This window comes from Pelagibacterium mangrovi, assembly GCF_036662815.1.
Lineage (GTDB): Bacteria > Pseudomonadota > Alphaproteobacteria > Rhizobiales > Devosiaceae > Pelagibacterium > Pelagibacterium mangrovi.
The window spans coordinates 1-57,671 of sequence record NZ_JBAFXA010000003.1; the positions used below are offsets into that span (position 1 = coordinate 1).

Annotated in this window: 45 protein-coding genes and 1 tRNA gene; 27 read left to right on the forward strand and 19 right to left on the reverse strand. The window is 60.5% G+C overall.

Annotation, left to right across the window (positions count from 1 at the left end):
• Nucleotides 1-50 precede the first annotated feature (50 nt).
• Both V4T21_RS05165 and V4T21_RS05170 read right to left on the reverse strand, forming a co-directional pair.
• Nucleotides 51-1,580, reverse strand: coding sequence for an adenylate/guanylate cyclase domain-containing protein (locus tag V4T21_RS05165; RefSeq protein ID WP_332714050.1), 1,530 nt, complete (start codon nt 1,578-1,580; stop codon nt 51-53).
• 277 nt (nt 1,581-1,857) lie between these two features.
• Entirely contained in the window at nt 1,858-5,544 is a 3,687-nt protein-coding gene (locus V4T21_RS05170) for a vitamin B12-dependent ribonucleotide reductase (RefSeq protein WP_332714053.1), read from the reverse strand.
• A gap of 601 nt (nt 5,545-6,145) precedes the next feature.
• On the opposite strand from V4T21_RS05170, the gene V4T21_RS05175 reads away from it, so the two are divergent.
• The 4 genes from V4T21_RS05175 (at nt 6,146) to V4T21_RS05190 (ending at nt 7,892) form a co-directional block, all read left to right on the forward strand.
• Complete coding sequence (locus tag V4T21_RS05175; RefSeq protein WP_440589637.1) at nt 6,146-6,481, forward strand: NADH:ubiquinone oxidoreductase subunit NDUFA12; 336 nt, start codon at nt 6,146-6,148, stop codon at nt 6,479-6,481.
• A gap of 50 nt (nt 6,482-6,531) precedes the next feature.
• Complete coding sequence (locus V4T21_RS05180) at nt 6,532-6,915, forward strand: DUF2155 domain-containing protein (RefSeq protein ID WP_332715039.1); 384 nt, start codon at nt 6,532-6,534, stop codon at nt 6,913-6,915.
• A gap of 8 nt (nt 6,916-6,923) precedes the next feature.
• Complete coding sequence (locus V4T21_RS05185) at nt 6,924-7,304, forward strand: hypothetical protein (RefSeq protein ID WP_332714059.1); 381 nt, start codon at nt 6,924-6,926, stop codon at nt 7,302-7,304.
• 90 nt (nt 7,305-7,394) lie between these two features.
• Complete coding sequence (locus tag V4T21_RS05190) at nt 7,395-7,892, forward strand: GyrI-like domain-containing protein (protein WP_332714062.1); 498 nt, start codon at nt 7,395-7,397, stop codon at nt 7,890-7,892.
• Here V4T21_RS05190 and aat read toward each other — a convergent pair.
• The 5 genes from aat to V4T21_RS05215 all read right to left on the reverse strand — a co-directional run bounded on the left by aat (nt 7,876) and on the right by V4T21_RS05215 (nt 11,906).
• Nucleotides 7,876-8,520, reverse strand: coding sequence for a leucyl/phenylalanyl-tRNA--protein transferase (gene aat, locus V4T21_RS05195; protein WP_332714065.1), 645 nt, complete (start codon nt 8,518-8,520; stop codon nt 7,876-7,878). The two genes, V4T21_RS05190 and aat, sit on opposite strands and share 17 nt — an antisense overlap.
• Nucleotides 8,521-8,559: 39 nt before the next feature.
• A complete protein-coding gene (accC, locus tag V4T21_RS05200) occupies nt 8,560-9,906 on the reverse strand; it encodes an acetyl-CoA carboxylase biotin carboxylase subunit (RefSeq protein ID WP_332714068.1) in 1,347 nt (448 codons plus the stop codon).
• Nucleotides 9,907-9,915: 9 nt separating this feature from the next.
• Entirely contained in the window at nt 9,916-10,404 is a 489-nt protein-coding gene (accB, locus tag V4T21_RS05205) for an acetyl-CoA carboxylase biotin carboxyl carrier protein (protein ID WP_332714071.1), read from the reverse strand.
• Nucleotides 10,405-10,442: 38 nt separating this feature from the next.
• A complete protein-coding gene (gene aroQ / locus V4T21_RS05210) occupies nt 10,443-10,880 on the reverse strand; it encodes a type II 3-dehydroquinate dehydratase (protein ID WP_332714074.1) in 438 nt (145 codons plus the stop codon).
• Between the two features lie 159 nt (nt 10,881-11,039).
• Complete coding sequence (locus V4T21_RS05215) at nt 11,040-11,906, reverse strand: DsbA family protein (RefSeq protein WP_332714077.1); 867 nt, start codon at nt 11,904-11,906, stop codon at nt 11,040-11,042.
• Between the two features lie 236 nt (nt 11,907-12,142).
• Here V4T21_RS05215 and V4T21_RS05220 point away from each other — a divergent pair, with 236 nt between their 5' ends.
• Nucleotides 12,143-13,282 (forward strand): pyridoxal phosphate-dependent aminotransferase, encoded by a 1,140-nt coding sequence (locus V4T21_RS05220; protein ID WP_332714080.1) that lies wholly within the window; start codon nt 12,143-12,145, stop codon nt 13,280-13,282.
• Nucleotides 13,283-13,341: 59 nt separating this feature from the next.
• On the opposite strand, the gene V4T21_RS05225 is transcribed toward V4T21_RS05220, so the two are convergent.
• Nucleotides 13,342-15,933: an Rne/Rng family ribonuclease gene (locus V4T21_RS05225; RefSeq protein WP_332714082.1), complete on the reverse strand. Its 2,592-nt coding sequence runs from the start codon at nt 15,931-15,933 to the stop codon at nt 13,342-13,344.
• A gap of 582 nt (nt 15,934-16,515) precedes the next feature.
• Here V4T21_RS05225 and V4T21_RS05230 point away from each other — a divergent pair.
• From V4T21_RS05230 to prfB, 3 genes are all read left to right on the forward strand, one after another.
• Entirely contained in the window at nt 16,516-17,802 is a 1,287-nt protein-coding gene (locus V4T21_RS05230; protein WP_332714084.1) for an N-acetylmuramoyl-L-alanine amidase, read from the forward strand.
• Between the two features lie 157 nt (nt 17,803-17,959).
• A complete protein-coding gene (locus V4T21_RS05235; protein WP_332714087.1) occupies nt 17,960-20,380 on the forward strand; it encodes a penicillin-binding protein 1A in 2,421 nt (806 codons plus the stop codon).
• A gap of 72 nt (nt 20,381-20,452) precedes the next feature.
• A protein-coding gene (gene prfB / locus V4T21_RS05240; RefSeq protein ID WP_332714090.1) for a peptide chain release factor 2 occupies nt 20,453-21,569 on the forward strand; the annotation gives its coding sequence in 2 pieces (ribosomal slippage) (nt 20,453-20,518 and nt 20,520-21,569; 1,116 coding nt in all).
• Here the strand turns inward: prfB and V4T21_RS05245 are convergent.
• Together V4T21_RS05245 and V4T21_RS05250 are read right to left on the reverse strand one after the other, a co-directional pair.
• On the reverse strand, nt 21,570-22,697 hold the full coding sequence (locus tag V4T21_RS05245) for a M23 family metallopeptidase (RefSeq protein WP_332714093.1): 1,128 nt from the start codon (nt 22,695-22,697) through the stop codon (nt 21,570-21,572).
• Nucleotides 22,698-22,769: 72 nt separating this feature from the next.
• Entirely contained in the window at nt 22,770-23,231 is a 462-nt protein-coding gene (locus tag V4T21_RS05250) for a peroxiredoxin (RefSeq protein WP_332714096.1), read from the reverse strand.
• 148 nt (nt 23,232-23,379) lie between these two features.
• Between V4T21_RS05250 and V4T21_RS05255 the strand changes: the two genes are divergently transcribed.
• Nucleotides 23,380-26,844, forward strand: coding sequence for a hypothetical protein (locus V4T21_RS05255; protein WP_332714099.1), 3,465 nt, complete (start codon nt 23,380-23,382; stop codon nt 26,842-26,844).
• A gap of 54 nt (nt 26,845-26,898) precedes the next feature.
• Here the strand turns inward: V4T21_RS05255 and tyrS are convergent, their stop codons facing one another.
• Both tyrS and V4T21_RS05265 read right to left on the reverse strand, forming a co-directional pair.
• The gene (gene tyrS / locus V4T21_RS05260) at nt 26,899-28,152 is read right to left on the reverse strand and encodes a tyrosine--tRNA ligase (protein WP_332714102.1); all 1,254 of its coding nucleotides are present in this window, start codon (nt 28,150-28,152) and stop codon (nt 26,899-26,901) included.
• Between the two features lie 142 nt (nt 28,153-28,294).
• On the reverse strand, nt 28,295-28,957 hold the full coding sequence (locus V4T21_RS05265; RefSeq protein ID WP_332714104.1) for an alpha/beta hydrolase: 663 nt from the start codon (nt 28,955-28,957) through the stop codon (nt 28,295-28,297).
• Between the two features lie 246 nt (nt 28,958-29,203).
• Between V4T21_RS05265 and V4T21_RS05270 the strand changes: the two genes are divergently transcribed.
• From V4T21_RS05270 to sufA, 7 genes are all read left to right on the forward strand, one after another.
• Nucleotides 29,204-30,346, forward strand: coding sequence for a cysteine desulfurase family protein (locus tag V4T21_RS05270; RefSeq protein WP_332714107.1), 1,143 nt, complete (start codon nt 29,204-29,206; stop codon nt 30,344-30,346).
• Between the two features lie 17 nt (nt 30,347-30,363).
• Nucleotides 30,364-31,893 carry a Fe-S cluster assembly protein SufB gene (gene sufB, locus V4T21_RS05275; protein WP_332714110.1) on the forward strand — a complete coding sequence of 510 codons (1,530 nt, stop codon included), beginning with the start codon at nt 30,364-30,366 and terminating at the stop codon, nt 31,891-31,893.
• An 81-nt stretch (nt 31,894-31,974) separates the two neighbouring features.
• Nucleotides 31,975-32,727, forward strand: coding sequence for a Fe-S cluster assembly ATPase SufC (gene sufC / locus V4T21_RS05280; RefSeq protein WP_332715041.1), 753 nt, complete (start codon nt 31,975-31,977; stop codon nt 32,725-32,727).
• Between the two features lie 11 nt (nt 32,728-32,738).
• Complete coding sequence (gene sufD, locus V4T21_RS05285; protein WP_332714113.1) at nt 32,739-33,950, forward strand: Fe-S cluster assembly protein SufD; 1,212 nt, start codon at nt 32,739-32,741, stop codon at nt 33,948-33,950.
• Nucleotides 33,929-35,167, forward strand: a complete 1,239-nt coding sequence (locus V4T21_RS05290; protein ID WP_332714116.1) for a cysteine desulfurase — start codon at nt 33,929-33,931, stop codon at nt 35,165-35,167. Before sufD ends, V4T21_RS05290 begins: the two co-directional genes overlap by 22 nt.
• 12 nt (nt 35,168-35,179) lie before the next feature.
• The gene (locus V4T21_RS05295; protein WP_332714119.1) at nt 35,180-35,575 is read left to right on the forward strand and encodes an SUF system Fe-S cluster assembly protein; all 396 of its coding nucleotides are present in this window, start codon (nt 35,180-35,182) and stop codon (nt 35,573-35,575) included.
• Between the two features lie 2 nt (nt 35,576-35,577).
• A complete protein-coding gene (gene sufA / locus V4T21_RS05300) occupies nt 35,578-35,964 on the forward strand; it encodes a Fe-S cluster assembly scaffold SufA (protein ID WP_332714121.1) in 387 nt (128 codons plus the stop codon).
• A gap of 9 nt (nt 35,965-35,973) precedes the next feature.
• On the opposite strand, the gene V4T21_RS05305 is transcribed toward sufA, so the two are convergent.
• The 3 genes from V4T21_RS05305 to parE form a co-directional block, all read right to left on the reverse strand.
• Nucleotides 35,974-37,032, reverse strand: a complete 1,059-nt coding sequence (locus V4T21_RS05305; protein ID WP_332714124.1) for a GGDEF domain-containing protein — start codon at nt 37,030-37,032, stop codon at nt 35,974-35,976.
• 260 nt (nt 37,033-37,292) lie between these two features.
• On the reverse strand, nt 37,293-38,654 hold the full coding sequence (locus tag V4T21_RS05310; protein WP_332714126.1) for a DEAD/DEAH box helicase: 1,362 nt from the start codon (nt 38,652-38,654) through the stop codon (nt 37,293-37,295).
• A gap of 269 nt (nt 38,655-38,923) precedes the next feature.
• Nucleotides 38,924-40,936 carry a DNA topoisomerase IV subunit B gene (gene parE / locus V4T21_RS05315; RefSeq protein WP_332714129.1) on the reverse strand — a complete coding sequence of 671 codons (2,013 nt, stop codon included), beginning with the start codon at nt 40,934-40,936 and terminating at the stop codon, nt 38,924-38,926.
• Nucleotides 40,937-41,453: 517 nt separating this feature from the next.
• Here parE and V4T21_RS05320 point away from each other — a divergent pair.
• Nucleotides 41,454-42,347 carry a sulfotransferase domain-containing protein gene (locus V4T21_RS05320; protein ID WP_332714132.1) on the forward strand — a complete coding sequence of 298 codons (894 nt, stop codon included), beginning with the start codon at nt 41,454-41,456 and terminating at the stop codon, nt 42,345-42,347.
• Between the two features lie 272 nt (nt 42,348-42,619).
• Nucleotides 42,620-44,131: an ABC-F family ATP-binding cassette domain-containing protein gene (locus tag V4T21_RS05325; RefSeq protein WP_332714135.1), complete on the forward strand. Its 1,512-nt coding sequence runs from the start codon at nt 42,620-42,622 to the stop codon at nt 44,129-44,131.
• Nucleotides 44,132-44,206: 75 nt separating this feature from the next.
• On the opposite strand, the gene V4T21_RS05330 is transcribed toward V4T21_RS05325, so the two are convergent.
• From V4T21_RS05330 to V4T21_RS05340, 3 genes are all read right to left on the reverse strand, one after another.
• Nucleotides 44,207-45,235, reverse strand: coding sequence for a serine hydrolase domain-containing protein (locus V4T21_RS05330; RefSeq protein ID WP_332714139.1), 1,029 nt, complete (start codon nt 45,233-45,235; stop codon nt 44,207-44,209).
• Between the two features lie 146 nt (nt 45,236-45,381).
• Complete coding sequence (gene glnA, locus V4T21_RS05335; RefSeq protein ID WP_332714142.1) at nt 45,382-46,791, reverse strand: type I glutamate--ammonia ligase; 1,410 nt, start codon at nt 46,789-46,791, stop codon at nt 45,382-45,384.
• 85 nt (nt 46,792-46,876) lie between these two features.
• On the reverse strand, nt 46,877-47,215 hold the full coding sequence (locus V4T21_RS05340; RefSeq protein ID WP_014130680.1) for a P-II family nitrogen regulator: 339 nt from the start codon (nt 47,213-47,215) through the stop codon (nt 46,877-46,879).
• A gap of 331 nt (nt 47,216-47,546) precedes the next feature.
• Between V4T21_RS05340 and V4T21_RS05345 the strand changes: the two genes are divergently transcribed.
• From V4T21_RS05345 to V4T21_RS05355, 3 genes are all read left to right on the forward strand, one after another.
• Nucleotides 47,547-47,631: transfer RNA gene (locus V4T21_RS05345), tRNA-Leu, on the forward strand.
• Nucleotides 47,632-47,676: 45 nt separating this feature from the next.
• Entirely contained in the window at nt 47,677-49,065 is a 1,389-nt protein-coding gene (gene tig, locus V4T21_RS05350) for a trigger factor (RefSeq protein ID WP_332714161.1), read from the forward strand.
• 179 nt (nt 49,066-49,244) lie between these two features.
• Nucleotides 49,245-50,714 (forward strand): NAD(P)H-hydrate dehydratase, encoded by a 1,470-nt coding sequence (locus V4T21_RS05355; RefSeq protein ID WP_332714164.1) that lies wholly within the window; start codon nt 49,245-49,247, stop codon nt 50,712-50,714.
• Nucleotides 50,715-50,809: 95 nt separating this feature from the next.
• On the opposite strand, the gene V4T21_RS05360 is transcribed toward V4T21_RS05355, so the two are convergent.
• Nucleotides 50,810-51,112: a DUF3817 domain-containing protein gene (locus V4T21_RS05360; protein WP_332714167.1), complete on the reverse strand. Its 303-nt coding sequence runs from the start codon at nt 51,110-51,112 to the stop codon at nt 50,810-50,812.
• Nucleotides 51,113-51,262: 150 nt separating this feature from the next.
• Between V4T21_RS05360 and V4T21_RS05365 the strand changes: the two genes are divergently transcribed.
• The 6 genes from V4T21_RS05365 (at nt 51,263) to V4T21_RS05390 (ending at nt 57,651) form a co-directional block, all read left to right on the forward strand.
• Entirely contained in the window at nt 51,263-51,490 is a 228-nt protein-coding gene (locus V4T21_RS05365) for a hypothetical protein (RefSeq protein ID WP_332714170.1), read from the forward strand.
• A gap of 160 nt (nt 51,491-51,650) precedes the next feature.
• On the forward strand, nt 51,651-52,280 hold the full coding sequence (locus V4T21_RS05370) for an ATP-dependent Clp protease proteolytic subunit (protein ID WP_332714173.1): 630 nt from the start codon (nt 51,651-51,653) through the stop codon (nt 52,278-52,280).
• A 249-nt stretch (nt 52,281-52,529) separates the two neighbouring features.
• Nucleotides 52,530-53,807, forward strand: a complete 1,278-nt coding sequence (clpX, locus tag V4T21_RS05375; protein WP_332714176.1) for an ATP-dependent Clp protease ATP-binding subunit ClpX — start codon at nt 52,530-52,532, stop codon at nt 53,805-53,807.
• Between the two features lie 152 nt (nt 53,808-53,959).
• Complete coding sequence (locus V4T21_RS05380; protein ID WP_332714179.1) at nt 53,960-54,340, forward strand: hypothetical protein; 381 nt, start codon at nt 53,960-53,962, stop codon at nt 54,338-54,340.
• Between the two features lie 278 nt (nt 54,341-54,618).
• On the forward strand, nt 54,619-57,045 hold the full coding sequence (gene lon / locus V4T21_RS05385; protein WP_332714182.1) for an endopeptidase La: 2,427 nt from the start codon (nt 54,619-54,621) through the stop codon (nt 57,043-57,045).
• 330 nt (nt 57,046-57,375) lie between these two features.
• Complete coding sequence (locus tag V4T21_RS05390) at nt 57,376-57,651, forward strand: HU family DNA-binding protein (RefSeq protein WP_332714185.1); 276 nt, start codon at nt 57,376-57,378, stop codon at nt 57,649-57,651.
• Nucleotides 57,652-57,671 lie beyond the last annotated feature (20 nt).

Genomic DNA, 57,671 nt, shown 5'->3' on the forward strand with positions numbered 1-57,671 from the left:
GCCTTGAATCAAATCAAGCCACCACTGTCACCCGTTTATGAGTTTACGGCCTAGGCATCCTTCGAATACGGACGAAAGGGTTCCTCTACAGCCTTGGCCATTGCCGGACTTGAAGTAATGAACGCGGTCGAAGCTGCCGCTTTCGCAGTTTTGTCGCCATCGGCGATGAGGGAGTCCAACGCGATGTCGTATGTTAGGTTTGAAAGTCGTCGCCCGGCACCAAATAGGCTCCTTACTGCTGAAGTTCCTTCGTCGTAGGCCGTTTCACCAATTGCAGTCTGGTTGCCGTTGCACCGCTTCTGCTCGTCCTCCGAACTGAGAACACCTCTGCTGATGGAACAGCGGACCTTGTCGCCGCGCATACCCAGCCGAGAAATGGGCGTCGGACCAAAGTCGAAGCCGATCGCGAGGCCCAGGTCATCGATATCTACCCCATTTGCTTCGAGGCGCTCCAACGCCAAATTGAAGCTACTGCGTAGGGCGCCAGCACAAAGCGTGGCCGTCGAGATCGTTTTCTCTCCGTCGGTCGTTTGCGATGTTCCTTCCAGCAGCAGACCATGAATGCAGTCGCCGACAAACCGAATGCGACGACCATCAAAGTCAGAAGAAATTACACGATCCAGCTCCGACCGAATAACATGTAAGCAACGCACCACATCCTCGGGATCATCGTCGATGTGATCATCCACATACTGTGTGAATTCGTCGATGTCGGCATACACTGAGACCAATTCCATCCGCCGCGAATTCGACGGGGATAACGCCAAAATGTCGAGATTCTTCAGCGGCGGCGTGGAACGCGTGAACTCGAACTTGCCGATAGGGTGCTTTTCGAGATCGTCCCGCCATTCCTGGACGATTGTCTCTTTTGTGACACCCAGGTCGGCGTCGGACTGACACTGTTCTACCTCCGCACGTGTCAATTTCGTTGTTCGGTCCTTGTCTTCTGCCAGTTCCTCAAGCCCAATAGCGCGTCGAGCATCATTGGTCAGGTAGATTCCAACTCCTCCGCCACTCGAGGCAAACTTGGCTGCGCAGTTCGCTGGCTTGCCGAGAAACAGTGGTTCTCTGTTTCCGCTGCGTCCGTTGTTAACCACCAATGCCCGGCCGGTGTCGATGCCAACCCTCACCTGAGCATTTGGTATGCTTTTGTCGTCATTTCCCGTTTCAGCGAGAACATCAATTATCAACTGAGCAATGGCCACAGCCCTATTGATCCGATCCGTCTCCGAATCCTCCCCATAGGGCTTGGAGATGACGGAATGGAGCCGCTGATTGTGAAAGTCCACTCGTCTCGCGTTGCAGCGCGACAAAATCCGGTCAGCTGCTCGGTAGTGTTGATTCAAGAAGCGTAGGGTCCGCTTGTGGCAACGCTCGCCTTCATGGCCCGTATTCTCGAGAATATCATCGAGGTTGGTGATGTCAGCATATAGATGCACGGCATCCATGCGGTAAGCTTTGTTCGTCGGGATCGAATCCAGCGACATGTCACGCGTGTAATCGACGATCACCACGTCACTGACGTCTTCGATGCGTTTGTCGATGGCCTTTTTTGCCCGGTCGTATTTCCAATTACCCATTTCGCTACCTCGGTCTCATTTGATCCGCGATCTACCTGTGTGTCGATATTCCTTCTGGGTTCGCGGAATGTTCCGTTTGTCATTTTCGGCGGGTTCCCCCGCCGAAAATTATGAGAATTCATGTGCCGCTTTTATCGTCCGGGTCATCAGGGCCCGGAAGCCGGGCCCATCCGAATTTGTGCCTCACGATGAGGAAACTATGCCGCCCCAAATGGGAAAACACCCTGGATTAATGGGAAAACAGTGCGGAAAGGCACACCACTGCAAATTCAGCGGTTTAGCTGCATCCCGTCGTGCTGCCGCAGGTGTCGCATTTCAGGCAGGTGCCGTTTCGAACCAGCGTGAAGTTTTGGCACTCCGAGCACGATTCGCCGACATAGCCTTTCATCTGGGCTTCGAGGCGAAGGGTGGTGGTGTCTTTGGCCTGGACTTCATCGACGAGCTTGATCGCCGCGGCTTCAGCCTCGGGATCGGTCTTTAGGGCCGTGCCCTGCTTGAGCGCTGTCACCGTCTGGGCCTGGATGGCCTGGACCGGGTTGGGCTGCTTGTAGTCCGAGGAGGCGACCAACATCAGGGTCTTGTCCTTGACCCGGCCACGGGTCATGCCCCGCGAGACGAAAGTGTCGGCGGAGACCGGGGCAGGAGCCGAACGGTCCTTGACGGCGTTGTCTTCCGAAACGCCCTTGCCGATGGTGGTTGCGCCGCCATCAGGGGTGACGTGGGCCAGATCGGTCCTGTCGAGATAGGAAATGGCCAACTCGCGGAACACGTAGTCGAGGATCGAGGTCGCGTTCTTGATGTGGTCATTGCCCATGACGAGACCGGCGGGCTCGAAGCGGGTGAAGGTGAAAGCCTCAACGAACTCGTCGAGCGGCACGCCATATTGCAGGCCAATCGAGATCGCGATGGCGAAATTGTTCATCATGGCGCGGAAGGCGGCGCCTTCTTTGTGCATGTCGATGAAGATTTCGCCCAAGCGGCCGTCGCCGTACTCGCCGGTGTGGATATAGACCTTGTGGCCACCCACGATCGCCTTCTGGGTGTAACCCTTGCGGCGGTCGGGCATCTTTTCGCGGCCCTGGGCGACGATCTTTTCAACGATCCGCTCGGTGACGGCCGGGATGCGCTCGGCAGCGGGGAGGGCGGCGATTTCGGCGACCTCGTCCTCTTCGTCGTCCTCATCGGCAAGGAGTGAGGAGTTGAGCGGCTGGCTGAGCTTGGAGCCATCACGATAGAGCGCGTTGGCCTTGAGAGCCAGCTTCCAGGAGAGCATGTACGCTTCCTTGGCGTCCTCGACGGTGGCGTCGTTGGGCATGTTGATGGTTTTCGAGATCGCGCCCGTGATGAAGGGCTGAGCCGCGGCCATCATGCGGATGTGGGATTCCACCGAGAGGTAGCGCTTGCCGATCTTGCCGCAGGGCGTGGCGCAATCGAAGACGGGCAGGTGCTCGTCTTTCAGGAAAGGCGCGCCTTCGAGGGTCATGGCACCGCAGACGTGGATATTGGCGGCTTCGATCTCCTTCTTGCCAAAGCCCAGGAACGGCAGAAGCTCGAAGGTGGGATCGGAAAGCTGCTCGTCGGTAACGCCGAGTTCCTTAAGGAAATCAGCGCCAAGCGTCCACTGGTTGAAGACGAACTTGATGTCGAAGGCCGACTTCATGGCGGCGTTGAGCGCGTCGATCTTGTCTTCGGGGAAGCCCTTGGTCGCGAGCGTTGCCGGGTTAATGCCGGGGGCCTGGTTCATGTTGCCATGGCCCACGGCATAAGCTTCGATCTCGGCGATCTGGTCTTCCGAATAGCCCAGCGTACGCAGGGCCTGCGGAACGGCGCGGTTGATGATCTTGAAGTAGCCGCCGCCGGCCAGCTTCTTGAACTTGACCAGTGCGAAGTCCGGTTCGATGCCGGTGGTGTCGCAATCCATCACCAGGCCGATGGTGCCGGTGGGGGCGATGACCGAGACCTGGGCGTTGCGGTAGCCGTGTTTTTCACCCAGCTCGAGCGCTGCATCCCAAGCGGCGGTGGCGCGGGCGACGAGGTTCTTGTCGGTCACTGCAGCGTGGTCGAGGGGAACCGGGGTGATCGAGAGGCCCTCATAGCCATCGGCCTTGCCATAGGCGGCGTTGCGATGGTTGCGGATGACGCGCAGCATGTGCTTGGCGTTGCGCTTGTAGTCCTTGAAGGCACCCAGCTCGGAGGCGATCTCGGCCGAGGTGGCGTAGGAGACACCGGTCATGATGGCCGTGAGCGCACCGGCGATGGCGCGGCCTTCGTCGCTGTCATAGGGGATGCCCGAGGTCATCAGCAGGCCACCGATATTGGCATAGCCCAAGCCCAGGGTGCGGTAGAGGTAGCTCCGCTCGGCGATGGCGCGCGAGGGGAACTGGGCCATCATCACCGAGACTTCGAGAACCAGCGTCCAGAGGCGGACGGTGTGCTCGTAATCGGCGGTGTTGAAGACGCCATCCTTGCCGCGATAGGGCAGCAGGTTGATCGAGGCGAGGTTACAGGCCGTGTCATCAAGGAACATGTATTCCGAGCACGGGTTCGACGCGTTGATCGGGCCGGCCTCGGGGGAGGTGTGCCACTCGTTGATGGTGGTGTGGTACTGGATGCCGGGGTCGGCCGAGGCCCAGGCGGCATAGCCGACCTGTTCCCACAGTTCGCGGGCCTTCAAAGTCTTGGTGACCTTGCCGGTCTGGCGGGCGGTCAGGTTCCACTCGCCATCGTCCTCAACGGCGCGCAGGAAATCGTCGGTGACACGCACCGAGTTGTTGGAATTCTGGCCCGAGACGGTGAGATAGGCTTCGCTGTCCCAATCGGTGTCGTAGATCGGGAAGTCGATATCGGTATAGCCCTGCTTGGCGAACTGGATGACGCGGAAGATGTAGTTTTCCGGGACCAGAGCCTTCTTGGCGGCTTTGACTTCGCGCTTGAGGGCAGGGTTTTTGTTGGGATCGAAGCAATCATCGCCGTGACCGTCGCAATTGACGGCCGCCTTCATGATCAGCTTGAGATGCTTGGAAACGGTCTTGGAGCCGGTGACGAGGGCGGCTACCTTCTGCTCTTCCTTGACCTTCCAGTTGATGTATTCCTCGATATCGGGGTGATCGATGTCGATCACGACCATCTTGGCGGCACGACGGGTGGTGCCGCCCGACTTGATGGCGCCGGCAGCGCGGTCGCCGATCTTGAGGAAGCTCATGAGGCCCGAGGACTTGCCGCCGCCCGAGAGCTTTTCGCCCGAGCCGCGCAGGGCCGAGAAATTGGTGCCGGTGCCCGAGCCGTACTTGAACAGGCGCGCTTCGCGCACCCAGAGGTCCATGATGCCGTTTTCGTTGACGAGGTCGTCATCGACGGACTGGATGAAGCAGGCGTGCGGCTGGGGGTGCTCGTAGGCCGATTTGGACTGGACGAGCTTGTGGGTGAACGGGTCGACGTAGAAATGGCCCTGGCCGGGGCCGTCGATGCCATAGGCCCAGTGCAGGCCTGTGTTGAACCATTGGGGGGAATTGGGGGCGACGCGCTGGGTAGCGAGCATGTAGCACAGCTCGTCATAAAAGGTGCGGGCGTCATCCTCGGATGTGAAATAGCCGCCCTTCCAGCCCCAATAGGTCCATGTACCGGCCAGGCGATCGAAGACCTGGCGCGAATCCATTTCCGAGCCATAGCGCTCGCCTTCGGGCAGCTTGGCGAGGGCCTTTTCGTCGGGAACCGAACGCCACAGCCAGGAGGGAACGTCGTTCTCCTCGACCTTCTTGAGCGCCTTGGCCACGCCGGCCTTGCGGAAATATTTCTGCGCGATGATGTCGGCTGCGACCTGGCTCCACTGCGCGGGCACGGCGATATCTTCGAGCTTGAAAACCACAGACCCGTCAGGGTTGCGGATCTCGCTGGTGGCCGACCGGAATTCGATGCCTTCGTAGGCGGACTGGCCCGCCGTTGTGAAGCGCCGTTCTATCTGCATTCGTCTATCCCCAAACTAAGGTCTGCCCACTGGCTGACTGCCCCTGCAGGCATTTTGTCGTTCCCGACAATGTCGATTTGATCGGACACGGAATCGGTCCGTTGAAAGCGACTGTTTTCGATTCTCGCGTGAACCGTCAATCGTGCCAAATCGACTATCCCTTGTGCCTAAGAAATGGTCAGGAGCTAAATATAGTGGTTTTCAGTGTGGATAGCGAGGAAAACGTGCAAAAAACTGCACCAGGTTAATGAAGGTGTCACAAACCCGGTTTGGAGGAGGGTTAATGAAGTTTCCTGTCGGCTGACGGGTGTAAGTGCCGGAAGAATCTGGCTCTCTGGGGTGGTGCGAGCAGGCACCAGACTCGCCGAAGCGGTGTCAAGCGGCTTTTTTTGAGTACCGGTTCGGATTTTTGTTGGCTGAACATTGGGCACAACATCTTGTGTGGATGGAAGGGCGTTTGTCACTCTCTCGTGGCCTAGGCGCGACCCCAAGCTTGTGATAAACGCCAAGCAATCATTACGGCACGAAGGCACCCGACGTGGCACAAGGCGGCTTTAAGCAGTTCATCTTCGAGATTTTCGGCTGGTGGCACGGTCAGACGATGTCGACCCGGCTCTTTACTGCGCTGCGCGGCGTCAGGGTTGGCGAAGACGAGTTGGGGAACGTCTATTACCAAGGCAAGAAGGATGGCCGGCGCTGGGTCATCTATAACGGCCCGGCGGAAGCCTCGGCCATTCCGGCGGGCTGGCACGGGTGGATGCATTACCGCACCGACGTTCCGCCGTCCCAGAGCGATTATGCGCCGCGCGATTGGGAAAAGCCGCATGAGCCCAATCTGACGGGCACGGCCATGGCCTATCGTCCGGATGGGTCGATCCTCCACAATCAGGCACGGCCGCGCGTGACGGGCGATTACGACGCCTGGTCGCCGGAGTAGGGCGGTTCGGCCCGGTGGGCTATCAGCGCTTCAGCAATTTCTGCGCGGTTTTGGTGGTCGCTACGGGTTTTGTAGCGGGTGCGCTGCCGGCTTATGGGCAATTGATCAGCAATCCCGTCGCCGTCTTTAACGGGCTGGACAAGATTACCGGACGGATTACCGTTTTCGATGTCTATATCGATGAGACTGTGCAGTTCGGCTCGCTCCAGCTCACGCCGAAGGTGTGCTATTCGCGCCCGACCAGCCAGGCCCAAAGCGTGACGGCGTTCGTGCAAGTGGACGAGGTTTCGCTGCGAGCGACCGTAGAGCGGGTGTTTTCGGGGTGGATGTTCGCCGACTCGCCAGCTCTAAACGCTGTCGACAACGCGGTTTACGACGTCTGGCTCGTCGATTGCCGGCAAACCTCCGACGTGCCGCCGCCGGACCAGCGATAGAGAGTGCGATGAGCCAATCTGCCGAGATCACCCAGCGCATGCATTCGGTCAACGGCGTGATGGAGCCACAGAGCGTGCTGTTTCCCACCGTCGACATGCTGAGCGACAAGATTGCGCGGGTTCCGGCCGGGCAGTTGCGCGAACTTGATGAAATTCGCGAGGAATTGGCGCGCGAATACGGCACGGACATAACGTGCCCGATAACGACACGGCGGCATTTGAAGGTCATTGCGATCATCGCTCATTCGGCGGTTGCCATGGGCGATCCCAAGGCCGTGCCGTTCTGGCGGGTGGTGGACCCTGCCAAGCCCAATGCCGAACGGCTTGCAGGGGGACGTGGGTTTATCGTGGCCCAGCAGACGAAAGAGCGTCGCGCCGGCGCTAGGTGAAGGCTAAAAATCGTTCTCGATTGTCGGCGCGAGCGTATGCGTTTCGTCCTTGAGTCAACGCCGTGTGGCGTCCATTGGAGGAGGGTTTTCATGCTGACATTGCCCAAAATCATCGATCGACCCGAACAGGCTTATGCCTATGTCACCTATACGGTGCGCATGGATGAGATGAAGACGCCCGCCGATCAGGGGTTTCCCAAGCTGTTCGGCTATCTCGCGGGGCAGGGCATCGAACCGATTGCCGCACCTTTTTACAATTATCGCCGCATCGACATGGAGAACACGCTCGATGTGGAAGCCGGCGTGCCGGTCGCGCAGGGCGGTGAGGCGGGAGTGGGCGTCAGGTTCGGTGTGCTGCCTGCCGGGCGGTATGTGACGCTGGAATGGCATGGCGGGTTCGACGATCTGGAGCAGGTGACGGCAGTGTTGATCGGCTGGGTGCGGCTGATCGGGGAGCGGTTCGATATGCAGGAGCAGCGGGACGGGGATCATTTCGCCTGTCGTCTGGAGATCTACGAGACCGATCCCAGCCGCGAACCCGATCCGGAGAAATGGGTGACTACCCTGGCGTTCAAGCTGGTCGATTGAGTCGATCCCAAGTGTAGAAATCCCCTTCGATTTCAAGCGCCGCCGAAAGTCTCACCTCATAGATGGCGCGGGGGATTTCGATGGCGCCGAGGGAAACGAGGTGATCGGTTATGAACTGGGTATCGAGCAGGACATAGCCACCGGCGTTGAGCCGCTCGATCAGATGGGCGAGCGCGATCTTGGATGCGTCGGTGCGGCGATGGAACATGGACTCGCCGAAAAAGGCGCCGCCTATGGCGAGGCCATAAAGGCCACCGATCAACGCATCGCCATCATAGACTTCGACGGTGTGGCAATAGCCCATGGCGAACAGTTCGCTGTAGAGACCGCGGATGACGGGATTGATCCATGTCGTTTCCCGGTCCGAGCCGGCCGTTGCGCAGCCCTCGATGATCGCGTCGAAATCGCGATCCACGACGACTGAATAGGAGTGCCTGCGTAATGTCTTGGCCAGACTCTTCGAGATTTTGAATCCGTCGAGCGGGATGATGCCCCGCATTTGCGGGCTGACCCAAAAGATGTCGGGATCGTCGGCGCTTTCCGACATGGGGAAAATGCCGGCGCGGTAGGCACGCAAGATCAATTCAGCAGTAAGTTCGACGTCGAAAGGATCGTTCTTGCGTGTCATCGGCCCAGATGAAAAAGGCGGCCGATCCGGCCGCCCTTCCTACTGCTTGTTGGTCTCGAGATATTTTTCGAGCCAGTGGATGTCGTAATTGCCCGATTGGATATCGGGCTCGTTGATGAGGCGACGGAACAGCGGCAGCGTGGTCTTGACGCCATCGACGATGAATTCGTCCAGCGCGCGCTTCAGGCGCTGCAGACATTCGGGGCGCGTGCGGCCGTGGACGATGAGCTTGCCGATCAGGCTGTCGTAATAAGGCGGGATGTTGTAGCCCTGATAGACCGCCGAATCGACGCGGACGCCCACCCCGCCGGCAGGGTGATAATAGGTGATCCGGCCGGGAGAAGGCGCGAAGGTCTGCGGGTCCTCGGCGTTGATGCGCACTTCGATGGCGTGGCCGTGAAAGTTCACGTCGTCTTGGGTGAGCGAAAGCTTTTCGCCGGCGGCGACGCGGATTTGCTCATAGACGATGTCGAAATTTGTGATGCGCTCGGTGACCGGATGCTCCACCTGGAGGCGGGTGTTCATTTCGATGAAATAGAACTCGCCGTTCTCGTACAGGAATTCGATGGTGCCGGCGCCCGAATATTTGAGCTTGCGCATGGCGGCGGCGCAGATTTCGCCGATTTCCTGTTGCTCGTTCATCGGAACTGTAGGTGCGGCGGCTTCTTCCCAGACCTTCTGGTGCCGGCGCTGGAGCGAGCAATCGCGCGTGCCCAAATGGACGGCGTTGCCCTGGCCGTCGCCGATCACCTGTACTTCGATGTGACGCGGCTTTTCGAGATATTTTTCCAGATAGACGGAATCGTCGCCGAAATTGGCCTTGGCTTCACGCCGCGCCGTCGACAAGGCGATGCCGAGTTCGCCTTCGGTCTTGGCGACCTTCATGCCCTTGCCGCCACCGCCTGAAGCGGCCTTGATCAGAACGGGATAGCCGATTTCGGCGGCGGTCTGCTTCGCCTCGGCCTCGGTGGTCACCGCGCCGGCGGAGCCGGGAACGCAGGGGATGCCGAGTTCGAGCGCGGTCTTTTTGGCCTGGATCTTGTCGCCCATGATTTCGATGTGATGGGCGGAGGGGCCGATGAAGGCGATCTTGTGCTCGGAGAGGATGCGGGCGAAGCGGGCGTTTTCCGAAAGGAACCCATAGCCGGGGTGAACGGCTTCGGCGCCGGTGATCTCGCAGGCCGCAAGGATCGAGGGGATGTTGAGATAGCTGTCGCGCGCGGCGTTGGGGCCAACGCAGACGCTTTCGTCAGCCAAGCGCACGTGCATGGCATCGGCGTCGGCCTGCGAATGGATGGCCACGGTCTGGATGCCCAGTTCCTTGCAGGCGCGCAGGATGCGCAGGGCGATTTCGCCGCGATTGGCTATGAGGACCTTGGAGAACATGGCCTGGCCTTATTCGATGACGACGAGGGGTTCGCCGTATTCGACCGGCGATGCGTCATCGACCAGAACGCGGGTTACCGTGCCCGATTTGTGGGCCGGAATCTGGTTCATGGTCTTCATGGCTTCGATGATGAGCACCGTCTGGCCTTCGGTGACCTTCGCGCCAATTTCCACAAAGGGCTTGGCGCCCGGTTCGGGTGCGAGATAGGCGGTGCCGACCATCGGGGAAGTGAGGGTGTTGGGGTTGGAGGCAAGATCTTCCGGGGCGGGAGCGGCGGCAGGTGTCGCCACCGGCGCGTGAGCGGGTGCGGCAGGGGCAGCCGGCGCCGGAGCGCCATAAGCCGGGGCGGCGACCTGAACCACTTCCTTGGCGAAGGTGCGGGTCACGCGGATGCGGAAATCATCCTGCTCCAATTCGATTTCGGCCAGATTGGCTTCGTTGACCAGTTCAGCGATGGTGCGGATGAGGTCCTGATCGACCTGCGAGATCTTTGCCATTGTTATCGTGTCTCCACAGACCCGCGCGGGGTCTTAATTCAATTCAGGATTTCGGCCACGGCCAGGAGGGCCAGTGTATAACCTCTGGAACCCAGGCCGCAAATGACGCCAGTTGCCACCGAAGATACATACGAATGGTGACGGAAGGCTTCACGCTGGTGAATGTTTGAAAGATGCACTTCGACGATCGGCTTATCGAACGTGCGCAGCGCATCGTGGATCGCGACCGAGGTGTGGGAATAGGCGGCGGGATTGATGACGATTGCATCGGCTGTCTTGCGTGCCGATTGAATCCAGTCCACGAGCTCGCCCTCATGATTGGACTGGCGGAAATCGCAGCTCATGCCGCGTTCCTCGCACGTCGTGCGGCACAGGGCCTCGATATCGGCGAGCGTTTCGCCGCCATAGATCGATTTTTCCCGCGTGCCCAGCAGGTTGAGGTTCGGTCCGTTCAGGATCAGTACGCGCTTTGCCATGATTCCTTCGTCGTATCGCGCTCGCTCTGGCCCAAATGCAGGCAGAAGGCGCCTTTTTTGAGGTTTTGAGCCAGCGGGAGGGGCGGTGCAAGCTCGCGTTATACGAAATGCACCGAAAAGGCAAAGGGAAGGGCGTTTCCCAAGGCCCTGGAAGCGCCTCTAGCCTTCCTGCGGTTCCGCGGGGCAGGTGGCGGCGCCGCAGGCGCGCATGTTTTCGATGCGCTGGACGAGCTGTTCCTTGGGGACTGCCCCCGGGATCACTTCGTTTCCGATGATGAAAGTGGGCGTGCCGGTGATGCCCAACGCTTGGGCGATGGCATATGTGCGTTGCAACGCGTTCGATACGTTCTGGGTGTTCATATCGAGTTCGAGCGAGACCCGGGAGAGGCCGAGTTCTTCGGCTGCGGCCAGAGCGGTTTCGCTATCGACGGCGCCGCGCGACGAATAAAGGGCGGTGTGGAAGGCCTGATAGTCGACGCCGGCATCGTTGACGAGAACGCCGACGCGGGCCGCATCGACCGAGCCCTGGGACAGGATGGGGAATTCCTTGAGGATCACGCGCAAATTGGGGTCTTCCTCGACCAGCGACATGACGTCTGCAACGACCTGACGGCAATAGCCGCAATTGTAGTCGAACATTTCCACCAGCGTGACGTCGCCTTCGGGGTTGCCGAGAACGATATTGTCCGGATCGTTGTAGATTTCGTCATGCATGGCGTCGAGCGCGATGCGGGCGCGCTCGGTCTCTTCGGCGCGCATCTCGGATTCGAGCTCCGCCGACATGCGCTCGAGCAGGCGGGGATTGGCGATAAGGTATTCTTCGATCGCCGGGCCGAGAGAGGCAATATCGATATCGGCGGCGGTGTCGGTGGACGCGGGGGTCGGAGTAGAGGTGGCGTCGGCGATGAGGCGCTCGACCTGGGCAGCGGTTAGTCCGGGCTCGGGCCGCGTCGCGAGACTGACGGCAAGGCCCGCGCCAAGAATGACAACTGCCGCGGCAAGGCCGAGATTTATCGCTTTCTGCATGTCGAACTCCGTATCGCGCTTGAATGGGGTTTAGCGTAAGCGAGGAAGCGATGCCAGACGCGCCGTTGCGGCTGGGTGTCATAGGGAATTAATTGCTATTAAATTAATAGTTTTAAGTATGAAATGCTCTTAATGGCGAAAATGAAAGAACGATATTCGAGCAACTTGCGCTATTTTAAAAACGGGGTATAGTCTTGTCCCTCTCACGCTTCTCGCCAGACACTACGGATTTCGAAATGAATGCCAATCTGATTCGTCCCTTTTATGCCCTGGAGCTCATGGCCCGAGGGCAGGCGCTTGAGGCGGAGGGGAAAGAGGTGTGCCATCTCGAAATCGGAGAGCCCGGCGGCAAGCCTGCCCAACCAGCGCTCGAAGCTGTGCGGCAATGCCTTGAAAGGCCCATGGGTTACACTGCCGCCAAGGGGATGCTGGCGCTACGCGAGCGGCTTGGCCTCTATTATCAAGAGCGGCACGGGGTGGCCGTTTCACCCGAGCGGATCGTTGTGACCACTGGTTCGTCGAGCGGGTTCATCCTGACCTTTCTGGCGGGTTTCGCGCCGGGGCAGCGGATCGCGGTGACGCGGCCCGGCTATCCCGCTTATCTCAATATTCTTGCGTCCCTCAATCTGGCGACCGTTGAAATTCCGGTATCGCCGGCCAATGGTTGGCGGCTGACGGCTGCCGATATCGAGGCGGCGCATCAGCGCAGTCCGTTCGAAGGCCTGCTGGTGGCCAGCCCGGCAAATCCGACGGGCGCCGTGCTGGAGCGCGAAGAGCTCCAGGCGATTATCGAAACCTGCGACCGGTTGGGCGTGCGGTTCATTTCCGACGAAATCTATCACGGGCTCAATTATGTGGGTTCGGACACGAGCGCGCTCGAGTTCAGCCAGGATCATGTGATCGTCAACAGCTTCTCCAAATATTACTGCATGACCGGTTGGCGCATAGGCTGGCTGGTTCTGCCTGAGGATTTGATCCGGCGCGCTGAAATGATGGCGCAAAGCCTGTTCATTTCAGCGTCTAGCGTTTCCCAATGCGCCGCGTTGGCCGCGCTGGATGCTCGGGAGGAATATGATGCGCGGCGCGATCAATATGCGGAAAACCGCATGGTGCTTTCAGAAGGGCTGGGGGCGCTGGGGTTTGGGTTGACCAAACCGACCGACGGGGCGTTTTACGCTTATGTCGACGCATCCGCCTTTACCAACGACACAATGGATTTCTGCAATCGCCTGCTGGAGCAGGCCGGCGTCGCCGCAACGCCGGGGCAGGATTTCGATCGCACCGACGGGCACAAATATGTGCGGTTTTCCTATGCGGGCACCCGAGCCTCAATCGAGACGGCGCTGGCGCGGATGGGCGAGTTTCTTCACCCATAGACCGGATGGCAGGCGAAAATAAAAAAGGGCGGCCACCGGGGCCGCCCTTTTTGTATCCTTTAGCCCAGACCGAGGCGGCGCTGCCACCAGCCGACTTTCTTGGGCTTTTCATCGGTCTCTTCACCCGTCGAGGAAACCACGATCTCGTCCGCCGGAACGACTTTCTTGCGACGGCTACGCGTTTCGGCCCCATCCTCGGGCTGGGGAGCCTCGGGCGCAGGAGCGTCTTCGATGGGGGCTGCTTCGACCGGTGCCGGGGCTGGAGTCTCGGTCGTAGCTTCGGTCTCGACCTTTTTCCGGCGCGGGGCGCGAGGCTTGCGGGCGGGCTTTTCCGGTGCGGCCTCGGCGGCGGGCGCCTGTTCGGCGCTTTCGACGGCTTCCTGAGGGACGGTTTCCGGCTCCGCTACGGCAGCCTTGGGTGTGCGGGTGCGACGCGGCCTCTTGGGCTTTTCGGCCGGAGCTTCTTCTGCTGCAACAGGCTCGGGTGCGGCCGGAATGTCCTCGGCGGCTGCCGGTGCCGTTTCTTCGACTGCGCCCATTGCTTCGGCGTCGCTTGCTTCGCTTACGGCCTCGACGTCACCGGATTCCTCGTTGGTTTCGTCCGAACCGAAGCCCTCATTGGGGCGCTTGTTGCGGCGGCCACCGCGACGGCCACGACGGCGGCGCTTGCGGGGCTGGTCGTCGTCATCGGCAAAGGACGCTTCGCCATGCGGCTCGTCTTCGGTATCGCCGGATTCCGCGTCCGGGGTCGCGACTTCGGTTGCCTGAACAGCGCCATTGCTACCACCCCGGCGCCGACGACGACGGCGTCTGCCGCGTCCGTTCTGGCCATCGGCGGAGGCCGCTTCACCCTCGCTTTCCGCTTCCTCGGTGACTTCTTCTTCGACTTCCGGTTCTTCATAGTCGTCGATCGAGGCGGCGTCGGCGCGGATGTGCTGCACGGGCGCTGCGGCGACCGGCGTGCGGGCTTCGCCCCGTTCGATATTGAATTGCGAGCCGACGAGGCCGCTCTGGGCCGAAATGGTGATCGACAGGCCGTATTTGGCCTCGAGCGTGGTCAGCGTGTCGCGCTTGGTGTTGAGGATATAAAGCGCGACTTCGGAGGGCATGTTGACGTTGATCGACTGACCGGGCTTGCGCAGCACATGATCCTCAATCGCGCGCATGATCATCAGCGCCAGCGAGGAGACCGAGCGTACGAGGCCCGTGCCCGCGCAAGTGGGGCAGGAGTGGGTCGAACTCTCCAGAACGCCGAAGCGGATGCGCTGGCGGCTCATTTCCATCAGGCCGAAATGGCTGATGTGGCCGACCTGGATGCGCGCACGGTCGTTCTTAAGGCAGTCCTTGAGCTTTTTCTCGACCGAACGGTTGTTGCGGCGCTCTTCCATATCGATGAAATCGATGACGATGAGGCCGGCAAGGTCGCGCAGGCGGAGCTGGCGGGAGATTTCCTCGGCCGCTTCCAGATTGGTCTGGAGGGCGGTGTCCTCGATATTGTGTTCCTTGGTCGCGCGGCCAGAGTTCACGTCGATCGAAACGAGCGCTTCGGTTGGGTTGATCACGATATAGCCGCCCGAGGGCAAGGTGACCTGCGGGTGGAACATGGAGTCGAGCTGTGACTCTATGTTGTAACGCGAGAAAATCGGCGCATCGTCCTTATATGCCTGCACATTCTTGGAGTGCGATGGCATGATCATGCGCATGAAATCCTTGGCCTCGCGATAGCCGCCATCGCCCGAGACGAGGACTTCGGTGATGTCCTTGTTGTAGAGGTCGCGAATGGTGCGCTTGATGAGGCTGCCTTCCTCGTAAACGAGGCAAGGGGCAGAGGATTCGAGCGTCAGCGTGCGAACGTTTTCCCAGAGGCGCATGAGGTATTCGAAGTCGCGCTTGACCTCGGCCTTGGTGCGCGAGGCGCCGGCGGTGCGCAGGATGACGCCCATGCCTTGGGGCACTTCGAGATCGGTGGCGATTTCCTTCAAACGCTTGCGGTCCGCGGCGCTGGTGATCTTGCGGGAAATGCCGCCGCCGCGCGCCGTGTTCGGCATCAGGACTGAATAGCGGCCAGCGAGTGACAGATAGGTAGTCAGCGCCGCGCCCTTGTTGCCGCGTTCTTCCTTGACGACCTGGACGAGCAGCACCTGACGGCGCTTGATGACTTCCTGAATCTTGTACTTTTTGAGGTTGCGGCGCGGCCGCTCCTGCAGGTCTTCGAGGGCATCGCCTTCGCCGAGTTGTTCGACCTTCTTGGTCTCGCGCGGTGCGTCGAGGTCGTCGTCGCCATTGTCTTCGGAAAGCTCGTCCTCGCCCTCGGTGGTTTCGGCCTCTTCCTCGTCGGCGGAGTCGACTTCATCCTCATGGGCTTCCTCTTCGGCGCGCATAAGGGCTTCGCGGTCGGCGACCGGAATCTGGTAGTAGTCGGGGTGAATTTCGGAAAAGGCGAGGAAGCCGTGACGGTTGCCGCCATATTCGACAAAGGCGGCCTGGAGCGAGGGTTCGACCCGCGTCACCTTGGCAAGATAGATATTGCCTCGCAATTGCCGCCGTTCGGCGGATTCAAAATCGAATTCTTCGAGTCTGTTACCGCTGGTGACGACAATCCGTGTTTCTTCCGGGTGGGTGGCATCCACCAACATTCTTTTCGTGGCCATAAAATAGAACTCCGCGCGCTCGCGCGCCGGTACCGGTCTGCCGTCCAGGCAAACCGCCGGCGCCATGCGAGGCGAATGATAGTGTCGTTGAGACGCTGTCGGCGTCGGGGAGGTAAGGGGGAGGGGTCAAGAAATGGGACAGCGGGTGGCGGCGCGCCGGAAAAGCGATCGTGCCGATTGCCGCAAACAAACCCATTCGACCTCGTCCTAGAAAGGCAGAGCCGTTGCGGTTCTGCCATTCGGACCACCAATTTAAAGGCAATCCGATATTCGCAAACGGTGCCAAGTCGCGCGTCACATGCCCGCTAAGACCGGCTGTCGCGCCGGAGGCGATATAGGGCTTCGCCGCAGACTCGTTAGAGCACCGAATTACAGTCATTACGGGTGTTCCTGCAAATTGGCAAGAGTCAATCGCGGGGCGACCCATGGCGCTGGATGTGGCGTTCGGTGGCAATGAGTTCAAGCCGGGCGGCAAAAATCGACATGCCCGACCAATGAGTCGGGGACATGGGTTGCTGAAAACCGGCTCTTGCCTAATTTAGCCTGAGAATCGCATAAGGTGCGCCGGAACTGGAGTAACCGATGATCTTTTCGGCTGTGCGCGCAAGGCTGGTTTTTCTCGCCCTGGTTTATGTGTTCGTTCATGCGCCATTCGCATTGGCGCAGGAGGCAGCTCCTGTCGAGGCAGCGCCTGCGGAGGCGACCGATACCAGCCCGGGAGCGCCGCCGGCGCTGCTCGATTCGCGGGTGACGGCCACGCAGGACCGCGCGCGTCTGGTGCTGGATTTGACGACGCCCACCGAATTTGCCGTTCATACAGCCGTCGATCCCATGAGTGTCGTTGTCGAACTGCGCGGGCAGACGGGCGGTGCAGGGGATGCCAATCAGCCTGCCGGGGACGGACTGATCACGAGCTACGCCGTGGAATCGCCGGGAGTCGATAGAGTGCGGGTTACGCTCGCTCTCTCGGGGCCTGCGCAGGTGCAGCAATCCTATATTCTTGATGCCTTCGAGGATCAGCCGGCCCGGTTGGTGATCGATCTTGTGCCCGATACGGCCGAAAACTTCGCGGCGAACGCGCGCGGTGATGAGGCCGACGATGCAGACGCTCAACCGGCGCCCGCGCCGACGCTTGATGGGCGACAGACCGCGCCCGGTGAGACGACGACGGCGACCAGCGAGGTGCGGCCCCTGGTGGTCATCGACCCCGGCCACGGCGGCGTGGATGGGGGCGCGCGGGCGACGAATGGGCTGGAGGAGAAAAACATCGTCCTCGCCTTTGCGCTCAAGCTCCAGAGCTTGCTGGTGGAGACCGGACGGTTCGACGTGGCGCTGACGCGTGACACCGATGCGTTCCTGACGCTTTCCGAGCGCGTCGCGCTGGCTCGCCAGAATCAGGCCGATTTGTTCATTTCCCTGCATGCGGATTCCTTCGATCAGGCCGATGTGCGCGGCGCCTCGATCTACACGCGCGGTGATCTGGCGAGCAGCGATCTCGACCGGGTGTTGGCCGAGAACGAGAACCGGGTCGATCTGGTGGCGGGCTTTTCACCGCCCGAGGATGCAGGCGCCGTCGATGTGCTCGTCGATCTGCTCTCGCGCGAAACGCGGCGGCAATCCTATCTCGCCGGGCAGGCGCTGATCGAGCAGTTGGAACCATCCGTGCAATTGCGGCGCTTCCCGCTGCGGCAGGCCGATTTCTTCGTGCTCAACTCGCCCGATATCCCGTCGGTGCTCATTGAATTGGGTTTTCTCTCCAATTCCGACGATACCGAAAACCTCACCACCGATGCGTGGCTCGATCGCGTGGCCGCAGCGCTGGCGCGTGGCGTCGCCGTTTATTTCGATGGGAGTCGCCCCGGCTCATGAGCCGATCACCGCGCGCCCGAATTCGATTTAGCAGGAATGGACACTCCGTTTTGATGACGGGGCAAGGGTTTATGCGCGCAAGTGCCAGCGATTCTGCTAAAGTGGATGTCGCGGGGATCAGCGCGACACGTTGGGTACATGCCAGTGTGAGAATTGCATGTTTCGACTTTTAAGCTGGCTGTTCGGTTTTGGCGTTTTTTGCGGCGTTATCGTTCTGGGCGCCGTTTCCTATTACGTCTGGTCGCTGAGCGAGGAATTGCCTGACTATCGGGTGCTGATGGATTATCAGCCGGCGGTGACCACACGCGTGCATGCGACCGATGGCACGCTGCTCGCCGAATTCGCCCGCGAGAGGCGCCTGTTCCAGCCGGTCGAAACGATCCCGCCTATGGTGATCGAGGCGTTTCTTTCCGCCGAGGACAAGGATTTCTATTCGCATTTCGGGATCGATATCGGCGGCGTGTTCCGCGCGGCCCGCGACAATGTCATGCAGGCGGTCGATGGCGGGTCGGGCAATCTGGTGGGGGCATCGACCATTACCCAGCAGGTGGCCAAGAATTTTCTTCTGACCTCCGATCAGACCTGGGATCGCAAGATCAAGGAAGCGATACTCGCGCTACGGATCGAGAACGCGATGTCCAAGGACAAGATTCTCGAACTCTACCTCAACGAGATTTATCTCGGACTCAATTCCTATGGCGTGGCGGCCGCCGCGCTCAACTATTTCGACAAGGCGCTTTACGAGCTGACCTATGCCGAGGCGGCCTATCTCGCCGCGTTGCCGAAGGGGCCTTCCAACTACCATCCGTTCCGCCAGCCCGAGGCGGCCATCGAGCGGCGCAACTGGGTTCTCGATCGCATGGCCGAGAATGGATACCTCACGCTCGATGAGGCGGAAGTTTATAAGGCCGAGAACCTCAACGTCATTCCCCGTCAGGGCGGTTCGCAGCTCTATTCGGCGGAATATTTCACCGAGGAAGTCCGGCGGCAGCTCGCTTCGCTTTATGGGTTCGATGCACTCTATGGCGGGGGAATGTCGGTGCGGACCTCACTCGATCCGCAGATGCAGCTCCACGCGCGCAAGGCGCTGATGGATGGGCTTGTCGCCTACGATCAGCGACGGGGTTTCCACGGCGTCGAGACGACCGTCGAGATCGGCGAGGATTGGGGCGCGGCGCTGGCGGGCGTATCGCCGCTTTCGGACGTGCCTGAATGGACGCTTGCGGTCGTGCTCGAAATGGAGAGCAATTCGGCGCGGATCGGGCTGCGGCCAACAATCGACGTGGACGGGCGTGTGAGCTCTGAACGCGTGACAGGCACGTTGCCGGGTTCGGCAGTCTCGTGGGTCAGCAGGCCGTTGGGCGAGATTCTGAGCGTTGGCGATGTCGTCTATGTCGAGCCGGTCGCAGGTGACGACGGCGTATATACGCTGCGTCAGGTGCCCGAGGTCGAGGGGGCGCTGGTCGCCATGGACCCGCGCACCGGACGCGTTCTCGCGATGGTCGGCGGCTTTTCCTTTGCCGGAAGCGAGTTCAATCGTGCCACGCAGGCGATGCGCCAGCCGGGATCGTCGTTCAAGCCCATCGTTTATGCCGCGGCACTCGACAATGGATATACCCCGGCCTCCGTGATCCTCGACGCGCCGCTCTCGATTGCCAATGCGGACGGGAGCGTATGGGCGCCGGAAAACTATGCGCGAAGGTTTTATGGCCCCCAAACGCTGCGGCGCGGGATCGAACTGTCGCGAAACGTCATGACGGTCCGGTTGGCCCAGGATCTGGGCATGCCGATGATCGAGGAATATTCCCGGCTGTTCGGTGTCTATGACGACATGCCTCACGTTCTCGCTATGGCGCTTGGGGCCGGGGAGACCACGGTGCTGCGCATGACGGCGGCGTATGCGACGATCGCCAATGGCGGGCGCAAGATCACCCCGACGCTCATCGACCGTATTCAAGACCGGTATGGCGATACGATCTATCGGCATGACGAGCGCATTTGCCAGGGCTGCGAGCAGGCCGAGTGGAACGGGCAGGGCACGCCCACCATCATCGATAGCCGCCAGCAGGTGCTCGATCCGATGACGGCTTATCAGGTTACCTCAATGCTTGAAGGGGTCGTGCAGCGCGGGACCGGCACCGTCGTGCGTTCGGTGGGGCGACCTGTGGCGGGCAAGACCGGCACGACCAACGACTACAAGGATGCCTGGTTCGTGGGCTTCACGCCCGAACTCGCGGTCGGCGTTTATGTGGGTTACGACACGCCGCGCAACATGGGGTCGAGCTATACCGGCGGCGAGCTGGCGGCGCCGATCTTTGCCGCTTTCGTTTCCGCCGCGCTCGAAGGCGTGCCGCCGACGCAGTTCCAGATGCCGCAGGGCATGCATACTGACTGGATCGACCCCACGACGGGCGTCGGCATCGTCGCCGGCGGTTCGGGCGTGCAGGAGTCGTTCAAGCCGGGAACGGGGCCGAACCTGATGACTTCGGTGATCGGGATCAATTCGCAGGCCTTCGACAATATCCAGACAGGGGCCTCCCAGCAGCAGCCCATGTTCAATCCCGGCGGATTGTTCTGAGGGTCGGGCGGTTGATTGTCTCGATCAATGCCGTTAAGTCAGCCCCCTGAACCTCAATACGCGGAAAGAGTTATGCGCGCAGACGTTCTCAAGACGGTCGACGAAATCAAGCAGGCCCTAAGCCTGCTGAGGAGGCATCTTTGACTGGGATACAGCCGAAAGACGCCTCGACGAACTGAATGCCCGCTCCGAATCGGGCGATCTCTGGAACGACCCGGAGGAAGCCCGCAAGGTGATGAGCGACCGCCAGTCGCTCGAAAGCGCCATAGCCAATGTGCGCACCATCGAAGCCGGCCTCAATGACAATATCGAGCTGATCGAACTGGGCGAGGCCGAGGGCGATAAGGAAATCGTGGCCGATGCCGAGCGCTCGCTGACCGAACTGCAGGGCACCGCGGCGCGCATGCGCGTGGAAACGCTGCTGTCGGGCGAAGCTGACGGCAATGATTGCTATCTCGAAGTCCATTCCGGGGCCGGTGGTACCGAGAGCCAGGACTGGGCGCAGATGCTGTTCCGCATGTACTCGCGCTGGGCCGAGCGGCGCGGTTTCAAGGTCGAGACCATCGAATACAGCGCCGGCGAAGAAGCGGGCATCAAGGGCGCGACGATCCTCGTGAAGGGGCACAACGCTTACGGTTGGCTCAAGACCGAGAGCGGCGTGCATCGCTTGGTGCGGATTTCGCCCTATGACAGCCAGGCCCGGCGCCACACGAGCTTTTCGAGCGTGTGGGTCTATCCGATGATCGACGATTCGATCGATATCGACGTCAACGAATCCGACGTGAGGATCGACACCTATCGCGCTTCGGGCGCGGGCGGGCAGCACGTCAATACGACCGATTCAGCGGTGCGTATTACGCACATTCCGACAGGCATCGTCGTCCAGTGCCAGAACGAGCGCAGCCAGCACAAGAACCGGGCTCAGGCCTGGGACATGTTGCGCGCGCGTCTTTACGAACTGGAACTGCAGAAGCGCGAAGAAGCCGCCAATGCGGAAGCTGCCTCCAAGACCGAAATCGGCTGGGGCCATCAGATTCGCTCCTATGTGCTGCAGCCCTATCAGTTGGTGAAGGATCTGCGCACGCAGGTGGAAAGCACGGCACCGTCCGATGTGCTCGACGGCGATCTCGACCAGTTCATGGAGGCCTCTTTGGCCCAAAGGCTGGGTGCGGACACCGAAGACGCCTGATCAGAAATAGGCGGCAAGTTCCCGGCCGGCTGCGATAAAGCGGGCCGGATCCAAAGCGCTGCCGGCGCGGCGCACTTCGAAATGAAGGTGCGGCCCGGTGGATCGCCCGGTCGATCCCGAAAATCCTACGTGTTGCCCGCCGGCTATGGATTGACTCACCGTCACGCCAATCTGGCTCATGTGGGCGTAGCGGGTGGAAAATCCGTTGCCATGGTCGATTTCGACCATCTTGCCATAGCCGCCATTATTTCCGGCAAAGGTGATCGTGCCGCCGGCGGCGGCCAAGACGGGTGTGCCGGTGGTGGCGCGGAAATCCATGCCGGCATGGAAGGCGGCGCGCTTCAGGAACGGATCGGTGCGATTGCCGAAATTGGAGGTGACGGCGCCCACGCCGACGATCGGCGTTTGCACGGGAGCTGCCAACAGGGTGCGGCGGGCCGATTGGTAGTGAGCCAGAGCATCGGCGACGGCATTGGCTTCATCGATGATGGAACCGGCTTCCCCCTGTGCCGGAATGAATGGCCCGCCGACGCCTTCGACCGCCGTCTGGGGCTCGATGCCCACGCCGCGCAGTTGGGTGAGGATTTCGTTGGCCGATAGCGTTGCCGCGTCCGATAGGGAGACGAGCGCCATCCGGGTTTCTTCCTGCATGGCGAGAAGGCTCTCGGCAAGCACTGCGGTATCACCGATCGAAGAATCGGGCGCAATCGCGCCTGTCGTTATGGAATCGCTTGGCGGAACGTGACCCGCTATGCCCATTTCGCGCGCCATTTCGGTGAGCGCCCGAACATATTCGTGCTGTTCGGAAAGCACTTCCTGCTGTTGCACCAGTTCGTGCATCTGGAGATTCATGTCGCCCATCTGGGCGTATTGCCGGGAATGGAGCCGGTCGACCTCCAGGCGAAGTTCGGTGATGCGCTGCTCATAGGCGGTGAGCAGGCCGGAATTGTCGTCGCGCATCAGCGCGTTGATTTCGGGTGCGAAATAGAGTGCGAGACCGGTCAGCGCATTACTGCCGAGCAGGAGGGCGACAATTGCCATGTAAAGAATATATGCGCCGATCCTACGGCTCGCGATCGGCTTGGCCTGTTGCCGGCCGAGCGTGATGGACTTGTCGCCCGTTTGCACAGATGGTCCCCCAAAGACGCCAAGCGCATATCGACTATTGGGGGACTATGCTTGTCTATGGTTAATGGCGCGCTAATCGAGCGCCTTTACCACGCGTTCCACATGGCCCTTGGCGCGGATATTGGGCCAGATGCGGGCGATCGTTCCGTCGGGCCCGATGAGAAACGTGCTCCGGATGAGCCCTTGATAGGTCCGGCCATAATTGAGCTTTTCGCCCCAGACGCCGTAAGGGCCGATGGTCTTGTGGTCGGGATCAGCGAGCAGTACGGGCTTAAGCGCATAGTCGGCACGAAATTTCGCCAGCTTTTCAACGCTGTCGGGCGAAATGCCGACCAAAAGGATATCGTGTTGGGCAAACCAATCGGCATGGGTGGTGAAATCCATGTTCTGGTTGGTGCAGGCAGGCGTATCGGCCTGGGGATAGAAATAGAGAAGGACGGATTTGCCGCGCCGTTCGGAAAGAGTGAAGGGCGTGCCTGTGTCGGTGAGCAGGGTGAAATCCGGAGCGATCTGTCCGGTGGCCAATTTCGTCATGTGCATGCCTCTGATGTGCGCTTGAGCGTCCAGTTTTTCCCAAACCGTCTATCTGCGCCATATTCAAGCCGATATGGTCGGTAACAGACAGCCTTAACACCCGATTCTCCAGCGTTTTGGCGCGATCATATGGGACCTGCACCTGACAGTGAGTGAGACGACACGTCCCCGGCAAGCCATCCTGGGAGCGCGAGGAAGGCTGGCGCTCAAGGTGCTGGCCTGGATCGGCATCGGTCTGCTGGTTGCCTTTGCGATTCTCTACGTGCGCCTGCTGTTCGGGCCGATCTCGTTGAACTTTCTTTCCGACCGGGTCAAGGGCGCGGTCGCAGGGGTCGTGGAAGACAGCTTCGTCGTCGATTGGAACGATTTCGGGCTGTCGTTGACCGGGCCTCTCACGATCGGCTTCCATCTTTCCACCGTCACGCTCACCGAGCGCGCGACGGATGCGGCTATCGAGATGGAGGCGCTGGAAATCGCGCTTTCGCCCATCGGGGCCGCAATGGGGCGTCCCAATGCACGTGTGGTGCTGATCGAGCCGAAATTCCAGATGGTGCAGAACCTGCTCGGCCCGCGCCTCACCCGGCTCGAATTCATGGAGACCGAGGATGCCGGCGAAACCGTGGTCCGCGTTTTCGAGGGCGAGCAAAGCGCGCCGAGCGTACAGATCGGAGACGACGGGCTTTCGCTTGGCGAGGAACGGGCCGAAGAGCTTGGCCTGCGATCGGACAATGACTGGATGGTGCTCAATGTCGAAGCGCTGAATCAATCGCTGGCCCAGCTTGCCGAGCAGGCGATGGGAGGGCAGGTCCGAAGGCTGGAGATACGCGGCGGTTCGGTCGGCGTGCTCGATACCGTCTATGGGCTCTATAAATCGTTCGATCAGGTTAATCTCGACGTTCGTGCGGGGCGGATCGACGGACGGGTGGCCGCAGAGTTTTCGGCGCGCATCGCGGGTCAGACCATGCAGGGGGAGATCGTTCGCGAGATCGAGGAAGACGGGGCTCGAATAGAGGCCAATATCGGAAACATCGATCTTTCGACGATCGTTCCGTTTCTCGACGATGCCAATGGATTGGCAGCATTGCGCGGCGCCGGTGCTCTGGCGCTGGCGGTCGAGCTTGGAACCGGTCCGACCGCCACCGTCCAATCAGGCAGGATCACCGTCGATATCTCGGGAACCCAGCTTCGGCTCAACAACGATCTGTTCGCCGTTTCGGCCGAACCGATCGACATCGAATGGATTCCCGAGCGCTCGCTGCTCAGCTTTTCGGATGTGAATTTGGCGATCGGGCAGAGCAGGGCAGTCATCGGCGGCGATATCGCCATGGGATTCGATAGCCAGTTCGGCCCGACGCTCGGCATGTCCATCCGCGCCCATGACGTCTGGCTGCATCCCGACGATCTGGAGGCGCCTACGGAGCCCTTCGAGGAAATCCATTTCGAGGGCTGGTCGGCCCCGCTTTACGGCGCCCTGGGCATCGATAGGATGGTTGGCGCCAAGGAGGACGTCAGTGTCGTGCTGCAGGGGCGGGTCGATATGGTTCGCGAGGGTGTGGGGCTGGACATTACACTGAGCGGACGGGGCGCCTCGGCCGACGATATCAAGCGGCTCTGGCCCTATCTTTTCGCCCGCGAGGGCCGGGAGTGGCTTGCCGAATATGTCGCCGACGGGTCGGTGAGCGCGGCGGACATGCATTTCAAGTTTCCGGTCGGCAGCATTTCGGTCGATGGTGAACCAAAGCCGATGCCCGAGGGAGCGATGCAGATCGACCTCGTGGGAGACGGCCTGCAATTGCTGCCGCTCGAGGGTTTGCCCGAAGTTCAGGTGGAGGGCGAAGCGCGGCTCTCCATGCGCGACAATCAATTGACTATGACGTTCGAAAGAGCCCGGGTGCCCGAGTTCGGCAACGATGTGACCATCACCAACGCGGCCTATATCAACCAGGATATCTCGGCCAGCGAACAGATCTTCGAGATTTCAGGGGATGTGGCCGGGGCGGTGCCAGCGATTTTGGACGTCGCGACCGGAGATACGCTCAATCTGCTCGAAGACTTCAATGTCGGGATCGACATCGAGGATTTGGCGGCGGACCTGACCGGGCAGGTTCAATCGACGGTTATCGCAACGATAGCCACCGACGATACGGGCCGGTTGGTGCGGACCGATTACGCACTCAACGGTTCGATTACCGACATGGCGAGCACGGGACCTATCGGAGGAATCGAATTCGATGACGCCGATTTTTCCTTTACCGCATCGCAGGAAGGCTTCCGCGTGGTGGGTGACGCCAATGTGGGCGAGGCGGAAATCGATATCACGGCGACGAGATCGGGGAATGGCGCGCCCGAAGTTTCGATCGGCTCGACACTCGATGTTGCCGACGCGGCGGCCTTTGGGGTCGACCTTTCCGAATTCATGAGCGGAACGGCGCGTGTGCTCGCAACACCCATGGAGGACGACCGCATCGAACTGGCCGCCGATCTGACCGACACTGCGCTGACCATCAGGGATATCGGGATCACCAAGGCGGCGGGAACGGGGGGAACGCTGGAGGCTATCGTTTCGCTCGATGAGGACGAAATTTCGGTATCCGATGTTTCACTCGGCTTCGGCTCCGTGCGCCTTGAGGGTGACATGAGATTTACCCCTGACGGCCAGCTCGTCTCGGCCGATTTCCCCACCTTCCGCGTGAGCGAGGGCGATAGCGCGCAGGTAAGCATGACACCGATCGAGGGTGGCTATGCTTTAGCCGTCGACGGTACCCAGCTCGACATCAAGCCAGTCCTGGCCCGCTTTTTCAATCTCGAGGGCGATACGAGCGCGGGGGCGAGCGAGGATCTTGAGGATAAGATTTTCAACATCAGCGTGAATTTGGACCGGGCGCTCGGCCATTATGGCGCCGCCGCGTTCAACGTCGATCTCGATCTCTCGGTGCGTGGCGAACAATTGCGCGCGGTCAATCTCGCCGCCCAGTTCAGCGGGGGCGGATCGGCCTCAGCCGCGACCAATCCATTGCCCTCGGGTCGGGTGATTTCCTACGCCACCAACGATCTGGGCGATATGCTGCGGTTTACCGGCATATACCCGCGACTGGTGGGCGGCGAGGGCAGCATGGTGATGCGGTACGACGAGGGAAGCGGAACCGACACTGGAGAATTCGTGGTTCGCGATTTCGCCGTGGTTGATGAGTCCAATCTCGACGCAATCGTGGGGTCGCATGACGAGTCGCAGGCCGTCATGGGCGGTGCGTCGGCAATTGAGTTTGATTTCGGCCGGGCGGAATTCGTGCGCTTTTCCGACCGGATCGAACTGGTCGACGCGGCGGTTTATGGCGACACCGTGGGCGGTACGATCCGGGGTAACGTACTGACCTCGAGTGGGCAATACGATCTGGCGGGGACCTATGTGCCGTTGTTCGGGCTCAACAATTTCTTCCAGCAAATCCCGATTCTGGGACCGATCTTCGGTGGCCGGGAAGGGGAAGGGCTGATTGGCGTAACGTTCGCGGTGCGCGGGCCGCTCAACCAGCCGGACCTGCTGATCAATCCGGTCTCGATCCTCGCTCCGGGCGTTTTCAGGACGCTGTTCGAATATCGCGCCGCCAATCAATGACCCCGAACAAAAAAGCCGGGGACTTGCCCCGGCCTTGAACGTTTGCCAGTCGGATCAAACCGGCTTGAGCAAAACGTGACGTTTCTTGCCGATCGAGAGCTTTATGACGCCTTCGGAAAGCACCTGGGCCTCACCGAGACTCATTTTGTCGTCGGTGACCGTCTCGTCGTTCACCCGGACAGCGCCGGCCTGGATATGCCGGCGAGCTTCGCCGTTCGACGCGGCGAGGCCGGCGGTGACCGTGGCGGCCAGAATGCCCAGCCCGCCGCGCAGGGCGGACCAGCCGATCTGGATGGTCGGCAGGGAGAGATCGATCTGACCGGCTTCGAACACCGCGACAGCGGTTGCGGCGGCTTCCTCGGCGGCGGCGCGGCCGTGGACCAGTGCTGTGACCTCGGTGGCGAGCACCTTCTTGGCCTCGTTGATGTCGGTCGCGACCCCCGCGACGACGCGTGCGATCTCATCGAGCGGCAAAGTGGTGAAGAGCTTCAAGAAACGTTCCACGTCGGCGTCTTCGGTGTTCCGCCAATACTGCCAGAAATCATAGACCGAGAGGGCGTCGGCGTTGAGCCAGACTGCGCCATTGGCGGTCTTGCCCATCTTCTGGCCCGATGCCGTGGTGAGCAGCGGCGAGGTCAGGGCATAGAACTGGGTATCCAGCATCCGGTGGCCGAGGTCGAGTCCGTTGACGATGTTGCCCCACTGATCCGATCCGCCCATTTGCAGGGTGCAGCCGTAGCGCTGGTTAAGCTCTACGAAGTCGTAGGCCTGCAGGATCATGTAGTTGAATTCGAGGAACGACAGGGATTGCTCACGGTCGAGGCGGAGCTTGACGGAATCGAAGCTCAGCATCCGGTTGACCGAGAAGTGCCGTCCCACGTCGCGCAGGAAGGCGATGTAACCCAACTCCAGCAGCCAATCGGCGTTGTTGGCCATGATGGCCGGATTTTCCGCGCGATCGAAATCCAGGAAGTTGGAGAACTTTTGCTTGATGCCCTGGATATTGGCCTCGATGCCTTCGACGGTCAGAAGCTTGCGGGCCTCGTCCTTGAAGGACGGGTCGCCGATCATGCCCGTGCCACCGCCCATCAGCGCGATGGGGCGATGGCCGGTCTGCTGCATCCAGTGAAGCATCATGATTTGCATCAGATGCCCGACGTGAAGAGACGCGGCAGTTGGATCATAGCCGATGTAGCCCGTCACGATCTCGGTCGAAAACTTCTTGTCGAGCCCTTCGGGGTCGGAGATCTGATGGATGAAGCCACGCTCGGAGAGCGTATGGAGAAATTCGGATTTAAACTGTGTCATTGGTCTTGATTCCAGAGCGTTGAAGCTGCCCGGCGGCGGTGCGCCGGGCGGGTTTGGCTCGAAATCATCCCGTTATTCGGGCGCCCTTTGCCGCCCAGGATGAGATTCGCCGGAGCGTGCGCTCCAAAACGATCGCGAGGGTTTAACGCCCGCCGCCGGCGGCGATCTCGGCCCGGCGACGGTCGAGATATTCGCCGCACGCCTCGATCAACTCGTCGACCTTGCCCTCATAGAAGTGGTTGGCGCCTTCAACGGTCTGCTGCTCGATGGTGATGCCCTTTTGCAGCTTGAGCTTGTCCACCAGCTTTTGAACGGCTTCGGGCGGGGCCACGCGGTCCTTGTCGCCATGGATGATCAGGCCCGAAGACGGGCAGGGCGCCAGGAACGAGAAATCATAGAGGTTTTCCGGGGGCGAAACCGAAATGAAGCCTTCGACTTCCGGACGGCGCATCAGGAGCTGCATGCCGATCCAGGCGCCGAATGAAAATCCGGCGATCCAGCAGCCGCGGCTTTCGCGATTGAGCGCCTGCAGCCAGTCGAGCGCGGCGGCGGCGTCGGACAGCTCGCCGATGCCGTGGTCGAAAAGACCCTGGGAGCGTCCCACGCCGCGTGAATTGAAGCGCAGAACCGCAAAGCCGCGTTGCACGAACATGTAAAAGAGATTGTAGACGATCTGGTTATTCATCGTGCCCCCGAACTGGGGGTGGGGATGAAGAACGATCGCAACGGGCGCGTTGGGCTCCTTGCCGGGCTGATAGCGCCCCTCGATCCGGCCCTCGGGTCCGTTGAAAATCACTTCAGGCATCTACTCTTACCTTTACGCTCGATATGGCCGCATGGGAGCTATGCACAAGCTACGCCTCGGCTTGACGAATGGGCTGGGTGCCCATAAAACTGACCATTAAAGCCAGTTTAGAATTATTCCAAATGGTTTTCGCCGGTTTTCCGGCGCTTGTGAGCGCTCCTTTTACTTAAGGAGCGAGTCGAATTTCAAGGATTGTTTGCTGCGGCGAAATTCAGACATGGATCGCCGGGGTAAATTGAAGGATCGATGAACGCATATCTCGATCATAACGCTTCGGCACCTTTGTTGCCTCGCGCGCGCGAGGCAATGATGGCTGCGCTTGCCATGACGGGCAATCCGTCCTCGGTCCACGGGCCGGGGCGGGCCTTGCGCGCCGTGATCGACGATGCGCGGGACAAGGTGGGGCGGGCTGCCGGTGCGGATGCCAAGCAGGTGGTGTTCACTGGTTCGGCGACCGAGGCCCTGACCCAGGCGATCGTCGGGGGTGTCAATGCGTTCGGGATCGATCGCGTACTGGTTTGCGCCACAGACCATGCGGCGGCTCTGAAAGCGGCGGAAGCATCGAGCGTTGCGGTGAATCTCATCGGGGTGGATGAGAATGGCATCGTCGATCTCGACGCGCTGCGGCGGCATATCGACACTGCCGATGGTGCCGGAGAAAAGGTTCTGGTGACGTTTGCCTGGGTCAACAATGAAACCGGCGTCGTTCAGCCGCGCGGGCGGATAGAAGCGATGGTTGGACCCACGCCTCATATTCTTGTCATCGATGCGGTGCAGGCTTTCGGCAAGCGCGATCTGGACTTTGCAGCTTCGGCCACCGATATGATGGCTGTCTCGGCTCACAAGATCGGCGGGCCTGCCGGAATCGGCGCGCTACTGGTCAAGGGGCACGCCGATACCGTCCGGCTGGTTCCGGGCGGCGGACAGGAACAGGGCCGGCGCGGAGGCACCGAATCGGCAGCGCTGATCGCCGGGTTCGGTGCGGCGTGCGAAACATTCGGTGAAGTCTTCGAAGCCGACCGTGTCGCGGGATTGACGAACCGGTTTGAAGAAAGGCTTTTGGCGGTTGCGCCCGATGCCGTGATTTTCTCGCGCGGGGCCGATCGGATCGGCACGACGGTCAATTTCGCGGTGCCGGGGATCAAGAATACCGTGGCGATGATGAGCCTCGATCTGGCTGGCATCGCGGTCTCGTCGGGCTCGGCATGCTCGTCGGGCAAGGTCGGGCGCTCCCATGTGCTCAGCGCCATGGGCGTAGCGCCCCAATTGAGCGAATGCGGCCTTCGGGTCAGTTTGGGCTGGTCATCGACCGCCGAAGAAATAGACGCCTTCTTTGCGGCGTTTGAAACCGTTCTGAGCCGCCATCGCCGTGATGGCGCGGCGGCTTAGCACCAGGAGATTTATTGATGTCCGATTACGACATTCCGACGCTTAAGGAAAACATCGACCGCGATACGGTCGACAAGGTGCTGGCGCTCGACGTCGACAAGTACAAGTACGGCTTTGAGACGATCATCGAATCCGAAAAGGCTCCCAAGGGGCTCGATGAGGATACGGTACGGTTCATCTCGGCCAAGAAGAACGAGCCTGAATGGATGCTCGAATGGCGACTGGAGGCGTTCCGCCGTTGGTTGACGCTCGAGGAGCCCACCTGGGCGCGTGTGTCGTATCCGGCCATCGATTTCCAGGACCAGCATTATTACGCCGCGCCCAAGAGCGTGACGGGTCCGAAATCGCTCGACGAGGTCGATCCGGAATTGCTGCGCACATACGAAAAACTGGGCATCCCGCTTTCCGAGCAGAAGATTCTGGCGGGCGTCCAGGAAGAGGGCGAACCGCGGGGAACGCCGTTCAGCGGCAATGTCGCCGTGGACGCGGTGTTCGACTCGGTTTCGGTCGTCACCACGTTCCGTGAGGAATTGGCCAAGCAGGGCATCATCTTCTGCTCGATTTCTGAAGCGATCCGTGAGCACCCCGAATTGGTCAAGAAGTATCTTGGCTCGGTGGTGCCGGTAACGGACAATTTCTACGCCACGCTCAATTCGGCGGTCTTCACGGACGGGTCGTTCGTTTATATCCCCAAGGGCGTCCGCTGCCCGATGGAGCTCTCGACCTATTTCCGCATCAACGAGCGCAATACCGGCCAGTTCGAGCGTACGCTGATCATCGCCGAGGAAGGCTCATATGTGAGCTATCTCGAAGGCTGCACGGCGCCGATGCGCGACGAGAACCAATTGCACGCGGCGGTTGTCGAGCTGGTGGCGCTGGATGATGCCGAGATCAAGTACTCCACCGTCCAGAACTGGTATCCGGGCGACAAGGAAGGCAAGGGCGGCATCTATAACTTCGTCACCAAGCGTGGCGATTGCCGTGGCAAGAATTCCAAGATTTCCTGGACGCAGGTCGAGACCGGTTCGGCGATCACCTGGAAATATCCGAGCTGCATCCTGCGTGGCGATGGCTCGCGCGGCGAGTTCTATTCGATCGCCATTTCCAACGGAAAGCAGCAGATCGACAGCGGTACCAAGATGATCCATCTGGGCAAGAACACGTCCAGCCGCATCATTTCCAAGGGCATTGCCGCCGGCAATTCCGACAACACCTATCGCGGCCAGGTTTCGGCCCATCGCCGGGCAACCAATGCGCGTAACTTCACCCAGTGCGACAGCTTGCTGATCGGCGATCGCTGCGGCGCTCACACGGTGCCCTATATCGAAAGCCGCAATTCCTCAGCGGTCTTCGAGCACGAGGCGACCACCTCGAAAATCTCGGACGACCAGATGTTCTACTGCCTGCAGCGCGGGCTCTCCGAGGAAGAGGCCGTGGCCCTGATCGTCAACGGGTTCGTCCGTGACGTGCTCCAGCACCTGCCGATGGAGTTCATGGTCGAGACCCAGAAGCTGATCGGCATCTCGCTTGAAGGCAGCGTCGGCTAAGCCTTTCGAAAGAACAATTTGCCCAAAGGGCACCAATCAATATGGGACGGCCGCCCGGCCGGAAATGAAATGACGACACCTTTGCTCGAGATCAAGAACCTGCATGTCCGTGTTGAGGACAACGAAATTCTCAAGGGCGTGAACCTGACCCTCAACAAGGGCGAAGTGCATGCCATCATGGGCCGCAACGGTTCAGGAAAGTCGACACTTTCCTACGTGCTGGCCGGCAAGGAAGACTACGAGGTCACCGAGGGCGAAATCCTGTTCAACGGCGAAGACCTGCTTGAGATGGAAGCCGATGAGCGCGCCGCCGCGGGTCTGTTCCTGGCCTTTCAATACCCGATCGAAATCCCCGGCGTCGCGACGATGACGTTCCTCAAGGCCGCCATGAACGCACAGCGCAAGGCGCGCGGCGAAGCCGAGCTTTCGACGCCCGAGTTCATGAAGGCCGTCAAGGATGCGTCCAACCTTCTCGATGTTCGGCAGGAATTTTTGAAGCGCCCCCTCAATGTCGGGTTCTCGGGCGGTGAGAAAAAGCGCGCCGAAATCCTGCAGATGGCGTTGCTCGAGCCCAAGCTCTGCATTCTGGACGAAACCGATTCCGGGCTCGATATCGACGCCCTCAAGATCGTTTCCGAAGGTGTGAACAAGCTCCGTTCGCCCGAGCGTTCGATGCTGGTCATCACGCACTACCAGCGGCTGCTGAACTACATCGTGCCCGACGTGGTGCACGTGTTCTCGGCCGGCCGTGTGGTCGAGACCGGAGACAAGTCGCTGGCCCTCGAACTCGAAGCCAAGGGCTATGCCGACTTCGACGAAACCAATGTTGCCTGAGGATTGACGCCGTGAATATTCAAACGCCAGTTCGACTGAGCGGCGCCGAGGAAAGCCTCGTTGCACAACTCGAAAGCATCGGCGCGACCGATGCCGCCGAACGTCTTCGGATCATTGGTTTGCCGACCCGTCGCGTGGAAACCTATCACTATACCGATCTCAAGACGCTCCTTGGGCAGGTGCCGCCGCTGGCCAAGCCAGCGGAAAGCGCCAGTGCTCCGGCTATCGATATTCCCGGCGCCTATCGCATCGTCATCAGCAATGGCATCGTGCAGGCGGCCGCGACCGCGCCTTCGGGCGTAATCGTGGGCAAGACGACGGGCTCGGTACTGACGACGCGCGATGACGTTCTGGTTCGACTCAACGCCGCCATGGTCACCGAATCGTTGACGTTGGAATTGACCGGCTCGGTCGATCCGGTGATCCATATCGATCGCCGGCTGGAAGGCGAGGCGGCGCACGTTCAGTCGGGCGCCAAGATCAATGTCGGGCCGGGCGGCCGGGCGACGATCGTCGAAACGATCTCGGGTAGCGACGCAGCCCATATGGGCAATGCGGCAAGCTATGTCTCTCTGGGAGATGGCGCCGTGGTGACCCATGTCGTGGTCGACCTCTCAGCGCGTCAGGCTACTCATTTCGCCAACATCGAGTATCGCATTGCGGGCGAAGTCCAGTTCAAGTCGGTGGTTATCAACGCCGGCGCGCATTTGGCCCGCGCCAATGTGTTCGCCGATTTCGTGGGCGAGGGCTCGCATGGCGACTTTTTCGGCCTCAACGTTGTCGATACCGATGAGCATCGCGATATCACGATCGACGTAACCCATGGCGTGCCGAACACGACTTCCGCAGAGCTTTACAAGCAGATCGCGCGCGGTCGGGGCAGGGCGGTGTTTCAGGGCAAGATCAACGTGGCGGTTGATGCGCAGAAAACCGACGCCAAGATGATGACCCAGGGGCTGATGCTTTCGGACGAGGCGGAAATCCTGTCCAAGCCCGAGCTAGAGATTTTCGCTGACGACGTGGTTTGTGGCCACGGCGCGACTTGTGGCGATCTCGATGAGACGTCGCTGTTCTATCTGATGAGCCGCGGCATTTCACGGCAGGACGCCGAAACCATGCTGATCCGCGCTTTCCTTGCGGAAATCACCGAGGCGGTCGAGGACGAATACGTCGCCGAAGCGCTTTCGGGTATCGTGGAGCGTTGGCTCAAGAAGGGTGCCTGATGGCTTTCGATCTTCAGGCCGTACGCGCGGATTTCCCCATTCTGGGGGAGAAAATCCACGATCAGCGGCTGGTTTATCTGGATTCGGGGGCATCGGCGCAAAAGCCGGTGCATGTGCTCGACCGGATGGATTACGCATATCGGCACGAATATGCCAACGTCCACCGGGGGCTGCACACGCTTGCCAACCGGGCGACCGACGCGTTCGAGGCCGCGCGCGAAAAGGTTCGGGCCTTCCTCAACGCCGGGCGGACGGAAGAGATCATTTTCACCCGGTCTACGACCGAGGCCATTAATCTGGTTGCCTCCTCCTTTGTCGGCCCGCGTATCGGGGAAGGCGATGAAATCGTCATCTCGATTGCCGAGCATCACTCCAACATCGTGCCCTGGCACTTCCATCGCGAGCGCAAGGGCGCGGTGATCAAATGGGTGGATGTGAGCGAGGACGGAAGTTTCGACCTCGATGCCTTCGCGGCAGCTCTTAGTGATCGCACCAAGATGGTCGCGATTACGCATATGTCGAACGTTCTGGGCACCATCACTCCGGCCAAGGCGATCGTCGAGATTGCACATTCGCGCGGAATTCCGGTTCTGATCGACGGCAGCCAGGGGGTCGTCCACACCAAGGTCGACGTGCAGGATATCGGCGCCGACTTCTACGTCTTTACCGGGCACAAGCTCTACGGACCGACCGGGATCGGGGTTCTGTACGGCAGATATGACCTTCTTGCGGAAATGCAGCCGTATCTCGGGGGCGGGGAAATGATCGAGGAAGTGGCCATGGATATGGTCACCTACAACGAGCCCCCGCACAGGTTCGAAGCGGGTACGCCGCCGATCGTCCAGGCCATCGGGTTGGGCGCCGCGATCGATTACGTGCGTTCGCTGGGCCGCGAAGCGATCGAGGCGCATGAGCAGGACGTCACCGACTACGCCATGGAACGGCTCTCGCGCATCAATGCTTTGCGGATGATCGGGACGGCGCCGGGGAAGGGCGGCATTTTCGCCTTCATGTTGGAAAACGCCCACGCCCATGACGTTTCGACCATTCTCGACCGCTATGGGGTTGCCGTGCGGGCGGGGACCCATTGCGCCATGCCGCTGCTACAAAGATTTGGGGCAACCTCTACATGCAGGGCATCGTTTGCCCTATATAATGGCAAGGACGATGTGGACGCGCTTGTCGAGGCTATCGAAAAAGCGCAGTCTTTCTTTTGAAAATGGACCGTCATGACTGATACCGCGCCGGAAAAGACCGAGGCCGAAACGGCCGAGACCGCAAGCTTCGTGGGCGGGGGCAGCGCATTGCCGCCCGATGATGTCGAACGGATCACGGCCGATCTTATTGCGGCGCTCAAAACCGTGTACGATCCGGAAATCCCGGTCGATATCTACGAGCTGGGACTGATCTACAAGGTCGATCTGGACGATGATCGCAAACTGACCATCGACATGACCCTCACCGCGCCCGGATGCCCCGTGGCTGGCGAGATGCCGGGATGGGTCGAGAATGCGGCGCGTTCGGTCGAGGGCATTCAGGATGTCGAGGTCAAGATGGTGTTCGATCCCCCCTGGGGGCCGGATCGGATGAGCGAGGAAGCGCAGGTTGCGCTCAACTGGTGGTAGATATGCCGTTCGCGATCATGCAACTCACCGATGCCGCCGCCGAGCGCATCAGAGAAATCATCGAGGATAGCGACAAGCCGGTGATCGGCGTGCGGGTCGGCGTCAGGAATGCCGGCTGCGCGGGCATGGCTTATACGCTCGACTATGTGACCGAGCCCGTTGCGGGAGACGATCACATCAAGGACCGGGGCGTCGACGTTTGGGTCGAGCCCAAGGCAACGTTGTTCCTGCTCGGCACCGTCATGGATTTCGAAGAGACCAAGATGTCTTCGGGCTTCACCTTCAACAATCCCAATCAGGAAGGTGCCTGCGGGTGTGGCGAGAGCGTACAGCTCAAGCCCGCCGACCTTGCCGAACTGGCGAAGGCCCGCGCCGGCGCGCCGGCATAAGCCTACCCCTCACGCGATGTCGGACGCTCCCAATGCGCCCGCCATGTCGCGCTCGCTGATCACGCGATTTCTTCCCGCACCCTTGGCTGCGTAGAGGCATTTATCGGCACGGTCGATAAGGCTCGCAACCGTATCGCCGGCCCGCCACTGGGCCACTCCGACCGAAAGGGTAATGCGACCGAGCTTTTCATTGGTCGAGCGCTTGAGCAGTTCCTTGGCCTGCACCGAACGGCGGATGGTTTCGGCGACAGAGATCGCGCCGTCCAGCGTCGTCTCCGGCAGGATGGCGATGAATTCTTCACCTCCGAAACGTGCCGGCATATCGCGGCCCTTGAGATTGGCCTTGAGGACCTGGGCCACCAGCCGCAGCACCTGATCGCCCGTCAAATGCCCATAGGTATCGTTGAACGCCTTAAAATGATCGATATCGAACACAAGCAGGGATAACGGCGTGCCCGACGAATTCACGCGCTGCAATTCGGCGGCGAACTGCTCGTCGAACCGTTTGCGATTGGGGATTTTGGTCAGCGGGTCGAGCATGGATTCCTTGCGCACCTCGTCAAGGTCGCGCTGGAGAAGCGATATGTCGTCCCGGGAGTTTTCGAGCTCGGCTTCGAGGCGCCGGTTCATGTCCTGCATGCGCCGGGTTTCCTTGAGCAGGCGCGAAGACAGCATCTTGAGCGCGTCTTCATCGATGCCGGCTTCGAGATCACCCGAGGCCTGCTGCAGCGATCCCGAATAAGAATCTGCCGACACCATTGCAATGTCTATCGCCTGATTGACGTCGGTGATCTTGCGACTCATCACCTGCGACATTGCACGCAGGTTTTCTTCGATGTCCGAAATCCTGAGGAAACGTTCGCAGAGATTGGAGGCGGTTTCGATGCTCATCGCGCCGGATTGGCCGAGAATGGCGTTGACCTCGGCATTGAGCTCTGCGTTGGCACCGGTGGCGTAGGTGTAGAAGAGTTCGAAATAAACTGGAAAAGGCGGGATCTGCGAACGCTTGAGCAGGGCGAATGCCGCGTTGGCAAATCCTGAAGCACGGTCAAAATCCAGGTTCGTCACGATGCGTCAACCATCACCCGTTCTTGCCAAATCATATGACGGGAGGCTTAAACGCACCTTAAATCGCATATTGCCGCTGTTGCGTATATTCAAGCGAGCGGCCAATTGGCCGCCCGATCGACTACGTGGCGAAGTTGCGATTACACCCGATCATCCCGCGGCCCCCTGGCTCGGATTACCCAATTAGCTAGTGGGTCGCCGAAAGACTGTCCAGATAAAAAATGCAACCGGACCAGTAACATGGGCGAGATAAAAGGGGCCTATTTCCCGACCGGGCGGAGCAGGAAGGCGGGAATGTGTCCTTCGGTCTTGAAGCTGGCCGGGCCGTCGTCATTGCCCCTGCGTGATGGCTCACGGCGCTTGGGCGCTGGCTCGGCAGGTTTGGCCGCCTGCCTGGGCGGCTCGTTTTTCTGTCTATCCTGCTGGCGCGCGCGTCGCGCGCTTCTTGCTTCGGCTGACGCCTGGTCCGCTGCCGGTGCGGGCGATGCTGCAGGGGCCGCGTCCAACCATTCGATGTCGCGCTGGATCAATTTGACGATCGCGTCGACATATTTGGTCTCGCCCGGCGCAACGAGCGTGATCGCCGAACCCGAGCGACCGGCGCGACCCGTACGGCCGATGCGATGCACATAGTCTTCCGCATGGGTGGGTACGTCGAAATTGAAGACGTGGCTCACCGCCGGAATGTCGAGGCCGCGTGCGGCGACGTCGGAAGCCACAAGGATGGGCAGGGAACCGGCGCGGAAACGATCGAGCGTTTCCATGCGCGATTTCTGATCCATATCCCCGTGCAACGCGCCTGCAGAAAAGCCGTGGCGCTCGAGCGAGCGGGCAACAGTGGCGACGTCGCGCTTACGATTGCAGAAGATGATGGCGTTCTTCATCTCCTTGGCCGCGCGGATCTGGTCGCGCAGGGCGGCGCGCTTTTCCGCCGGAGTCTTGCCGACCTTGAGCAGCTTCTGATCGATGGTCTCGGCGGTCGAATTCTGCCGAGCAACCTCGACTTTTACGGGATCGCGCAGAAACCGCTGGGTCAGTTTCTGGATTTCGGGCGGCATGGTTGCTGAGAAGAACAGGGTTTGCCGGCGCGGCGGGAGCAGTCCGCAGATGCGTTCGATATCGGGAATGAATCCCATATCGAGCATGCGGTCGGCTTCGTCGATCACCAGGATATCGACGCCGGTGAGAAGCAGGCGGCCGCGCTCGAAATGATCGAGCAGGCGGCCGGGCGTGGCGATAAGAACGTCCGCGCCGCGATCGAGCTTCTTGTTCTGGTCCTCGAAGGAAACGCCGCCGATCAGAAGCGCCACCGTAAGGCGATGGTTCTTGCCGTATTTCTCGAAGTTCTCGTGAACCTGCGCAGCGAGTTCGCGCGTCGGTTCGAGAATGAGGGTGCGGGGCATGCGTGCCCGGGCGCGGCCCTTTTCGAGAAGCGAGAGCATGGGAAGCACGAAGGACGCGGTCTTGCCCGTGCCGGTCTGGGCAATGCCGATCAGGTCCTTCTTTTCGAGGACGTGCGGGATGGCTTGCGCCTGAATATCGGTTGGCTTGGTATAGCCGGCTGCAGCGACTGCTTCGGTGACTTTGTCGCCCAAGCCGAGCTCGGAAAATTCAACAGTCAAAATCGGATGTCCATCATGTTCGTGTCAGATGCCACGGAAATCATCGGCCAACGGCCCTGATCATTCCTTTTCGAGGTGTCGCCAGCGGAAATCGGTACACTTCATCCACACTTGGAGCTTTTCGCGTTTGGAGAACGCTCGGGCTCTAACCTGCATGGAATTCGCAGGCGAACGGGTATGGCCTCTGACGAGCGGGACCATAAACTACCTTGGGTTCAAGTCAATCTTGATTTGGTCATCAAGATTAACATGCAATGCTACAATGGTGATCAAACATCGACATCTGTGACGAAAGCCGCTTTTTCGGTAATAAACTCGAAGCGCGCTTCGGGCTTGTTACCCATCAGACGATCAACGGTGTCGGTCGTTTCGCCGCGATCGGAAACGACGCGGACCTGGAGCAGTGTCCTGGATTTGGGATTCATCGTCGTTTCTTTCAAGTGGGCGTGAGGCATTTCACCAAGCCCCTTGAACCGGGTGACCTCGACCTTGCCGCGTCCCGTGAATTCTTCTTCCATAAGCTGCGTCTTATGAGCGTCATCCATGGCATAGGCGGTCTTGGCGCCCTGGGAAAGCCGGTAGAGCGGGGGCAGGGCGAGATAAAGATGGCCCTGCTCGATCAGCTTGGGCAATTCCTGGTAGAAGAACGTCATCAACAGCGAGGCAATATGGGCCCCGTCGACGTCGGCGTCGGTCATGATGATGATCTTGTCGTACCGCAAATCGTCTTCGCGATATTTGTCACGCGTGCCCACGCCCAGCGCCTGTAGCATATCGGCAATGAGCTGATTGGCCGCGAGCTTTTCGCGGCTGGCGCCTGCGACGTTGAGAATTTTGCCGCGCAGGGGCAGGACGGCTTGGCTGGCGCGGTCGCGTGCCTGTTTGGCGCTACCGCCTGCGCTGTCGCCTTCCACGATGAAAAGCTCGGCGCCCTGGGCGGCGGTTTGGCTGCAATCGGCCAGCTTGCCGGGTAGTCGGAGCTTACGCGTCGCTGATTTGCGGTCGATCTCCTTTTCCTTGCGCCGGCGCAGGCGGTCTTCAGCGCGCTCGATGGTCCATTCGAGGAGCTTGTTGGCCTGGTTGGGGGCGGCGGTGAGCCAGTGATCGAAAGCGTCGCGAATGGCGTTGTCGACGATGCGCGTGGCTTCGCCCGAGGCGAGTTTGTCCTTGGTCTGGCCGACGAATTCCGGCTCGCGGATGAAGACTGAAAGCATGGCGCCGCAATGGCCCAGGACATCCTCAGACGTGATCGCCGCCGCGCGCTTGTTGCCCACGAGCTCGGCATAGCTCTTCAAACCGCGCAGCAGCGCCGTGCGCAGGCCTGCTTCATGGGTGCCGCCGTCCGGCGTCGTCACCGTGTTGCAGTATGAGGAGGTGAAGCTGTCGCCGATATACCAGGAGATCGCCCATTCGACCGAGCCGTGGCTGCCAGGCTTGCCGAGCTTGCCGGAGAAAACATCGTCTACGATGCGGGTTTTGCCCTCGATGCGACGCTCGATGAAGTCGCGCAGGCCGCCGGGGAAATGGAAAACCGCCTTGGCTGGAACGTCATCGCTGGCCAGGGCTTCGTCGCAGGACCAGCGGATTTCCACGCCGCCGAAGAGATATGCCTTGGCGCGCGTCATCCGGAAAATCCGGTCGGGAATGAATTTGATGGATGTTCCGAAAATCTGAGGATCGGGATGGAATCTGATCGTCGTGCCACGGCGATTGTTGACGCGGCCGACATTTTCCAGCGGCGAGGTGGATTTGCCGCGCGAATAGGTTTGGCGATAAAGGGTCTGATCGAGCGCCACTTCGACAATGAGATCGTCGGTCAGCGCGTTGACGACCGAAACGCCGACGCCGTGCAGCCCGCCCGAGGTTTCATAGGCCTTGGAATCGAACTTGCCGCCCGCGTGCAGCGTGGTCATAATGACTTCCAGCGCCGAAAGATGCGGCATCTTGGGATGGCTGTCCACGGGGATGCCGCGTCCATTGTCCACAACGGTCAGATATCCGTCCGCGCCCAGATGAACTTCGATGCGGCTTGCGTGTCCCGCGATCGCCTCGTCCATCGAGTTGTCGATGACTTCGGCGAACAAATGATGCAGGGCGTTGACGTCGGTGCCACCGATATACATGCCCGGACGGCGGCGGACCGGCTCGAGCCCTTCGAGAACTTCGATATCGGCGGCCGAATAGGACCCCGAGGGCGCCGGCTCGCGAGCCGGAGCGGCGCGCTGCGGCTGGGCAGCGGGCGCTGGTGGGGTGTCGCCGAAAAGATCGTTGTTGTCGGTCATGGCCTCGAAACGTCGCGAAAAGCGAATCAGGGAGAAAACTTGGCCTATCATAAGGCAGTCGAACAGAACGGAGACACCATAGTTTCTGCGGCATTTCAACCGTTTTTGACGCGTCACAACGTTCAGTCTGGAGGCTGCCTTATTCTCATCTTGGCACATAGTGAGGGGCCGAAAATTCGGCGCGATTTACTTTCGGTTCGTCACTCATCAGGACTTTCTTAAGCCTGATGGGTTAGAAATTTCTCCATACGGTTCATGTGTTTGGAGTTGCCGTATGCGTGCGGAACCTGCCCGGAATGCTGCGTATCATGCGTCTGGCACAGCACGTGGAATGTTCAGGTGGGTGCAGGCCGGGTTGAAGAGTTCTGCGTACCGGCTTGCCCACCTTTCCCTCCCCAGGATGGTGCTTTTGCCCAGCCTTGCGGCGGTGTTTTTCCTCGCTTGATTTTCCACTGCCATTGCGCGCCCAAGCGGCGGGCGATAACTAATGGCCGGAGATGTTTCGAGGAGTTCGCGCGTGTCCGAGCCGCAGGCCAAGCCTATCCGTCCGCTGTATTTCGTTGCTTCTTACCCCCGTTCGGGCAGCAATTGGGTGCGGTCGGCGATTTTCCTGATGATCGCGCTGGCCCAGCCCAATCCGCCCAAGCGGATCGATATGCGCAATATCGACAACATCATTCCCCTCGATTCTCAAGGACGCTTCTATAAGGAAGTGACCGGCAAGGACGCACTGGCGCTGGGGGAAGAGGAAGTGGCCGAGGCCAGGCCCAAGGTGCACCAGTTGCTGGCCAGTTGGAACAAGGGTTTTCCCGTCGTCAAAACCCATGCGATCCGGGGGACTTTTCATGGTCATCCCACGTTCAATACCAAGGTTTCCGTGGGCGGGACCTATGTGGTGCGCAATCCGCTCGAGGTGGCGGCGGCGCTGGTGGATGCGACGGGATTGCAGCCTGTTCGGGTGATCGAGGCGATGATGACCAAGGACCGCAGGGTGCGGGCCAATCCGCATCTGGTTTCCGAGCCGCAGGGGTCGTGGAGCCAGAACGTTGCGAGCTGGACGGCGCAGCGCCAGCCGGAAGTTCATGTGATCCGTTTCGAAGATCTTCGGAAAAATTCGACCAAAGAACTCAAGGCATTGACATCTCATATGAAGATTCCGGTTCCGGAAAAGGGAATTGCCACGGCGGTCGGTTTACTGGCCGAAACGCACAAGGCGCGCGGGCTGGAAGCGGGACTGCGGGACTATCGCGAAACGCTCAAACCCGTTCATGCGCGGGCGATTATCGAGGCGCATGGGGTGCAGATGGATGCGCATGGATATCTGACGGATACGGTGCTGCAATACGCCGATATCGACCGCAGGGCGGCGTTGATACTGGCGCAGCGGCACGCGCCCCGGATTGCGAACTAGGGGTTGCCGAGGCGTCCGCTATCTTCAATATATAGGTCGTGTTTGGTGTTTAGCTAGAAGGGAGGGCTCCGTGTTCGGCATTTGGCAACACTGTCATGCGCGCGGGCCTGTTTGTGCCCTGCAACAGATGTTGCAGGGCTGATCCCGCCGGACATTTCGTATTCGTTTTTCCGTAAGGGTCTGCCCTGAGCGAATGGCCGCATCCGGCAAGAGGATGAGGCCCAGGCAGAATTCGGTGTGCCACGAGGCCGCCCATACCCTTCGAGATCGAAATGACGACAATCACCCTCAAATCGGCCGGCGTGACCGGCAAGACGCAACTGTTCAACGATATGACCCTGGCCATAGGCCCCGGCGACCGCGTCGGGCTGGTCGGCGGCAATGGAGCGGGCAAGACGACGCTGCTCCGATGCCTTACCGGCGAAGCCGAACTCACGGCGGGCGAAATCACGCTTTCACGCGGGACGCGGGTGGGAGAGGTGCCGCAGATTGTGCCCGAAAACCTGCTCGACCTCAGTCTTTTCGAGGCCGTGGCGAGCGGGCTCGAACCGGAAACGCTGGCGAGCGAGAGCTGGCGGGTGGATGTGGTGCTGGATTCGCTCTCGACGCCGGACGAATTGCGTGAACGTCCGGTGCGAGAGTTGAGTGGCGGATGGCAAAGGTTGATGGTGTTGATGCGGGCGTGGGTGAGCGATCCGGACGTTCTGGTGCTGGACGAGCCGACCAACCATCTCGACCTCGAAAAGATCGCATTGCTCGAAAGCTGGTTCGAGACCATTGGGACCGTGCCGGTGATCGTGGCGAGCCATGACCGGAGTTTTCTCGACGCGGTGACCAACCGGACGTTGTTTCTGCGGCCCGATGTGTCGCGCTATTTTCCTCTGCCTTATACGCGAGCGAGGGAAGCGCTGGCGGCGGAGGACGCGAGCGATGCGGCGAAGCGGGAACGCGACCTCAAGGAAGCGAGCCAGCTTCGGCAGCAATCGGCCAAGCTCAAGAATATCGGCATCAATTCGGGCAGCGACCTTTTGCAGAAAAAGCAAAAGCAATTGCGCGAGCGGGCCGAGAAAATCGAGGCGCAGGCCAAATCGCTGCACAAGGAACGCAGCGGGGACATTCGGCTCGCCAATCGTGGAACGCATGCCAAGGTGCTGGTGGCGATCGAGGATTTGACGGTTCAGACGCCGGATGGGCGAAAGCTGTTCGCGATCCCCAAGCTCCATATTTTCCAGGGCGACAGGATTGTGCTGCTCGGGCGGAACGGGACGGGGAAATCCACGCTGATCGAGATGCTGCGGCGGGTGTTGCTCGGCGGGCAGACGGTGGAGGGCATCAGGGCGACGCCAAGCCTGGTCACCGGCTATATGGACCAGGCGCTGGACTTCGTGCCGGAGCGGGAAACGCCGTTCGGCTATATTTCCGCACTGGGACAGGGGGACCAGAGGACGCGGGCGCTTTTGGCGGGGGCGGGGGTCGACCCGGACGCTCATGGAGTGCCGATCGCGCGGTTGTCGCAGGGGCAGAGGGCGCGGCTGGGGCTGCTGGCGTTGCGGTTGATCGAGCCCAATTTCTACCTTCTGGATGAGCCCACCAACCATGTGGATATCGCCGGGCAGGACGTGCTGGCTGGGGAAATCATCGAGCACGAGGCCAGTTGCGTGCTGGTATCGCACGACCGGGCGTTCGTGCGGGAGGTGGCCAACAGGTTTGTTGTGATCGAGAAGGGGCGGCTGGTGGAAGCGGAGGATGCGGAGGCGTTTTTCGCGGCGATGACGGTGGGGTGAGCCTAGAGGGTGTGGAGAGGCTGCTGCTGGATTCCGGGAATAAATCCCGGAATGACAGTGGGAGGGAAGCTCGACCTAGGGCGTTTCCGTTTCGACCGCGGCGATGATGTCGGCGAGGAGATCGTGGAGGCGGTCGCGGTAGCCGTTGCCGCCGGAAGGGTTGGTGGGGTCGGAGGTCATGACGACGGTGAGATCGAGGTCGGGAACGATGTAGAGCATCTGCCCGCCATAGCCCCAGGCGTAGCGGGTGTCGAAACCGCCGATATTGGCCAGGAACCAGCCATAGCCGTAGCCATGGCCGCCAAAGCGCGAGGTGGTGCGTTGCTCCCAGGATTGCTCGATCCAGGCTTGAGGGACGATGCGTTCGCCCTCGGCTGTGACGCCGCCGTTGCGGATCATTTCGCCGAAGGCCAGGAGCGAAAGAGGAGACATGGCCATCTCGTTGCCGCCCAGATAGATGCCCTGCGGATCGCGCTCCCAGGCGGAGATGGAAAAGCCCTCGATGGGGGCGAACCATTCGCGGGCCAGTGCCAGGGTGGATTGGCCGCCGACCTCGGTGAGAATGGCCGAGAGAAGGTGCGTGGAGCCGGTTGAATAGATCATGTCTCCGCCCGGCGCGTCGGTGAAGGGCTGGGCGAGGGCGGCGCGGACCCAATTGGGACTGGTGACCCAGGCGCCGTAATTGGCGCCCGAGGTGGCCCGCAGGCCAGCCTGCATCGACATGAGATGGCTCAGCGTCACCTCGTCAAGCTGGGGGGGCGGATCGTCGGGCAAATCGTCAGCGAGGAGGGTGGCGATCGGCTGGTCGGCGCTTTCGAGCAACCCTTGTTCGATGGCGATGCCGATCATCGTGGTGACGATGACCTTGGAGGCGGATTTGATGTTGGTGGGGGTGCTGGTGGAATAGTCGTCATAGCCTCGATCGGCGAGGATTTCGCCCACGTGGGCGACGACGATGGTGCGCAGCGATTCCAGTTCGTCGGCGGCGTCGAGCACTGTCGAAAGCGTATCATCGGCTTCCTGCGAAATGGCAGGGACGACCATGGCCAGAATGGCGACCAATGCCATTGCGGACGGAAGGCAGAGGTAAGAGTTGGTCGTCATGTGCAAGGCCCTGGCCGGAAGAGATCGGACATTTCGTTTGGCGGGCAAGATGGCTTTTTCTGGGGCCTTGGAGGCGATGGGTCGATCACGAAATGGCGAGCATAAAAAAGGCCCCCATTGGGGGCCTTTTCGCAGTTCCGGCCGGATCAGGCCGAATAGTACATTTCGTACTCAACGGGATGGGGGGTGTGCTCGAAGCGGATCACTTCTTCCATCTTGAGGGCGATGTAGGAGTCGATGAAATCATCGTCCATCACGCCGCCCGCCTTGAGGAAGTCGCGGTCCTTATCGAGGTTCTCGAGCGCTTCGCGCAGCGAGGCGGAAACGGTCGGGATATCGCGGAGTTCTTCCTTGGGAAGCTCGTAGAGATCCTTGTCCATCGGGTCGCCCGGGTGGATCTTGTTCTTGATGCCGTCCAGCCCCGCCATCAGGAGCGCCGTGAAGGCGAGATAGGGGTTGGCGAGGGGATCGGGGAAACGCACTTCCACGCGCTTGGACTTGGGGCTCTGGCCGAAGGGGATGCGGCACGAAGCCGAACGGTTGCGGGCCGAATAGGCCAGCAGCACGGGAGCTTCAAAGCCCGGCACCAGACGCTTGTAGGAGTTGGTGGTGGGGTTGGTGAAGGCGTTGATGGCCTTGGCGTGCTTGATGACGCCGCCGATGTAGAAAAGGCAGCTTTCCGAAAGGCCCGCATATTCGTCGCCGGCAAAGAGCGGCTTGCCGTCGCGCCAGATCGACATGTGGCAGTGCATGCCGGAGCCGTTGTCGCCATAAACCGGCTTGGGCATGAAGGTTGCCGTCTTGCCATAGGACTGGGCGACCTGCTGCACGCCGTATTTGTAAAGCAGGACCTGATCGGCCGACTGGATCATCGGGGCGAACTTGATGCCGAGCTCGTGCTGGGCCGAAGCCACTTCGTGGTGGTGCTTTTCGACAGTGACACCCATCGCGGCAAGCGCTTCGAGCATTTCGCCACGGATATCCTGGGCGCTATCGACGGGGGGAACCGGGAAATAGCCCTTCTTGAGCGGGATATGGTGGCCTGTGTTGCCGCCCTCGTAATCGGCGTTGGAATTGGTGCCAAGCTCGGAGGCGTCGACCGAAAAGCCCACATTGTAGGTCGAGGTCGAATACTTCACGTCGTCGAAGAGGAAGAATTCAGGCTCGGGACCGAAAACCACCGAGTCACCGACGCCGGAGGTCGCGACATAGGCTTCGGCCTTCTTGGCGATCGAGCGCGGGTCGCGGTTGTAGGGCTGGTAGGTGGCGGGCTCGAGAATATCGCAGTTCACGCACAGGGTCGGGGCCGAGAAGAACGGATCGACATAGGCGGAATCGGCATCGGGCATGAGCACCATGTCGGATTCGTTGATCGCCTTCCAGCCGGCGATGGAGGAACCGTCGAACATGACGCCTTCCTCGAACATGTCGGCATCGACGATCGTCGCGTCCATGGTGACGTGCTGAAGCTTGCCGCGCAGGTCGGTGAAACGAAGGTCGACATATTTGATGCCTTCGTCCTTGATTTTTTTCATCAGGTCGGTTGCTGAGCTCATTTATAGATCCCCAGTTTGAAGTTTGTTGTTGTGGCGCGACGGTCCGGGAGGAGGGTTCGCGCGCCTGATTTTGGTTGGCCGAAAGCTAGAGAGCTTCGTCTCCGCTTTCGCCCGTACGGATGCGAATGGCCTGTTCGACGGTCGAGACGAAAATCTTGCCGTCGCCGATACGGCCCGTCTGGGCAGCGTTGCGGATGGCCTCGATGGCCTTGTCGGCGAGCTGGTCGGGCACGACGACTTCGACTTTCACCTTGGGCAGGAAGTCCACGACATATTCCGCGCCGCGATAAAGCTCGGTATGCCCTTTTTGCCGGCCGAACCCCTTGGCTTCGGTGACCGTGATGCCTTGAAGCCCCACTTCCTGCAGAGCTTCCTTGACCTCATCGAGCTTGAACGGTTTGACGATGGCCTCGATCTTTTTCATTTCCACGTCTCCTCATGGTTCGGGACCGGTTGGCCCGTTGAATGCATGGCGTGTGCCAAGTGTGTTGGCGGACAATACTTATAAATAATTACAGTAGGTTACTGGCGATATCGCTTAGGAAACATCAATTCGTTATGCGGTTCAATGGCTAGAAAATGGGCATATTGCATCGATTTTATGCAGATATCGACCGGCTCGCACGAGGCCTGTGACTACATAAGCGGCAGATTTTGCGGGGCAAACGAGATGGTCTCGCTTCAATGAGGCTTTGACTGGAAGGGGAAGTTGGGCTAGGACGCGTGCCAACTCGGCGCCCGGCGTACGAGATCGCGCGGGTGTGGCGGAACTGGCAGACGCACTGGATTTAGGTTCCAGCGCCGCAAGGCGTGGAGGTTCGACTCCTCTCACCCGCACCACCATCGCCGGCCCAACCTGAATAGCTAAGACGGGATCGAACTGAAATGAACGTGACTGAGACTCTGAACGAAGGGCTTCGCCGCAAGCTCGATGTGACCATTCCGGCGACGGTGCTCGCATCCAAGCTCGACGAAAAGCTCGACGAGGTTCGGGGCAAGGTGCAGCTCAAGGGTTTCCGGCCGGGTAAGGTGCCGACCGCACACCTCAAGAAGGTCTATGGCCGCTCGCTGATGAGCGAAGTGCTGCAGGATTCGATCAACGACACCGTCAACAAGACGCTCGAGGAACGCTCGGAAAAGGCAGCGAGCCAGCCCGAGATCGATCTTTCCGAGGATCAGGCGGTGATCAACCGCGTTCTGGACGGCGACGGCGATCTCCAGTTCTCGGTGAGCTATGAAGTGCTGCCGCCGGTGTCGCTGATGGATTTCTCGACCATCAAGATCGAGCGCCCTGTCGTTGAAGTCGCCGACACGGAAATCGACGAGGAAGTCGAGAAGTTCTTCAAGCAGAATCGCGGCTATGAGGACAAGGGCGACGAAGGCGTCGTCGCGGACGGCGACCGCGTGGGCGTGTCGTTCGTCGGCAAGATCGACGGCGAACCCTTCGAGGGCGGGTCGGCCGACCATACCCATCTGGTGGTAGGTTCGGGCCAGTTCATCCCTGGTTTCGAGGAAGCGCTGATCGGCATCAAGAAGGGCGAGGAAAAGACCATCAAGGTTACCTTCCCCAAGGATTATCAGAACGAAGAGCTGGCCGGAAAGAAGGCCGAGTTCGACGTGACGATGCTCCATGTGGACGGGCCCAAGGCCGATGTGGAACTCAACGACGAGTTCGCCAAGACGCTCGGCCTGGAAGACCTCGCAGCGCTCAAGAAGGCGATCGGCGATCAGGTCGAAGCCCAGAACAGCAATCTTTCCCAGCAGCGCGTGAAGCGCCTGGTGCTCGACGCGCTCGATGAAGGCCACAAGTTCGACGTGCCCGAAAAGCTGGTCGAAGCCGAGTTCAACGCCATCTGGAACCGCGTCAAGCACGAGGTCGAGCATCACGGCAAGACCTTCGAATCCGAAGGAACGACCGAGGAGAAGGCGCGCGAGGACTACCAGAAGATCGCCGAGCGCCGCGTGCGCCTGGGGCTGGTCGTCGCCGAGATCGGCAATGTCAACGAAGTTACGGTTTCGGACGAAGAGCATCAGCAGGCGCTGATCGCCGAAGTTCGCCGCTTCCCGGGGCAGGAGCAGCAGGTTTACGACTATTACCGCAAGAGCCCCAACGCTCTTGCCAGCCTGCGTGCGCCGATCTTCGAGAACAAGGTCATCGATTTCGTGGTGGAAAAGGCCGATATCACCGACAAGCCGATCGCTCGCGAAGAGCTGGTCAAGCTGGTTCGCGAGGGCGAGGACAGCTTCGATATCGACAACGATCACGAGCACTAAGAGCTTTAGCTTTTTAGCGACGGGATTTGAAAGGGGCCGAAAGGCCCCTTTTGTTTTGCGCGGGGAAGACCCGGCGATCACGGCCACGTTATCGACACACACATAATTTCAAACGGATTCCGCAACGCTTGCGGCCCCCGCGTCGTTTACGGGGTCCGCATCAATGTTCGGAGTCTCGCGTGCAGGACCTGCTTACTCCCCGACAAATGGCCCTGGCCGACAAGCTGGCTGTCGAAAGCGGCGTCGCTTCGATGACGCTTATGGAGAATGCGGGGCAAGCCGTTGCCTATGAGGTCAGCCAGCGGTTTCCGCTGCAGCCGGTTCTGGTGCTCTGCGGGCCGGGAAACAATGGCGGGGACGGGTTCGTGGTGGCACGGCTGCTTTCCGAACGCGGCTGGCCGGTGCGGCTGGGGCTGACCTGCGCCAAGACCGATCTTGTGGGCGATGCGGCGATGATGGCGCGCATGTGGGGCGGCAATATCGAAAAAGCGCAGCCGGAGATGTGCGCGGATTTCGGCATCATCGTCGATGCCTTGCTCGGCGCGGGTCTGTCGCGTGATGTCGGCGAGGAGATGGGCGAACTGGTTTCGGCGATCAACGCGAGTGGGGCGCAGGTGATCGCCGTGGACATTCCGACGGGGGTGGACGGCGAGAGTGGCGTCATACGCGGCAGCGCGGTCAAGGCAAACCTGACGGTGACGTTCTTCCGGCACAAGCCAGGGCATCTGTTGGAGCCGGGCGCGGGGCTGTGCGGCGAGGTGTTGCTGGCCGATATCGGTATTCCCGATGCGGTGCTTTCGGAAATCGAAGCCGATCTTTTCGAGAACGACCCGCGCCTGTGGAGGCTGCCGGTACGGCAATCGGCGGGGCACAAATTCGATGCGGGCCATTGCGTCGTGGTTTCGGGCGACGCGCTGCACACCGGCGCGGCCCGGCTCTCGGCGCTTGGCGCGGCGCGGGTCGGCGCGGGACTGGTGACGCTGGCCGGGCAGCGCGAGGCGCTGATGGTGCATGCGGCGCATGTGACCGCGATCATGCTGGCCGAGGTGGAGAGCGCCGGCGGGCTGGCAGAGCTTTTGGAGGATCGGCGCAAAAACGCGCTGGTCATGGGGCCGGGGATGGGCGTGGGGGAGGCGACGCGCGACATGGTGCTGACGGCGCTCGGTGGTTCGGCAAGGGTGGTGCTCGATGCCGATGCGCTGACGAGCTTCGAAGGCGAGCCGGAGGCGCTGTTTGCGGCGATCGGGAAGCGCGAGGCGGCGTCGGTGGTGCTGACGCCCCATATGGGCGAGTTCAAACGGCTGTTCGGGGAAATCGAGGGCGCCAAGACGGATATGGCGGTCGAGGCGGCGCGGCGATCGGGGGGAGTGGTTCTGCTCAAAGGCTCGGATACGGTGATCGCGCATCCGGATGGCCGGGCGGTGATCAATACGACCGGTACGCCGCTGCTGGCGACAGCGGGGGCGGGCGATGTGCTGGCGGGGCTGATCGGAGGATTGCTGGCGCAGGGGATGGATGCGCATGAGGCTGCATGCGCGGGCGCTTATATTCATGGGCGCGCGGCGATGGCGTATGGGATGCGGGGGATGACGGCGGAAGATCTGCCGGGGCTGGTGCCGCAGGTGCTGGACGATATTGAGCCGTATTAGGGATGGGTTATTTTAGCGGGGCTTTATGGGGGAGACGTGGCGCGGGAGCGCTGGGTGGGTCCTCGGGTCGAGCCCGAGGACGACGAGGGGCGGCCTCAGGCTCGGGCGAGATCGAGTTCGGCTTGTTTGCGCTTGAGGAAGGGGTCGTTGAGGAAAGTGCCGAAGGGGAAGAAGGACGCGATCGTCGTTCGGGTCCATTCGAGCGGGGTGAAGCCCTTGCCCCAGAGGGCGGCGATCATGGCGACGATGTAGGCGATGAAGGCCCAGCCGTGGATCATGCCTACGGGCGGAACGAGGCCGGGGGTATCGAACCAGTATTTGAGGGGCATGGCGACGAGGAAAAGCGCCAGTGTGGTGACGCCTTCGATGAGGGCGATATATCTGAAAGTCTTGAACATTGAGCCGCTGACCATATCATTTGCTGTATCGAACAGCACTTTCGAGGCTGGAACCGGGCGTGTCAGCGTGACCGGTTGCCGCGCACCGCCTCTTGCCCGATGCGATTTTTTCTTTAGGGAAGGGCGGGACCATTCAGGAGAATATCCATCGTGAGCGACATTACTGTCTCCCAGGCGATCGAGGCCATCTACGCCTCGATCAAGAACGATAACGAAGAACTCGATGCCCATGTCGCGACGCTCAAGGCGGCCATGGCCCGCGAAGGGGTGAAGGAAGCCGTGTTCGAGACCGCCAAGCTCGCCCAGCCCAACCGGTCGGGACGCAAGCTCATGCAATCGTATTTCCGCAAGAAGGGCGTGGCGATCAGCTTCGCGTGAGGCGGCCGGCGGCGTTAAGCATGCGCCATAATTGAGCCATGGTGAGACTTGCTATTGAAGTCGAACACCGCCAAGCCTATCTGACTTTTACCAGCCCTTAAGCAGCGTTCGCCTGCAATCTGGCGACATGCCGATTCTTTCCCCGGGGGAGTTACCCAGTATGCGAGATCCCGTCGATCTTTACATGAACACGCTCGTGCCGATGGTGGTGGAGCAGTCCAATCGCGGCGAGCGCGCCTTTGACATTTACTCGCGCCTTCTGCGCGAACGCATCATTTTCGTGACTGGCGTGGTCGAGGACAACATGGCCTCGGTGATCATTGCCCAGTTGCTGTTCCTTGAATCGGAAAACCCGAAAAAGGAAATCGCCATGTACATCAACTCGCCCGGCGGCGTGGTGACGGCGGGCCTGGGAATCTACGATACCATGCAGTTCATCCGTCCCAAGGTGCAGACGCTGTGCCTGGGGCAGGCGGCTTCGATGGGATCGCTGCTGCTGACGGCGGGTGAAAAGGACATGCGCGGCTGCCTGCCCAATGCTCGGGTGATGGTGCATCAGCCTTCGGGCGGCTACCAGGGCCAGGTGACCGACATCATGATTCACGCTCGCGAGGCGGAGAATCTGAAGCGCCGGCTCAATGAAATCTATGTGAAGCACACCGGGCTGGAGTATCAGCAGGTGGAAGACCTTCTCGAGCGCGACAAGTTCCTGTCGCCCGAAGAAGCCAAGGAACTCGGGCTCATCGACCACGTTCACGAAAAGCGGTCGCTGCCCGATACCGGAGCATAAGCCGCCGGTTATGCACAGGATCATTCCCCGTTTCGGTGAAACGCCGAATGATCTAGTTTCGAGTTGGAGCGTTTTCATTATGCCGGAAACGCTCCGAGGTACGGACGCCCAAGAATGCGCCCGTGCCGATTGCGCCCCGGCTTATCGATCTTTATGGTCGGAGTGACAATTTGTTCATGCGTCGTCGGCTAGCCTTATAGACCGGCGAAACCGATGCCCAAGCGTTTGCAACGCTTCTGGAGTTGCTAGATGTCCAAGGAAAATTCGAGCGGAGAATCCTCAAAGAACACGCTGTATTGCTCGTTCTGCGGGAAATCCCAACACGAAGTCCGCAAGCTGATCGCTGGACCCACCGTATTCATCTGCGATGAATGCGTGGAACTTTGCATGGACATCATCCGCGAGGAATCGAAAACCTCGATGGTCAAGTCCTCTGATGGCGTGCCGAGCCCGGCCGACATCTGCAAAGTGCTCGACGATTACGTGATCGGTCAGCGCCGCGCCAAGCGGGTGCTGTCGGTGGCGGTTCACAACCATTACAAGCGCCTGCACCATGCGACCAAGAACCAGGATGTGGAGCTTTCCAAGTCCAACATCCTCCTGATCGGTCCCACGGGCTGCGGCAAGACGCTGCTGGCCCAGACGCTGGCCCGCATTCTCGATGTGCCCTTCACCATGGCCGACGCCACGACGCTGACCGAAGCCGGTTATGTCGGTGAAGATGTCGAGAACATCATTTTGAAGCTTTTGCAGGCTGCCGACTACAATGTCGACAAGGCGCAGCGCGGCATCGTCTATATCGACGAAGTCGACAAGATTTCGCGCAAGTCGGATAACCCTTCGATAACCCGCGACGTGTCGGGCGAGGGCGTGCAGCAGGCTCTGCTCAAGATCATGGAAGGCACCGTGGCTTCCGTGCCGCCCCAGGGCGGGCGCAAGCATCCGCAGCAGGAATTCCTGCAGGTGGATACGACCAATATACTGTTCATCTGCGGCGGCGCGTTCGCCGGGCTGGAAAAGGTCATCTCGGCGCGCGGCGAAGGGTCTTCGATCGGCTTTACGGCCGCCGTCAAGGACCCGCAGGACCGCCGCGTGGGCGATGTCCTGGCCGAGGTCGAGCCTGAAGATATGGTCCGGTTCGGGCTGATCCCGGAGTTCATCGGCCGTCTGCCGGTGATCGCGACGCTCGAGGATCTGGACGAGGATGCGCTGGTGCAGATCCTCTCCGAGCCCAAGAACGCGCTGGTGCGCCAGTATCAGCGTCTGTTCGAGATGGAAGACGTGGAACTGACCTTCCACGAGGATGCGCTCAAGGCCATCGCGCGGCAGGCCATTGCCCGCAAGACCGGCGCGCGCGGGTTGCGTTCGATCCTCGAAGCCATCCTGCTCGACACCATGTACGACCTGCCTTCGCTCGAAGGGGTCGAGGAAGTGGTGATCAGCCAGGAAGTGGTGGAGAACAAGGACGTTCGCCCGCTTTACATCTACGCCGAGCGTGCCAAGGAAGACATGAAATCGGGCGCCTGATGGCCGCCTGACCATTGCCTGATCGAGAGCCCGGATCGAAAGATCCGGGCTTTTTCGTTTCGGCGGGCAAATTTCGGTGGGAAGTGTTTGCCCGGTGAACAAAGCGGACTATGGTCCTCGGAAAGGTCAGGCGCCGACGAAGAGAGGGACGCATGAAGCTCGGGAAATACGCACTCGCCGCAGGCGTGATACTGGCAGGTGTGGGGGGCGCGATGGCCCAGCCGCAAACAAAGCTGGTGCAGCGGCTGGACAAGGCGATGATACAGGCGATCTGGTGCAGCGCGCTGTTCTTCGAGGAATCCTATTACCACGATACCGAGAGCGACGAGGCCTACCACTATGAGGATCTCGCGTTCGACCTTGGCGCGGAGATCGACACGCTGCTGCTCGACGAGCACGGCATGCAACAGGCCGAGGTGGATGAAATCTGGTCGATTTTCGATTCGGCGGCTTACGATCTCGCCGAAGCCGACGATACGGGCTTTCTGACCCAGGTGGAGATCTGCGAGAGCAATTACGACGATCTGCTCTAAGAGGCCTTACTCAAGGGGAGATGGGGGCGCTGGAGCGGAAGTTCCGCCCGGCGGCGCGCTTCATGGCGGCCTGCGTCCAGCGCATGGCGCCCTTTCAGGCCTTGAAACGAGGAAATCGGCTGCGTCGAACTTGTGAACGCGCGCCATTGCCCTATCTTAATGAACGAAGAGTCGTTTCGGGTGGCTGATCCTTAACAGGTGAGGTGCAAACTGGAGCGCAAGACACTACAAATTGCCGGGCATTCCCTCCCAATCCGGCAATTGCGAAAGGATAGTCCATGTCCGACACCAAACCCTCTGCAGTGCCGTTCGACCGCGAAAAGGTTTATCCCGTCCTGCCGCTGCGCGACATCGTGGTGTTTCCCTCGATGATCGTGCCGCTTTTCGTGGGACGCGAGAAATCCGTGCGCGCGCTCGAAGAGGTGATGCGCGAGGACAAGCATATTCTGGTGGTGACCCAGAAGAATGCGCAGGAAGACGACCCCGAGCCCGATGGCATTTATGAGATCGGGACGATCGCGTCGGTCCTGCAACTGCTCAAGCTGCCCGACGGCACCGTTAAAGTGCTGGTCGAGGGGCTGCATCGCGCTAAAATCGAGAACTACGTCCAGACCGAGAATTATTTCGAGGCGCAGGCTGAAGTTCTGGCCGTCGAGGGCCATGATGCCGTCGAGGCCGAAGCGCTGGCGCGCTCGGCGGTGACCGAGTTCGAAAACTACGTCAAGCTCAACAAGAAGATCTCGTCCGAGGTCGTGGCCGCGGTGACGCAGATCGACGAGCACTCAAAGCTCGCCGATACGATCGCCAGCCATCTGGCCGTCAAGATCCAGGATAAGCAGGATATTCTTGCGACGCCTTCGGTGACCGAGCGGCTGGAACGCGTGCTGGGGCTGATGGAAGGCGAGATCGGCGTGCTGCAGGTCGAGCGGCGTATCCGCAGCCGGGTCAAGCGCCAGATGGAAAAGACCCAGCGCGAATACTACCTCAACGAGCAGATGAAGGCGATCCAGCGCGAGCTGGGCGATGGCGAGGACGGCACCAACGAGCTTCAGGAGCTCGAGGAGCGCATCGCCAAAACAAAGCTCTCCAAGGAAGCGCGGCAGAAGGCCGACGCCGAGATGAAAAAGCTCAAGCAGATGAGCCCCATGTCGGCCGAAGCGACCGTCGTGCGCAATTATCTCGACTGGATGCTCAACCTGCCCTGGGGCAAGAAGAGCAAGGTCAAGCGCGATCTGAAATATGCCGAGGACGTGCTCGAATCCGATCACTACGGACTCGACAAGGTCAAGGAACGGATCATCGAGTATCTTGCGGTCCAGAGCAGGACCGGCAAGCTCAAGGGCCCAATTTTGTGCCTCGTCGGCCCTCCGGGTGTGGGCAAGACCTCGCTGGCGCGTTCGATCGCCAAGGCTACGGGACGTGAGTATGTCCGTATGTCGCTGGGCGGCGTGCGAGACGAAGCGGAAATCCGTGGCCACCGGCGGACCTATATCGGGTCGATGCCCGGCAAGGTGATCCAGTCGCTCAAGAAGGCAGGCAAGGCCAATCCGCTGTTCCTGCTCGACGAGATCGACAAGATGGGCCAGGACTTCCGGGGCGATCCGTCTTCGGCGATGCTCGAAGTGCTCGATCCCGAGCAGAACTCGACGTTCAACGACCATTATCTGGAAGTCGATTTCGACCTTTCGGACGTGATGTTCGTGACGACGGCGAATACGCTCAACATCCCCGGACCTTTGCTGGACCGCATGGAGATCATCCGGCTGTCGGGTTATACCGATGAGGAGAAGTGGGAGATTTCCCGCCGCCACCTCATTCCCGAGACGCTCAAAGAACACGGCCTGCGCGCCGAGGAATTCGAGTTGCCCGATGAGAGCCTGATGCTTCTGACGCGGCGTTACACCCGCGAGGCCGGCGTGCGTAATCTCAAGCGTGAGATTGCCAATCTGATGCGCAAGGCCGTCAAGGAAATCCTCCTGACCGGCAAGAAGAAGATCGTCGTGACGCCCGAAGTGGTCGAGGAATATCTCGGCGCGCCGCGGTTCCGTTACGGAGAGATCGACGCAGAGCCGCAGGTTGGAGTGGTGACCGGGCTGGCCTGGACTTCGGTTGGCGGCGAGTTGCTGACCATCGAAGGCATCATGAGCCCGGGCAAGGGCAAGATGACGGTGACGGGCAACCTCAAGGACGTGATGAAGGAGTCGATTTCGGCTGCCGCCACTTACGTCCGGGCAAGGGCCCTCGACTACGGTATCAAGCCGCCCCTGTTCGAGAAGCGCGACATCCACGTGCACGTGCCGGAAGGCGCGACGCCCAAGGATGGACCTTCGGCGGGTATCGGCATGGCCACCGCCATCGTTTCGGTGATGACGGGCATTCCGGTTCGCCACGACGTCGCCATGACCGGCGAAATCACGCTGCGGGGCAGGGTGCTGCCGATCGGCGGGCTGAAAGAGAAGCTGCTGGCGGCTCTGCGGGGTGGCATCAAGAAGGTGCTGATCCCCGAAGAGAACGTGCGCGACCTCAAGGAAGTGCCGAACAACGTCAAGGAAGGCCTCGAAATCGTTCCGGTGAGCCGGATGGGCGAAGTGCTCGAGCATGCGCTCGTGGAAATGCCCCAGGCGATCGAGTGGACTTTCGACGACGACGCCAAGCCGGTGCCGGCCGCCGAAGGGGAAGATGCGGGAGCGGCGCTGCCGCACTGAACCTCGTTCCATCGATAAATCCAAGGCGGCGCCTCCCTCGCGGGGGCGCCGTTTCTTTTGGCCCGAGCCTTTAGCGCGGGAGCGGGCAAAAGGTTCGCGTTGGGAAGTTGAGGTGATTCGCAGTCGAGGTGGGCCTTGCCGCGCCTACGGGGTTAACTTTGACGCGAGGGGCTTGCCACAATTGATCCATCGTGCGTTTTTTGGGGTGTTTTGCACGCCAAAACCGCCTGAATCCCGCAGTTTTCCTTGCTTTTGCCCTGGAATCGTAAAAGGGTGATGCCGCTTCCGCTCGTCCTTCGACGGATGGGCATATCATTGTGAGGAAACGCTATGAACAAGAACGATCTGAGCGCGGCTGTCGCCGAGAAGGCTGATCTCACCAAGGCCCAGGCGGCAGCGGCAGTGGATGCTGTTTTCGATGCCATCACCTCGGCGCTCAAGGGCGGCGACGAAGTGCGTCTGGTCGGCTTCGGCACTTTCGCTGCCAGCCAGCGCAAGGCCACCAAGGGCCGCAACCCGGCAACGGGTGCAGAAATCGACATTCCTGCCTCGACCCAGCCCAAGTTCAAGGCTGGCAAGGGCCTCAAGGACGCTCTGAACGCTTAAGTTCCAGTATAGCGATCTTG

Bases quoted from the DNA above. Each gene is read 5' to 3' on its own strand.
- V4T21_RS05165 (WP_332714050.1), bottom strand. From the start codon at position 1,580: ATGGGTAATTGGAAATACGACCGGGCAAAAAAGGCCATCGACAAACGC.
- V4T21_RS05170 (WP_332714053.1), bottom strand. From the start codon at position 5,544: ATGCAGATAGAACGGCGCTTCACAACGGCGGGCCAGTCCGCCTACGAA.
- V4T21_RS05175 (WP_440589637.1), top strand. From the start codon at position 6,146: ATGTCGACCCGGCTCTTTACTGCGCTGCGCGGCGTCAGGGTTGGCGAA.
- V4T21_RS05185 (WP_332714059.1), top strand. From the start codon at position 6,924: ATGAGCCAATCTGCCGAGATCACCCAGCGCATGCATTCGGTCAACGGC.
- V4T21_RS05190 (WP_332714062.1), top strand. From the start codon at position 7,395: ATGCTGACATTGCCCAAAATCATCGATCGACCCGAACAGGCTTATGCC.
- aat (WP_332714065.1), bottom strand. From the start codon at position 8,520: ATGACACGCAAGAACGATCCTTTCGACGTCGAACTTACTGCTGAATTG.
- accC (WP_332714068.1), bottom strand. From the start codon at position 9,906: ATGTTCTCCAAGGTCCTCATAGCCAATCGCGGCGAAATCGCCCTGCGC.
- accB (WP_332714071.1), bottom strand. From the start codon at position 10,404: ATGGCAAAGATCTCGCAGGTCGATCAGGACCTCATCCGCACCATCGCT.
- aroQ (WP_332714074.1), bottom strand. From the start codon at position 10,880: ATGGCAAAGCGCGTACTGATCCTGAACGGACCGAACCTCAACCTGCTG.
- V4T21_RS05215 (WP_332714077.1), bottom strand. From the start codon at position 11,906: ATGCAGAAAGCGATAAATCTCGGCCTTGCCGCGGCAGTTGTCATTCTT.
- V4T21_RS05220 (WP_332714080.1), top strand. From the start codon at position 12,143: ATGAATGCCAATCTGATTCGTCCCTTTTATGCCCTGGAGCTCATGGCC.
- V4T21_RS05225 (WP_332714082.1), bottom strand. From the start codon at position 15,933: ATGGCCACGAAAAGAATGTTGGTGGATGCCACCCACCCGGAAGAAACA.
- V4T21_RS05230 (WP_332714084.1), top strand. From the start codon at position 16,516: ATGATCTTTTCGGCTGTGCGCGCAAGGCTGGTTTTTCTCGCCCTGGTT.
- V4T21_RS05235 (WP_332714087.1), top strand. From the start codon at position 17,960: ATGTTTCGACTTTTAAGCTGGCTGTTCGGTTTTGGCGTTTTTTGCGGC.
- V4T21_RS05250 (WP_332714096.1), bottom strand. From the start codon at position 23,231: ATGACGAAATTGGCCACCGGACAGATCGCTCCGGATTTCACCCTGCTC.
- tyrS (WP_332714102.1), bottom strand. From the start codon at position 28,152: ATGACACAGTTTAAATCCGAATTTCTCCATACGCTCTCCGAGCGTGGC.
- V4T21_RS05265 (WP_332714104.1), bottom strand. From the start codon at position 28,957: ATGCCTGAAGTGATTTTCAACGGACCCGAGGGCCGGATCGAGGGGCGC.
- V4T21_RS05270 (WP_332714107.1), top strand. From the start codon at position 29,204: ATGAACGCATATCTCGATCATAACGCTTCGGCACCTTTGTTGCCTCGC.
- sufB (WP_332714110.1), top strand. From the start codon at position 30,364: ATGTCCGATTACGACATTCCGACGCTTAAGGAAAACATCGACCGCGAT.
- V4T21_RS05295 (WP_332714119.1), top strand. From the start codon at position 35,180: ATGACTGATACCGCGCCGGAAAAGACCGAGGCCGAAACGGCCGAGACC.
- sufA (WP_332714121.1), top strand. From the start codon at position 35,578: ATGCCGTTCGCGATCATGCAACTCACCGATGCCGCCGCCGAGCGCATC.
- parE (WP_332714129.1), bottom strand. From the start codon at position 40,936: ATGACCGACAACAACGATCTTTTCGGCGACACCCCACCAGCGCCCGCT.
- V4T21_RS05325 (WP_332714135.1), top strand. From the start codon at position 42,620: ATGACGACAATCACCCTCAAATCGGCCGGCGTGACCGGCAAGACGCAA.
- V4T21_RS05330 (WP_332714139.1), bottom strand. From the start codon at position 45,235: ATGACGACCAACTCTTACCTCTGCCTTCCGTCCGCAATGGCATTGGTC.
- glnA (WP_332714142.1), bottom strand. From the start codon at position 46,791: ATGAGCTCAGCAACCGACCTGATGAAAAAAATCAAGGACGAAGGCATC.
- V4T21_RS05340 (WP_014130680.1), bottom strand. From the start codon at position 47,215: ATGAAAAAGATCGAGGCCATCGTCAAACCGTTCAAGCTCGATGAGGTC.
- tig (WP_332714161.1), top strand. From the start codon at position 47,677: ATGAACGTGACTGAGACTCTGAACGAAGGGCTTCGCCGCAAGCTCGAT.
- V4T21_RS05360 (WP_332714167.1), bottom strand. From the start codon at position 51,112: ATGTTCAAGACTTTCAGATATATCGCCCTCATCGAAGGCGTCACCACA.
- V4T21_RS05370 (WP_332714173.1), top strand. From the start codon at position 51,651: ATGCGAGATCCCGTCGATCTTTACATGAACACGCTCGTGCCGATGGTG.
- clpX (WP_332714176.1), top strand. From the start codon at position 52,530: ATGTCCAAGGAAAATTCGAGCGGAGAATCCTCAAAGAACACGCTGTAT.
- V4T21_RS05380 (WP_332714179.1), top strand. From the start codon at position 53,960: ATGAAGCTCGGGAAATACGCACTCGCCGCAGGCGTGATACTGGCAGGT.
- lon (WP_332714182.1), top strand. From the start codon at position 54,619: ATGTCCGACACCAAACCCTCTGCAGTGCCGTTCGACCGCGAAAAGGTT.
- V4T21_RS05390 (WP_332714185.1), top strand. From the start codon at position 57,376: ATGAACAAGAACGATCTGAGCGCGGCTGTCGCCGAGAAGGCTGATCTC.